At 69.1% G+C, this 57,671-nt stretch carries 46 protein-coding genes (1 of these 46 only partly in view); 31 read left to right on the forward strand and 15 right to left on the reverse strand.

What is annotated here, in order from left to right; all coding sequences use genetic code 11:
- Window positions 1-120 precede the first annotated feature (120 nt).
- The 18 genes from AB0M14_RS35335 to AB0M14_RS35420 all read left to right on the forward strand — a co-directional run bounded on the left by AB0M14_RS35335 (window position 121) and on the right by AB0M14_RS35420 (window position 22,820).
- Window positions 121-1,908: a penicillin-binding protein 2 gene (locus AB0M14_RS35335; RefSeq protein WP_365003883.1), complete on the forward strand. Its 1,788-nt coding sequence runs from the start codon at window positions 121-123 to the stop codon at window positions 1,906-1,908.
- 93 nt (window positions 1,909-2,001) lie between these two features.
- On the forward strand, window positions 2,002-3,699 hold the full coding sequence (locus AB0M14_RS35340) for a UDP-N-acetylmuramoyl-L-alanyl-D-glutamate--2,6-diaminopimelate ligase (protein WP_365003665.1): 1,698 nt from the start codon (window positions 2,002-2,004) through the stop codon (window positions 3,697-3,699).
- Between the two features lie 60 nt (window positions 3,700-3,759).
- Window positions 3,760-5,274 carry a UDP-N-acetylmuramoyl-tripeptide--D-alanyl-D-alanine ligase gene (gene murF, locus AB0M14_RS35345; RefSeq protein WP_365003668.1) on the forward strand — a complete coding sequence of 505 codons (1,515 nt, stop codon included), beginning with the start codon at window positions 3,760-3,762 and terminating at the stop codon, window positions 5,272-5,274.
- Window positions 5,275-5,320: 46 nt separating this feature from the next.
- Window positions 5,321-6,397: a phospho-N-acetylmuramoyl-pentapeptide-transferase gene (gene mraY / locus AB0M14_RS35350; RefSeq protein WP_365003671.1), complete on the forward strand. Its 1,077-nt coding sequence runs from the start codon at window positions 5,321-5,323 to the stop codon at window positions 6,395-6,397.
- A 49-nt stretch (window positions 6,398-6,446) separates the two neighbouring features.
- Entirely contained in the window at window positions 6,447-7,886 is a 1,440-nt protein-coding gene (gene murD, locus AB0M14_RS35355) for a UDP-N-acetylmuramoyl-L-alanine--D-glutamate ligase (protein ID WP_365003887.1), read from the forward strand.
- Window positions 7,883-9,406: a putative lipid II flippase FtsW gene (gene ftsW, locus AB0M14_RS35360; protein WP_365003674.1), complete on the forward strand. Its 1,524-nt coding sequence runs from the start codon at window positions 7,883-7,885 to the stop codon at window positions 9,404-9,406. The genes murD and ftsW overlap by 4 nt, the downstream gene beginning before the upstream one ends.
- Window positions 9,403-10,524: an undecaprenyldiphospho-muramoylpentapeptide beta-N-acetylglucosaminyltransferase gene (gene murG, locus AB0M14_RS35365; RefSeq protein WP_365003677.1), complete on the forward strand. Its 1,122-nt coding sequence runs from the start codon at window positions 9,403-9,405 to the stop codon at window positions 10,522-10,524. Before ftsW ends, murG begins: the two co-directional genes overlap by 4 nt.
- A 44-nt stretch (window positions 10,525-10,568) precedes the next feature.
- Entirely contained in the window at window positions 10,569-12,008 is a 1,440-nt protein-coding gene (murC, locus tag AB0M14_RS35370; protein WP_365003889.1) for a UDP-N-acetylmuramate--L-alanine ligase, read from the forward strand.
- Between the two features lie 4 nt (window positions 12,009-12,012).
- Window positions 12,013-12,699: an FtsQ-type POTRA domain-containing protein gene (locus AB0M14_RS35375; protein ID WP_365003680.1), complete on the forward strand. Its 687-nt coding sequence runs from the start codon at window positions 12,013-12,015 to the stop codon at window positions 12,697-12,699.
- Between the two features lie 262 nt (window positions 12,700-12,961).
- Window positions 12,962-14,197: a cell division protein FtsZ gene (gene ftsZ / locus AB0M14_RS35380; protein ID WP_365003683.1), complete on the forward strand. Its 1,236-nt coding sequence runs from the start codon at window positions 12,962-12,964 to the stop codon at window positions 14,195-14,197.
- Window positions 14,198-14,387: 190 nt separating this feature from the next.
- Complete coding sequence (pgeF, locus tag AB0M14_RS35385; RefSeq protein ID WP_365003686.1) at window positions 14,388-15,116, forward strand: peptidoglycan editing factor PgeF; 729 nt, start codon at window positions 14,388-14,390, stop codon at window positions 15,114-15,116.
- Window positions 15,113-15,868: a YggS family pyridoxal phosphate-dependent enzyme gene (locus tag AB0M14_RS35390; protein WP_365003689.1), complete on the forward strand. Its 756-nt coding sequence runs from the start codon at window positions 15,113-15,115 to the stop codon at window positions 15,866-15,868. Before pgeF ends, AB0M14_RS35390 begins: the two co-directional genes overlap by 4 nt.
- A 129-nt stretch (window positions 15,869-15,997) precedes the next feature.
- Window positions 15,998-16,822, forward strand: a complete 825-nt coding sequence (locus AB0M14_RS35395; protein WP_365003692.1) for a cell division protein SepF — start codon at window positions 15,998-16,000, stop codon at window positions 16,820-16,822.
- An 89-nt stretch (window positions 16,823-16,911) separates the two neighbouring features.
- A complete protein-coding gene (locus AB0M14_RS35400) occupies window positions 16,912-17,199 on the forward strand; it encodes a YggT family protein (protein WP_365003695.1) in 288 nt (95 codons plus the stop codon).
- Between the two features lie 111 nt (window positions 17,200-17,310).
- A complete protein-coding gene (locus AB0M14_RS35405; protein WP_365003698.1) occupies window positions 17,311-18,159 on the forward strand; it encodes a DivIVA domain-containing protein in 849 nt (282 codons plus the stop codon).
- Between the two features lie 86 nt (window positions 18,160-18,245).
- A complete protein-coding gene (locus tag AB0M14_RS35410) occupies window positions 18,246-18,446 on the forward strand; it encodes a hypothetical protein (RefSeq protein WP_365003701.1) in 201 nt (66 codons plus the stop codon).
- Between the two features lie 354 nt (window positions 18,447-18,800).
- Window positions 18,801-21,926 (forward strand): isoleucine--tRNA ligase, encoded by a 3,126-nt coding sequence (gene ileS / locus AB0M14_RS35415; RefSeq protein ID WP_365003893.1) that lies wholly within the window; start codon window positions 18,801-18,803, stop codon window positions 21,924-21,926.
- A 444-nt stretch (window positions 21,927-22,370) separates the two neighbouring features.
- Complete coding sequence (locus AB0M14_RS35420) at window positions 22,371-22,820, forward strand: NlpC/P60 family protein (RefSeq protein ID WP_365003896.1); 450 nt, start codon at window positions 22,371-22,373, stop codon at window positions 22,818-22,820.
- Window positions 22,821-22,824: 4 nt separating this feature from the next.
- Here AB0M14_RS35420 and AB0M14_RS35425 read toward each other — a convergent pair whose 3' ends face one another.
- Window positions 22,825-23,709, reverse strand: a complete 885-nt coding sequence (locus AB0M14_RS35425; RefSeq protein ID WP_365003704.1) for a UTP--glucose-1-phosphate uridylyltransferase — start codon at window positions 23,707-23,709, stop codon at window positions 22,825-22,827.
- 182 nt (window positions 23,710-23,891) lie between these two features.
- Here AB0M14_RS35425 and AB0M14_RS35430 point away from each other — a divergent pair, with 182 nt between their 5' ends.
- The 3 genes from AB0M14_RS35430 to AB0M14_RS35440 all read left to right on the forward strand — a co-directional run bounded on the left by AB0M14_RS35430 (window position 23,892) and on the right by AB0M14_RS35440 (window position 29,461).
- Entirely contained in the window at window positions 23,892-25,274 is a 1,383-nt protein-coding gene (locus AB0M14_RS35430) for a DNA polymerase IV (RefSeq protein WP_365003707.1), read from the forward strand.
- Window positions 25,275-25,359: 85 nt separating this feature from the next.
- Window positions 25,360-25,863 (forward strand): hypothetical protein, encoded by a 504-nt coding sequence (locus tag AB0M14_RS35435; protein WP_365003710.1) that lies wholly within the window; start codon window positions 25,360-25,362, stop codon window positions 25,861-25,863.
- A gap of 322 nt (window positions 25,864-26,185) precedes the next feature.
- On the forward strand, window positions 26,186-29,461 hold the full coding sequence (locus AB0M14_RS35440) for an arabinosyltransferase domain-containing protein (RefSeq protein WP_365003712.1): 3,276 nt from the start codon (window positions 26,186-26,188) through the stop codon (window positions 29,459-29,461).
- Here the strand turns inward: AB0M14_RS35440 and AB0M14_RS35445 are convergent.
- A complete protein-coding gene (locus tag AB0M14_RS35445) occupies window positions 29,451-30,263 on the reverse strand; it encodes a HEAT repeat domain-containing protein (RefSeq protein WP_365003715.1) in 813 nt (270 codons plus the stop codon). The genes AB0M14_RS35440 and AB0M14_RS35445 overlap by 11 nt on opposite strands.
- A gap of 216 nt (window positions 30,264-30,479) precedes the next feature.
- Window positions 30,480-32,027: a glycosyltransferase family 39 protein gene (locus AB0M14_RS35450; protein ID WP_365003719.1), complete on the reverse strand. Its 1,548-nt coding sequence runs from the start codon at window positions 32,025-32,027 to the stop codon at window positions 30,480-30,482.
- Window positions 32,028-32,302: 275 nt separating this feature from the next.
- Here AB0M14_RS35450 and AB0M14_RS35455 point away from each other — a divergent pair, with 275 nt between their 5' ends.
- Window positions 32,303-33,115 (forward strand): TIGR02452 family protein, encoded by an 813-nt coding sequence (locus AB0M14_RS35455; protein WP_365003722.1) that lies wholly within the window; start codon window positions 32,303-32,305, stop codon window positions 33,113-33,115.
- On the opposite strand, the gene rarD is transcribed toward AB0M14_RS35455, so the two are convergent.
- Window positions 33,112-34,020: an EamA family transporter RarD gene (gene rarD, locus AB0M14_RS35460; RefSeq protein ID WP_365003725.1), complete on the reverse strand. Its 909-nt coding sequence runs from the start codon at window positions 34,018-34,020 to the stop codon at window positions 33,112-33,114. The genes AB0M14_RS35455 and rarD overlap by 4 nt on opposite strands.
- A 107-nt stretch (window positions 34,021-34,127) precedes the next feature.
- Here rarD and AB0M14_RS35465 point away from each other — a divergent pair, with 107 nt between their 5' ends.
- The gene (locus AB0M14_RS35465; protein ID WP_365003728.1) at window positions 34,128-36,545 is read left to right on the forward strand and encodes a cation-translocating P-type ATPase; all 2,418 of its coding nucleotides are present in this window, start codon (window positions 34,128-34,130) and stop codon (window positions 36,543-36,545) included.
- 84 nt (window positions 36,546-36,629) lie between these two features.
- Entirely contained in the window at window positions 36,630-37,448 is an 819-nt protein-coding gene (locus AB0M14_RS35470; protein WP_365003731.1) for a PhzF family phenazine biosynthesis protein, read from the forward strand.
- A gap of 104 nt (window positions 37,449-37,552) precedes the next feature.
- Here AB0M14_RS35470 and AB0M14_RS35475 read toward each other — a convergent pair whose 3' ends face one another.
- Together AB0M14_RS35475 and AB0M14_RS35480 are read right to left on the reverse strand one after the other, a co-directional pair.
- On the reverse strand, window positions 37,553-38,212 hold the full coding sequence (locus tag AB0M14_RS35475; protein WP_365003734.1) for a response regulator transcription factor: 660 nt from the start codon (window positions 38,210-38,212) through the stop codon (window positions 37,553-37,555).
- On the reverse strand, window positions 38,209-39,489 hold the full coding sequence (locus tag AB0M14_RS35480) for a histidine kinase (protein WP_365003737.1): 1,281 nt from the start codon (window positions 39,487-39,489) through the stop codon (window positions 38,209-38,211). Before AB0M14_RS35480 ends, AB0M14_RS35475 begins: the two co-directional genes overlap by 4 nt.
- A gap of 139 nt (window positions 39,490-39,628) precedes the next feature.
- Between AB0M14_RS35480 and AB0M14_RS35485 the strand changes: the two genes are divergently transcribed.
- Window positions 39,629-41,683: an MMPL family transporter gene (locus AB0M14_RS35485; RefSeq protein ID WP_365003740.1), complete on the forward strand. Its 2,055-nt coding sequence runs from the start codon at window positions 39,629-39,631 to the stop codon at window positions 41,681-41,683.
- Window positions 41,684-41,761: 78 nt separating this feature from the next.
- Here AB0M14_RS35485 and AB0M14_RS35490 read toward each other — a convergent pair whose 3' ends face one another.
- The 3 genes from AB0M14_RS35490 to lspA are packed head-to-tail and all read right to left on the reverse strand — an operon-like array spanning window position 41,762 to window position 43,948.
- The gene (locus AB0M14_RS35490; RefSeq protein ID WP_365003743.1) at window positions 41,762-42,469 is read right to left on the reverse strand and encodes a hypothetical protein; all 708 of its coding nucleotides are present in this window, start codon (window positions 42,467-42,469) and stop codon (window positions 41,762-41,764) included.
- A complete protein-coding gene (locus tag AB0M14_RS35495; RefSeq protein WP_365003746.1) occupies window positions 42,462-43,388 on the reverse strand; it encodes an RluA family pseudouridine synthase in 927 nt (308 codons plus the stop codon). Before AB0M14_RS35495 ends, AB0M14_RS35490 begins: the two co-directional genes overlap by 8 nt.
- A complete protein-coding gene (gene lspA / locus AB0M14_RS35500; RefSeq protein ID WP_365003749.1) occupies window positions 43,385-43,948 on the reverse strand; it encodes a signal peptidase II in 564 nt (187 codons plus the stop codon). Before lspA ends, AB0M14_RS35495 begins: the two co-directional genes overlap by 4 nt.
- Before the next feature lie 126 nt (window positions 43,949-44,074).
- Here lspA and AB0M14_RS35505 point away from each other — a divergent pair, with 126 nt between their 5' ends.
- The 3 genes from AB0M14_RS35505 to AB0M14_RS35515 all read left to right on the forward strand — a co-directional run bounded on the left by AB0M14_RS35505 (window position 44,075) and on the right by AB0M14_RS35515 (window position 46,348).
- Window positions 44,075-45,028, forward strand: a complete 954-nt coding sequence (locus AB0M14_RS35505) for a hypothetical protein (protein WP_365003899.1) — start codon at window positions 44,075-44,077, stop codon at window positions 45,026-45,028.
- A gap of 20 nt (window positions 45,029-45,048) precedes the next feature.
- Window positions 45,049-45,774 carry a hypothetical protein gene (locus AB0M14_RS35510; protein WP_365003752.1) on the forward strand — a complete coding sequence of 242 codons (726 nt, stop codon included), beginning with the start codon at window positions 45,049-45,051 and terminating at the stop codon, window positions 45,772-45,774.
- Between the two features lie 106 nt (window positions 45,775-45,880).
- Window positions 45,881-46,348 carry a VOC family protein gene (locus AB0M14_RS35515; RefSeq protein WP_365003755.1) on the forward strand — a complete coding sequence of 156 codons (468 nt, stop codon included), beginning with the start codon at window positions 45,881-45,883 and terminating at the stop codon, window positions 46,346-46,348.
- On the opposite strand, the gene AB0M14_RS35520 is transcribed toward AB0M14_RS35515, so the two are convergent.
- The 4 genes from AB0M14_RS35520 to AB0M14_RS35535 form a co-directional block, all read right to left on the reverse strand.
- Window positions 46,345-46,776 (reverse strand): Rieske (2Fe-2S) protein, encoded by a 432-nt coding sequence (locus AB0M14_RS35520; RefSeq protein ID WP_365003758.1) that lies wholly within the window; start codon window positions 46,774-46,776, stop codon window positions 46,345-46,347. The two genes, AB0M14_RS35515 and AB0M14_RS35520, sit on opposite strands and share 4 nt — an antisense overlap.
- 14 nt (window positions 46,777-46,790) lie before the next feature.
- Window positions 46,791-47,366, reverse strand: a complete 576-nt coding sequence (locus AB0M14_RS35525) for a DUF6529 family protein (protein ID WP_365003902.1) — start codon at window positions 47,364-47,366, stop codon at window positions 46,791-46,793.
- A complete protein-coding gene (locus tag AB0M14_RS35530; RefSeq protein WP_365003761.1) occupies window positions 47,356-48,000 on the reverse strand; it encodes a hypothetical protein in 645 nt (214 codons plus the stop codon). The genes AB0M14_RS35525 and AB0M14_RS35530 overlap by 11 nt, the downstream gene beginning before the upstream one ends.
- A gap of 249 nt (window positions 48,001-48,249) precedes the next feature.
- Window positions 48,250-49,725, reverse strand: coding sequence for an MDR family MFS transporter (locus AB0M14_RS35535; RefSeq protein WP_365003764.1), 1,476 nt, complete (start codon window positions 49,723-49,725; stop codon window positions 48,250-48,252).
- A gap of 370 nt (window positions 49,726-50,095) precedes the next feature.
- On the opposite strand from AB0M14_RS35535, the gene AB0M14_RS35540 reads away from it, so the two are divergent.
- Window positions 50,096-51,571, forward strand: a complete 1,476-nt coding sequence (locus AB0M14_RS35540; protein ID WP_365003766.1) for an MFS transporter — start codon at window positions 50,096-50,098, stop codon at window positions 51,569-51,571.
- Window positions 51,572-51,604: 33 nt separating this feature from the next.
- On the opposite strand, the gene AB0M14_RS35545 is transcribed toward AB0M14_RS35540, so the two are convergent.
- On the reverse strand, window positions 51,605-54,865 hold the full coding sequence (locus AB0M14_RS35545) for a BTAD domain-containing putative transcriptional regulator (RefSeq protein ID WP_365003769.1): 3,261 nt from the start codon (window positions 54,863-54,865) through the stop codon (window positions 51,605-51,607).
- A gap of 131 nt (window positions 54,866-54,996) precedes the next feature.
- Here AB0M14_RS35545 and AB0M14_RS35550 point away from each other — a divergent pair, with 131 nt between their 5' ends.
- Complete coding sequence (locus tag AB0M14_RS35550; protein ID WP_365003772.1) at window positions 54,997-55,914, forward strand: alpha/beta hydrolase; 918 nt, start codon at window positions 54,997-54,999, stop codon at window positions 55,912-55,914.
- Window positions 55,911-56,498, forward strand: a complete 588-nt coding sequence (locus AB0M14_RS35555; RefSeq protein WP_365003775.1) for an NAD(P)H-dependent oxidoreductase — start codon at window positions 55,911-55,913, stop codon at window positions 56,496-56,498. Before AB0M14_RS35550 ends, AB0M14_RS35555 begins: the two co-directional genes overlap by 4 nt.
- 58 nt (window positions 56,499-56,556) lie before the next feature.
- Here the strand turns inward: AB0M14_RS35555 and acs are convergent, their stop codons facing one another.
- A protein-coding gene (gene acs, locus AB0M14_RS35560) for an acetate--CoA ligase (protein WP_365003778.1) crosses the window boundary here: on the reverse strand, window positions 56,557-57,671 show its 3' portion. 814 nt of this gene lie beyond the right edge of the window; only the last 1,115 of its 1,929 coding nucleotides appear in the window; its start codon lies off the right edge, out of view; the stop codon is at window positions 56,557-56,559.

Below are 57,671 nucleotides of genomic sequence, written 5' to 3' on the forward strand. Positions count from 1 at the left end.
ACCAGGCCCGCGCCGCGTCAGCGCCGCGGGCCGCGGCCTCCCGGCGGCACGCGACCACGCACAGCGCGCGCGGCAGGAGACAATCCGATCCGGCTGCGTATCGGGGTCGGCCGGATCGTCATGCTGGTCGCGCTGGGAGTCGTAGCGCTGCAGCTGCTGTGGGTCCAGAGCATCGCCGCGCCCGGGCTGTCCGCGCAGGCCGCGAGCCAGCGCACCGCCCGGGAGATCGACCACGCCACCCGGGGCGCCATCACCGACCGCTTCGGCAACAAACTGGCCTTCACCATCACCGCGAAGGCGCTGACCTTCCAGCCGGTGCAGGTGCGCAAGGAGCTGGAAGCGAAGAAGGCCAAGAGCGCCGAGTCGTCGAAGGACAAAGACAAGCCGTTCGATCCGGACAAGCGCCTGGAAGAGATCGCCAAGACCATCCACGACAAGCTCGGCAAACAGGCGCCCACCGTCGCCGCGCTGCTGGACAAGCTGCGCGGCGACGAGACCTTCGTGTATCTGGCGCGCAATGTCGACCCCCGCGTCGCGAGCGAGATCACCGCGCAGTACCCCGAGGTGGGCGCCGAACAGCAGTCGCTGCGGGAGTACCCCGGCGGTTCGCTGGCGGCCAATGTCATCGGCGCGACCGGCTGGGACGGGCACGGCCTGATCGGCCTGGAATCCTCGCTGGACGCGGTGCTCGCGGGCACCGACGGTTCGCAGACCTACGATCGCGGCTCCGACGGCGCGGTCATCCCCGGCAGCTGGCGCGACAAGCAGCCCGCGGTGAACGGCAACGGCGTCGAACTGACCCTGGACCAGGATCTTCAGTACTACGTGCAGCAGCAGGTGCAGCAGGCCCGCGAGATGTCGGGCGCGCAAGGCGCTTCCGCGGTGGTGCTGGACGCGAAGACCGGTCAGGTGCTGGCCATGGCCAACGACAGCACCTTCAATCCCGCACTGCGCCCGGAGCACTGGGATACCGCCAAGAAGAGCAACCCCTCGGTCAGCGATCCGTTCGAGCCCGGTTCGGTGAACAAGATCATCACCGCGGCCGCGGCCATCGAGTACGGCCTCACCGATCCCGATGAGGTGCTGCAGGTTCCGGGCTCGATCCGGATGTCCGGGGTCACCGTCGGTGACGCCTGGGAACACGGCACCGTGCCCTACACCACCACCGGCATCTTCGGTAAGTCCTCCAACGTGGGCACGCTGATGCTGGCCCAGCGAGTGGGCGAGGACCGGTTCGCGGACATGGTGCACCGGTTCGGGCTGGGGCAGCGCACCGGCGTCGGCCTGCCCGGCGAGACCGCGGGCCTGGTGCCCTCGCGCGACCAGTGGTCCGGTGGCACCTTCGCCAATCTGCCCATCGGGCAGGGTCTTTCGATGTCCACACTGCAGATGACCGGCATGTACCAGGCCATCGCCAACGACGGTCTGCGGATTCCGCCGCGCATCGTCAAGGCGACGGTGGCGCCGGACGGCGCCCGCGCCGAGGAACCCGCCCCCGAGGGCGTGCGCGTGGTGAGCCCGCAGACCGCGGCCACCCTGCGCACCATGTTCCAGGCGGTGGTGCAGAAGGATCCGATGAGCGCCGAGCAGAACGGCACCGGCGCTCCGGCCGCCATCGAGGGCTACCAGATCGCGGGCAAGACGGGCACCGCGCAGAAGATCGATCAGCGCTGCGGCTGCTATTCCAGCTCCAGCTACTGGATCACCTTCGCCGGTATCGCCCCGGCCGACAACCCGCGCTACGTGATCGGCATGATGCTCGACAACCCGGTGCGCAGCTCCGACGGCAGCGGCGGGCAGTCGGCCGCGCCGCTGTTCCACAGCATCGCCTCCTGGGCCCTGCAACGGGACCGCGTGCCGCCCTCGGCCACGCAGCCGAAGCGTTTCGTCCTGCGGGCTGATGCATAACCGACGCAGTAAGCGCCGCAACACCGAGGCGCGTTGTTCGGCGGTGTGCGCGCGTCGGTAACCTGACTCGTCGCAATCCGTGCAAGACGCAAGATGTCCGAATCCGAGAGGAGCAAGGTGCCCGCGCAGTCCAGCCCGCCTGTGTTGCGGCCGGCCGTCGCGCTGTCGACACCGCTGTCCACCGTGCTGGACCTGACCGGCGCCCAGCTCGTCGGTGTGGACCGGCCGGAACTAGTGGTCACCGGCATCGAGCAGCGCTCGAACGCGGTGTGCCCGGGGGATCTGTTCGCGGGATTGCCCGGCGCGCAGGCGCACGGCGCCCGATTCGCCCAGGACGCGGTGCGATGCGGTGCGGTCGCGGTGTTCACCGATGCCGCCGGCGCCGAATTGATCGGCGCGATCGACGTGCCGGTGCTGGTCCGCGAACAGCCGCGCGCGGTGCTGGGCGAGCTGTCGGCGGCGCTGTACGGCGATCCGTCGCAACGCCTGCGCGTCATCGGGATCACCGGCACCTCCGGTAAGACCACCACCTCCTATCTGGTGGAGGCGGGCCTGGCGGCCGCCGGGCTGTCCACCGCGCTGATCGGCACCATCGAGACCCGCATCGGCGGGCAGCGGGTGCCGAGCGCGCTGACCACTCCGGAAGCCCCACAGCTGCACGCGATGTTCGCGCTGATGGTGGAGCAGGGCGTGGACGCGGTAGTCATGGAGGTGTCCAGTCACGCGCTGGCGCTGGGCCGGGTGGACGGCGTCCGGTTCGCGGTCGGCGCGTTCACCAACCTGTCGCAGGATCACCTGGATTTCCACGCCGACTTCGAGGACTACTTCAACGCGAAACGCCGCTTGTTCGCGCCGGATTCGCCGGTAGCCGCCGAGACCTCGGTGATCTGTGTCGATGACGAATGGGGCCAGAAGCTGGCCGCCGAGCTCGAGGTGCCGATCACCGTGTCCACCTGGGGCATCCAAATGGCCTCGGCGGACTGGGGTTTGGCGGGCGCGGTCGAGACCGGCGGCGGCGAGCAGGAATTCGTTGCCGCCCACCGGGGCGGGCACATCCCCGTGCAGCTGCGGCTGCCCGGTCGCTACAACGTCGCCAACGGTCTGCTGGCGATCGCGGTGTGCGCGGCGGCCGGGGTCGATCCGGCCGCGGCCGCGGCGGCGCTGAGCAAGGTCGATGTGCCGGGCCGGATGCAGCGGGTGGAAGCGGGCCAGGAATTTCTCGCCGTCGTGGACTACGCGCACAAGCCCGCCGCTGTCGAATCGGTCATCGCGACACTGCGCGGGCATCTCGAAGCCGCTGCGGCACACGGCCCGAGGCCGGAAGCGGCCGCGGCGTTCGGTGACGACTCGCCGCGCACTTTCGCGGGTCCCGCGGGACGTCTGGCGGTCGTGCTCGGCGCGGGCGGCGATCGTGACGCCGGGAAGCGGCCGCTGATGGGCGAAGCCGCGGCCCGCGGGGCGGATCTGCTGATCGTCACCGACGACAACCCGCGCACCGAGGACCCGGCCGCGATCCGTGCGGCCGTGCTCGCGGGCACACAACGGATTCCGGCCGCCGAGCGCGGCGAGGTGCGGGAGATCGGTGACCGCGCCGCCGCCATCGCGGCCGCGGTCGACTGGGCGCGCGCCGGGGATGTGGTGCTGGTCGCGGGCAAGGGTCACGAGGTGGGCCAGGAGATCAATGGGCACAAGCAGCCGTTCGATGATCGGGAGGTGCTGGCGGAAGCGGTGCGCCACAAGCACTCCGGCGACCCGGGCGATGCCGGGCCCAGCGACGGTGGCGGAGCGTGACCATGCAGAGGCCCGTGCGTGCCGCACATCAGATACCGACGCGGAGGACTTGACGGTTCGATGATCGAGATGACACTGCGTGAGATCGCGGACGTCGTGGGCGGCACGCTGCACGACGTGCCGGATACCGAGGCGCGGGTGACCGGTTCGGTCGAATTCGATTCCCGTGCAATCGGTTCCGGTGATCTATTTCTGGCCTTGCCCGGAGAGCGTTCCGACGGACATGATTTCGCGGCCGCCGCCGTCGCGTCCGGGGCGGTCGCGGTACTCGCCGCGCGTCCGGTCGGCGTGCCCGCCATCGTGGTGACCCCGAATCCCGGCGAGGTGCGGTCGAGGTCGGTCGCGCTGACCGCGGATTCGGACGGCTCGGGCGCCGCGGTGCTAGAAGCGCTCGCCGCGCTGGCTCGGGTCAGTGTCGAAAAGCTCACGGCGACAAGTGGGCTCACCGTCGTCGGCGTCACCGGTTCCTCCGGCAAGACCTCGACCAAGGATCTGATCGCCGCCGTCCTGGCTCCGCTCGGCACGGTGGTCGCCCCGCCCGGCTCCTTCAACAACGAACTCGGCCACCCCTGGACCGCGTTGCGCGCCGATGCGAATACCCGCTTCCTGGTGCTGGAGATGTCCGCGCGCGGGCCCGGTCACATCGCCGCGCTGGCGCGCGTAGCACCGCCGACCGTCGGCGTCGTGCTCAACGTGGGCACCGCGCACCTCGGTGAGTTCGGCAGCCGCGAAGCCATCGCCCAGACCAAAGGCGAACTGGTGGAAGCACTTCCGGCCGCCGGGCTGGCGGTGCTCAACGCCGACGACCCGAACGTCGCCGCCATGGCCACGCGGACGGTCGCCCCCGTGGTGACCGTCGGCCAGTCCACCGGCGCGGATATCCGCGCCACCGACATCCGCATGGACGCCCAGGCGCGCGCGGGGTTCACGCTGCACGCACCCCAGGGCAGCATCGCGATCCAGCTCGGCGTGCACGGCGAACACCAGGTCGGCAACGCCCTGTCGGCCGCGGCCGTCGCGCTGCACTGCGGCGCCGACCTCGCGACCGTCGCCGCCGCCCTGTCCGGCGCGCGCGCCGCCTCGGCCCGCCGGATGGACGTCCAGACCACCGCGGACGGCATCACCGTCGTCAACGATTCCTACAACGCCAACCCGGATTCGGTGAAGGCGGCACTCAAAGCCTTGGTGACCATGTCCAAGGCCGAAGCCACCCCCAGGCGCAGCTGGGCGGTACTCGGCGAAATGGGCGAGCTGGGCGAGGAATCCGTGCTCGAGCACGACCTGATCGGACGGCTCGCGGTACGCCTGGATGTCGACCGCCTGATCGTCGTCGGCACCGGACGACCGTCCCGCGCGATGCACCAGGGAGCGGTGATGGAAGGCTCATGGGGCGAGGAGTCGATTCTCGTGCCCGATATCGGCGCGGCTATCGCGCTACTCGACGAAGAAGTCGAGCCGGGTGATGTGGTGCTGGTCAAAGCTTCGAAGTCCGTCGGCCTCTGGGCCGTCGCCGAGCACCTGACCAGCGCGGAACGTGCCGAACAACGCAGGGGCAGCACGGAGGCAGCGCAGTGAGGGTAGTAGTGGTGGGCGAGACGCCGAGCGCCAGCGAGGCTGGTTCATGAGGCAGATATTGTTCGCGGCGGCGATCGCGCTCGCGGTGTCGATCATGTTGACGCCGTTGCTGATCAAGATGTTCGCCAAGCAAGGTTTCGGCCAGGAGATCCGGGTCGACGGCCCGGCCAGTCACCAGGCCAAGCGCGGCACGCCCACCATGGGCGGCGTCGCCATCCTGATCGGCATGTGGGCGGGTTACCTCGGCTCGCACCTGATCGGCATCATGTACAACGCCGACGGCCCGTCCGCCTCGGCGCTGCTGGTGCTGGGCCTGGCCACCGCGCTGGGCGCGGTCGGCTTCGTCGACGACTTCATCAAGATCCGCAAGCAGCGCAACCTAGGGCTGACCGCGGCGGGCAAGTACATCGGCCAGCTCGCCGCCGCCGTCGTATTCGGTGTGCTGGCACTGCAATTCCGCAACGACCACGGCATCACCCCGGCCAGCCGGCACCTGTCGTATGTCCGCGACATCGCCACGGTGTCGATGGGCGTGATCATCTTCCTGCTCTGGGTCAGCATCCTGACGATCGCCTGGTCCAACGCGGTCAACCTGACCGACGGCCTGGACGGCCTGGCCGCGGGCTCGATGAGCCTGGTGCTGGGCGGCTACGTGATCATCACGTTCTGGCAGTACTACCACTCCTGCTCGTTCGAGGTGGAGCGCGGCTGCTACGACGTGCGCGACCCCTTGGACCTGGCGCTGGTCTGTGCTTCCGGCGCGGCCGCCTGTATCGGCTTCCTGTGGTGGAATGCCGCGCCCGCCAAGATCTTCATGGGCGACACCGGTTCGCTCGCCCTCGGCGGCATGCTGGCCGGCCTGTCCATCACCACCCGCACCGAGCTGCTGATGGTCGTCATCGGCGCGCTGTTCGTGGCCGAGGCGCTCTCGGTGGTGCTGCAAGTGGCGGTGTATCGCACAACGCGCAACCGATTGTTCAAGATGGCGCCCTTCCATCACCATTTCGAACTCAGTAAATGGGCCGAGACAACAGTGATCATCCGATTCTGGTTGCTGGCCGCCATGGCCTCCGCGGTCGGACTCGGCTTGTTCTACAGCGAATATCTCTCCAAGGTCGGGTGAAACAAGCGTGGTCGACCATTCTCCACGGGCCCTGCGTTCACCGGGGCCCATGCTGGAATTCCTGCGGGGCCGTGACGTTCTGGTCGCGGGCTGGGGTGTTTCCGGACGTTCGCTGATCGAACCGCTGCGCGATATCGGCGCACACCCGGTGGTGACCGACGGCGGCGCGAAAGCGCTCGCCGAGGCCGCCGAACTCGGGCTGGAGGTAGCGCCGTGCGCCGATCTGGAAAACACCGATTTGAGCCGGTTCGCGCTCGTCATCACCAGCCCCGGCTGGCGCCCCGACTCGCCGGTGCTGGTTTCCGCGGTCACCGAGGGCATCCCGGTCTGGGGTGACGTGGAATTCGCCTGGTGGGTGGACCAGGCCCGGATCTACGGCCCGGCCCGCAAGTGGCTGGTGATCACCGGCACCAACGGCAAGACCACCACCACCCAGATGACGCACTCGATCCTGCGCGCCGCCGGCATCGCCAGCGTGGCCTGCGGCAATATCGGCCTGCCCATCCTGGACGCGCTGCGCCGCAACCCCGGCCCGCAGGTGCTCGCGGTGGAACTGTCCTCGTTCCAGCTGCATTGGGCGCCGTCGGTGCGGCCCGAGGCGGGCGTGGTGCTGAATGTGGCCGAGGATCACCTGGATTGGCACGGTGGCCTGGACGCCTACGCCGCCGCGAAGGCGCGCGCACTGTACGGCCGGGTCGGCGTGGTCGGCCTGGACGACGCGGTCGCGGCCGCGCTGGCCCGCAAGTCCAAGGCGCGCCGCACGGTCGGATTCCGGATCGGCGTGCCCGCCGACGGCGAACTCGGCGTGGTCGACGGCAAACTGCTGGACCGCGCCTTCACCAAGGCCGCGATCCTGGCCGAGGTCGGCGACATCAGCCCGCCCGGACCGGCCGGTGTGGCCGACGCGCTGGCCGCGGCCGCGCTGACCCGCGCCATCGACGTGGCCCCGCAGTTCGTGCGTGAGGGCCTGGTCGAGCACAAGGTCGGACCGCACCGCGCCGCGTTCGTGCGCGAGCTCGCGGGCGTCAACTTCATCGACGACTCCAAGGCCACCAACCCGCATGCCGCGCGCTCCTCGATTCTGGCTCACCCCCAAGTGGTTTGGGTCGCGGGCGGGCAGCTGAAGGGCGCGCACGTCGAGGATCTGATCGAGGAGGTCGCCGATCGGCTGGTCGGCGCGGTGCTGATCGGGTCCGACGCGCCGGTGATCGCGTCCGCGTTGGCGCGACACGCACCCGATGTCCCGGTCATCGAGGTGTGGGCGGGAGACGATGCACTGATGGACGAGTCGGTGCGGATGGACAAGGCCGACGCGGTTATGGCGCAAGCGGTTCGGGCGGCGGCCGGTATGGCCAATCGCGGCGACACCGTGCTTCTCGCCCCCGCGGCCGCGTCGCTGGACATGTTCGCCGACTACACCCATCGCGGCCGCAGCTTCGCCGACGCCGTGCACACCTTGGAGGACGGGGACATCGGGCGGCAGCTATGACGACGACGGCGACGAAGAGCGGGGCGGTCCGAGGTTCTCTGAAGAATTTCGGCAACGCCCGCTGGGCCGGTGCCTGGCTGGCGCGTCCGCTCGCGTCGTTCCACCTGGTCGTCACCATCGCCACCCTGCTGACCGTGCTCGGCCTGGTCATGGTGCTCTCGGCGTCCTCGGTCGAGGCCTATGCCGGCGGCCGGTCCGCCTACGCGCTGTTCATCCAGCAGGCCATGTTCGCCGCCATCGGCTGCGGGCTGTTCTATCTGGCGCTGCGGCTGCCGCTGAAACGCCTGCGGCAGTGGTCGTTTCCGATGTTCGCGCTGTCGGTGCTCGCGCTGGCGCTGGTGCTGGTCCCGGGCATCGGCTCGGAAGTGCAGGGCGCGCGGCGCTGGTTCGTGCTCGGCCCGATCTCGGTGCAGCCCTCGGAGATCGTCAAGGTGACGCTGGTCGTGTGGGGCGCGCATCTGCTCGCCTCGCGCCGTTCGGAGCGGGCGGGCCTGAAAGACATTCTGGTGCCGCTGGTTCCGGCGGGTCTGCTGGTGTGCCTGCTGGTCGTGCTGCAGCCCAACCTGTCGACCACCATCGCGCTCGGCGTCGTCCTGGCCGCGCTGCTGTGGTTCGGCGGGCTGCCGGTGCGCCTGTTCATCACCATCGCCATCTCCGGTGTGATCGCGGCGGGCGTGCTGGCCGTGTCGGCCGGCTATCGGTCCGATCGCGTGCGGTCCTTCTTCAATCCGGGCGCCGATCCGCTGGGTGCGAACTATCAGGCGCGCCAAGCGCAGTACTCCCTGGCCGACGGTGGGATCTGGGGCCGCGGCCTGGGGCAGAGCCGCGCCAAGTGGAGTTATCTGCCCAACTCGCACAACGACTTCATCTTCGCCATCATCGGCGAGGAACTCGGCTTCCTCGGCTGCGCCCTGGTGCTCGGGCTGTTCGCGCTGTTCGTCTACACCGGCCTGCGCATCGCCGCCCGCTCGGCCGATCCGTTCCTGCGGCTGCTCACCGCCACCGCCACCACCTGGATCACCGCGCAGGCGCTGATCAATATCGGGTACGTGGTCGGATTGCTGCCGGTGACCGGCCTGCAGCTGCCGCTGGTCTCGGCGGGCGGTTCGTCGCTGGCGATCACCCTGTTCATGTTCGGCATCATCGCCAGCGCGGCCCGGCACGAACCCGAGGCGGTCGCCGCGCTGCACGGCGGCGCGGACGGACGATTCAGCCGGCTGCTGCGCCTGCCCAAGCCGGAGGTGTACTCGCCCGCCAAGGCCGCCTCCTCGGCCCGGGCCCGCAACGCCGCCAGAAACCAGGCGCAGCAACGCAAACGCCCCCAGGCGCAGCAGCCCCCGCGCGCCCGCCAGTCCCAACCTCCGCGCGCCCGCCAGCCTCAGCCGCCGGCCCGCCGCCCGCAACCCGGCGCCGACGGGGCGGGTAAGAACAGACGCGGCACCAGCTCCCTGCGCTCGACCCGGGCCTGGGAACCGAACTATCCGATGCCCCACGCGAGAGAACGAGGTAGAGACAGGTGAGCGCCATTTCGGTGATCGTGGCCGGCGGTGGCACCGCGGGACATATCGAACCGGCGCTCGCCGTCGCCGACGCGCTGCGGCGGCTCGACGAGTCGATCCGCGTGACCGCCCTCGGTACCGAGCGCGGCCTGGAGAAGGACCTGGTGCCCGCGCGCGGGTATCCGCTCGAACTCATCCCGCCGGTGCCGTTGCCGCGCAAGCTCTCCGCCGACCTGCTGCGCCTGCCCGGGCGGGTGCGCGCGTCGGTCGCCGCGACCCGGGCCGTGATCGACAAGGTCGACGCCGATGTCATCGTCGGTTTCGGCGGCTATGTCGCTCTGCCCGGCTATCTGGCCGCCCGCGGCGGCTTGCTCGGCCGCCGGCGCGCCGTGCCGATCGTGGTGCACGAGGCCAACGCCAAGGCGGGCATCGCGAACAAGGTCGGCGCCCGGTTCGCGACCAGAGTGCTTGCCGCCGTCCCGGACTCGGGTCTGGCCGGGGCCGAGGTCGTCGGCATCCCGGTGCGGGCCGCCATCACGACCCTGGACCGGGCCGCGTTGCGGGCCGAGGCGCGCGCGCACTTCGGCCTGCCCGCCGAGGGACCGGTGCTGCTCGTGTTCGGCGGTTCGCAGGGCGCGCGCACCTTGAACGAAGGCGTCTCCGGCGCGGCGCGCGAACTGACCGCGGCCGGTATCTCGGTTCTGCACGCGCACGGCCCGAAGAACACTCTGAGCCTCGCGGACACCAATGGCGCTGCCGCGCGGTATGTCGCGGTGCCGTACCTGTCCCGGATGGATCTGGCCTACGCCGCCGCCGACGCGGTGGTGTGCCGCTCCGGCGCGATGACAGTGGCCGAGGTGTCCGCGGTCGGGCTGCCCGCCGTCTATGTGCCGCTGCCGCACGGCAACGGTGAACAGGAACTCAACGCCCGCCCGGTGGTGGCGCAGGGTGGTGGCAGAATTGTCGCCGATCAGGACCTGACCCCGGGCTATGTGATCAACGAGGTGATACCGCTGCTGCGCGATCCCGCGCGGCTGACCGAGATGGGCCGCGCCGCGGCGGGCGCGGGACACCGCGACGCCGCCGACGAGGTTGCCCGCATCGTGGCGGCGATCGGACGAGAGAGGAGGGGACAGTGAGTAAAGAGCGAACGGCTCTCCCACCCGACCTGCAGCGGGTGCACATGGTCGGCATCGGCGGCGCGGGCATGTCCGGCATCGCCCGGATCCTGCTGTCCCGCGGCGGCGAGGTCTCCGGTTCCGACGCCAAGGAGAGCCGGGGCGTGCTCGCGCTGCGGGCCCGCGGCGCGCAGGTGCGCATCGGCCACGACGCCAGCGCCCTGGACCTGCTGCCCGGCGGCCCCACCGTGGTCGTCACCACCTACGCGGCCATCCCCAAGACCAATCCCGAACTGGTGGAGGCCAACCGGCGCGAGATTCCGGTGCTGCTGCGCCCGGCCGTGCTGGCCTCGCTCATGCATGGCCACCACACGCTGCTGGTCTCGGGCACGCACGGCAAGACCTCGACCACGTCGATGCTCATTGTCGCGCTACAGCACTGCGGGTTCGATCCGTCCTTCGCGGTCGGCGGCGAACTCAACGAGGCCGGCACCAACGCCCACCACGGCACCGGCGACAGCTTCGTGGCCGAGGCCGACGAGAGCGACGGCTCGCTGCTGCAGTACTCCCCGGATGTGGCGGTGGTGACCAATATCGAGGCCGATCACCTGGATTTCTTCGGCACCCCCGAGGCTTACGCCCAGGTGTTCGACGACTTCGCCGACCGGATCGTCGAGGGCGGCCTGCTGGTGGTGTGCCTGGACGATCCCGGTTCGCGCGCGCTGGCCGAACGAGTCGGGGACAAGCTGGCCGCCAAGGGCGTGCGCGTCCTGGGTTACGGCTCCGGCGAAGTGGCGGACGCGCCCGTTCCGGTCGGGGTGCGCCTGCACCACTGGGAGCCGCGTGATGTCGGCGGCGTCGCCCAGTTCCAGCTGGCCGACGAGTCCGCCCCGCGCACCCTGCGCCTGTCGGTGCCCGGCCGGCACATGGCGATGAACGCGCTGGCCGCGCTGCTGGCCGCGCGGGCCTCGGGCGCCGATATCGACGAGATCGTGCAGGGGCTGGAAGGTTTCGGCGGCGTGCATCGCCGGTTCCAGTTCGTGGGCCGGGAGAACGGCGTGCGCGTCTTCGACGACTACGCCCACCATCCGACCGAGGTCCGCGCGGTGCTCGGCGCCGCCGCCGAACTGGTGCAGCAGGAGGCCCGGGACGGCGCCCGATCCCGGCAGGGGCGGGTCATCGTGGTCTTCCAGCCGCATCTCTACAGCCGCACCGCGACCTTCGCGACCGAGTTCGGCGCCGCGCTGAGCCTGGCCGACGAGGTGGTCGTGCTCGATGTGTTCGGGGCGCGCGAGGAGCCGCTGCCCGGGGTGAACGGCGCGCTGGTCGCCCAGGCGGTCACCAAACCGGTGCACTATCAACCCGATATCTCCCGGGTGGGCCGGCAAGCCGCGGCGCTCGCCCTGCCCGGCGACGTGGTGATCACCATGGGGGCCGGCGACGTGACGATGCTCGGCAGCCAGATCCTCGACGGCCTGCGGGCGCGTCCGCCGTACGGGCGGTGAACCGGTGGGTTCCGGGCTCGCGCGGTGGCGGCTGGATCGCCGGCTCTGGCTGTTCAGTTTGCTGGGAGTGTGCGTTCTTACCGCTGTAATGGTGCTGGCCTGGTTCACGCCGACGTTATCGGTGCGCACCGTGCGGATCGACGGGCTGACGGCGGTGTCCGAGGAGGCGGTGCGCGAGCAGCTCCAGATCCCGGCGGGCACCTCCATGCTGCGGATGGATACCACCGCGATGGCGCGCCGGGTCGCGGGCATTCCGAAGGTGCACACCGCCCGCGTGCAGCGGATGTTCCCGTCCACCATCAAGGTGACGGTGTCCGAACGCGTCCCGGTGCTGTACTTCGACGGCCCCGACGGCGCCCACCTGGTGGACGGCGAGGGCATCGAATTCGCCGTCGAGCCGACGCCGATCGGGGTGCCCAAGCTGCTCACCGAGCGGCCCAGCGGCAGCGATCCGGTGACCGACGCCGCGGTCGGCGTACTGCGGGTGCTGCCTCCGGCGCTGGTGGCGCAGGTGGGTGAGGTTGTCGCACGGTCGATTTCGGATATCTCGCTGAACCTGACCGACGGGCGCACGGTAGTGTGGGGCGGGACGAACGACGGCGAGCGTAAGGCGCAGGTCGTGTTGCCGCTGTTGACCCGTGAGGGCACGGTGTTCGACGTTTCGAGTCCTAATCTGGTCACGGTAAAGTGAGCGACACCCATTGCGCCCAGCGATCTTTCAGCAAGATCGGGTTCAGGGGGCAACCGTCCACGATATGACGTGTGGCGCGGCGAGGCGAGCGGGATCACGCAAGATTCTGGTACTCACCTCGGCGCGCCTGCGAGCGTATCGCGGCGGCTGCGAATAGCGTTCCGCAGCAGTCGGATACTTGACATAACGCCAACCCTATGGTTGAGGTTCAGGGTTTGCCCGTCCGAAACGACGGCTTTAGATCGAAGGAAGGCGAGAGCCCATGACGCCCCCGCACAACTACCTTGCTGTGATCAAGGTCGTCGGAATCGGCGGCGGCGGCGTGAATGCCGTCAACCGGATGATCGAACAGGGACTCAAGGGAGTCGAGTTCATCGCGGTCAACACCGACGCGCAGGCGCTGCTGATGAGCGACGCCGACGTCAAGCTCGACGTCGGCCGTGAGCTCACCCGTGGTCTCGGCGCCGGCGCCGACCCCGAGGTCGGCCGCAAGGCCGCCGAAGACCACAAGGACGAGATCGAAGAGGTGCTCAAGGGCGCCGACATGGTCTTCGTCACCGCCGGCGAGGGCGGTGGCACCGGTACCGGTGGCGCGCCCGTGGTCGCCAGCATCGCCCGCAAGCTGGGCGCGCTCACCATCGGCGTGGTCACCCGGCCGTTCTCGTTCGAGGGCAAGCGCCGCGGCAACCAGGCCGAAGTCGGCATCAATCTGCTGCGCGAGTCCTGCGACACGCTCATCGTCATCCCGAACGACCGGCTGTTACAGCTCGGCGACGCGGCGGTGAGCCTGATGGACGCGTTCCGCTCCGCGGATGAGGTGCTGCTCAACGGTGTTCAGGGCATCACCGACCTGATCACCACCCCCGGCCTGATCAACGTCGACTTCGCGGACGTGAAGTCGGTGATGTCCGGCGCCGGCAGCGCGCTCATGGGCATCGGCTCCGCCCGTGGTGAGGGCCGGTCGGTGAAGGCCGCCGAGTCGGCGATCAACTCGCCGCTGCTGGAGGCGTCGATGGACGGCGCGCACGGCGTGCTGCTCTCGATCGCCGGCGGTTCCGATCTCGGCCTGTTCGAGATCAACGAGGCCGCCTCGCTGGTGCAGGAGGCCGCGCACATCGAGGCCAACATCATCTTCGGCACGGTGATCGACGACTCGCTCGGCGACGAGGTCCGCGTCACGGTCATCGCGGCCGGTTTCGACGGCGGCGGCCCGGCCCGGCGCAGCTTCGAATCCACCCGCACCGCCATCGGTTCCGGCCGCGCCGGGGAGATCGGCTCGTCCCGCGCCAGCACCGAGCCCGCCGTCACTGCCCGGACGGACCCCCCTGCCGCCACGCCGAGCAACCCGACTCGCGGCACCGTCCCGAGCTACATGGAAAGCGAACGCGCCCGCCTCGCCGAGCCCACGGTGACGCACAACTCGCGCTCGCACATCCAGCCCCCGGACGCCGACGACGACGATGACGACGTCGACGTGCCCTCGTTCATGAGGCGGTAGACCGGACGAACGCCGCGCTGCTTCGGGCTTGCCTCGCTGCGCTCGGCGTTCGCCCTGAGGTGCTGGAAATATTGATGGTGGCGGGTCATTCGAGGTGTGGATGGCCCGCTGTTTTGCGTGTTGGTGACGGTGGTCTCCGGGGGTGCGCGGCATTCGTTGTGGTCGGTGTTCGGCTACTACGCTCGGCGGTATGACTGCTGCGCCGACTGTGACTGTTCGACGGGTGACCACTACCAGGTCTGGTGGGTTCTCGGCGCCGCCGTATGACACGTTCAACCTCGGTGATCATGTCGGTGATGAGCCGAGTGCGGTGCGGCGGAATCGGGAGCGGCTGGCGGAGGGGATCGGGCTGACGCCGGATCGGCTGGTGTGGATGGAGCAGATCCATGGGCGCAATGTCGAGATCGTCGACGGGCCGCGGTCGGAGGCGGTGCCCGCCACCGATGCGCTGGTGACCACCGTGCCGAATCTCGCGTTGGTCACGCTCAGTGCGGATTGTGTGCCGATCTTGCTTTCCGATGACGAAGCCGGGGTGATCGCCGCTGTGCATGCGGGGCGGATCGGCGCTCGGATCGGGATCGTGCCAAAGGTTCTGGAAGCGATGGTGTCGGTGGGGGCGCGGGTGGACCGGATCGGCGCGTTCCTCGGTCCGGCCGCGTCAGGTCGGCAGTATGAGGTGCCTGCCGCCATGCGCGACGACGTCGAGAAGCATTTGCCGGGCAGCGCCGCCACGACCGTGCGCGGTACGCCGTCGCTGGATCTGCGCGCCGGGATCCGCAGGCAGCTCACCGAAGCCGGGATCGGGGCGGTCGCGGTCGATCCGCGCTGCACCATCGAGGACAAGACCTTGTTCAGTCACCGCCGCGGCGCGCCGACCGGACGGATCGCCGGGGTGATCTGGATGGAGACGCCGGCATGAACACCGGAACCCAGCTCGACGCCCGCACCGTGGAGCTGTCGGCGAATCTGTCGGCACTGACGGGCCGGATCGACGCGGCGTGCCGAGCGGCGGGGCGCGCGCCGGAATCGGTGCGGCTGCTGCCCGTGACGAAATTCTTTCCGGCCTCGGATGTGGCGATCCTCTACCAGCTCGGCCGCCGCGAGTTCGGCGAATCCCGGGAGCAGGAGGCGACGGCGAAAGTCGCGGCGCTGCCGGAGCTGGTGGGTGAGGGAGACCTCAGCGACGTGCAGTGGCACATGATCGGGCGGCTGCAGCGCAATAAAGCGCGGGTTGTCGCGCGCTGGGCGCACACCGTGCACTCGGTCGACAGCGAACGGCTGGCAATGGCACTTGACAGAGCGGCACGCGACGCGCTGGAGGCCGGGGAGCGAGACACGCCGGTGCGGGTCCTGCTGCAGGTCAGCCTGGATGAAGACCCGTCCCGGGGCGGCGTCGCGCCGGCCGCGCTCGACGGCCTCGCCGACCTGATAGCCGAATCGGAAGGACTGCAGATGGGAGGCCTGATGGCCATTCCACCGCTGCAAGCTGACACCGATAGCGCGTTTGCACGACTTGCGACCTTGCACACCCTGTTGCTGGAACGACACCCCGATGCGACCGAACTTTCTGCCGGAATGTCCTCGGATTTGGAAGTCGCGGTCGAACACGGTTCGACTTGCGTGCGTGTCGGTACCGCCTTGATGGGCGCTCGACCGATAACCTCGGCGTAGCAAAGAAACCTCATCAGTCACATTCGACACATATGCTTGGGACGGAAGAGGGCTGAGCAAAACTTCAATACCCGGCCGCCACCGGGGCCGAAGGAAGGTCGACCACATGAGCGAACACGAGGTGCGGTAATGAGCACACTGCACAAGTTCAAGGCTTACTTCGGCATGGTTCCGCTCGAGGATTACGAAGACGACTACGTCGCCGACGATCCGCGCGCAACCGCTGCCGCCCCTCGTGGGGGAAGCGAGCCTCGTGGTGCGCGTGGTCGGAGCCCCTACGCGGGCGGCTACCCCGCCGACCGCTACGCCGAAGACCCTTACGGCGCCGAGCGTTACGCCCCGGCGGACCGGTTCGACGACGAGCCGGACTACGCCGAGCCCGCGCCGGTCTACAAGCCGTACAAGGCCGGTTACCCGGTCGCGCGTCGCGACGACTACGCCGACGAGCCCTACGGTGACGATCGTTACGAGGCGCCCCGGCGCCCCACCCGGATCGAGTCGGCCCCGTCGTCGAGCCGCCGCTTCACCGCTGGTGGCGGCGCGCCGATGATGCGCGGAGCGACCCGCGGTGCGCTCGCTGTCGATCCCGACGCCGAGGAGCGCCGGCTGGAGGAGCGCGTGCGCCCCGAACCGGCCCCCGCGCGCCGGCCCGGGATCTTCGAGGACGGAGGTCCCTTGTCCAAGATCACGACACTGCGCCCGCGCGATTACAGCGAGGCCCGGATCATCGGCGAGCGGTTCCGTGAAGGTAACCCGGTGATCATGGACCTGGTCGACCTGAGCAACGCCGACGCCAAGCGGCTGGTGGATTTCGCCGCCGGACTGGCCTTCGCGCTGCGGGGTTCGTTCGACAAGGTGGCCACGAAGGTGTTCCTGCTCTCGCCGGCCGATGTCGACGTCTCCGCCGAGGAACGGCGCCGGATCGCCGAAACCGGCTTCTACAACCAGAAATAGGGTTGTGATCAGGGGGTTTCATCAGATCCGTTGCGCCGGGGGCGGTGTGGTCATTTTGCGCGGCGCGGATTTTGCGGCAGAGTGAGGTCGTGGCCTTGTTCGCGGTGCTGTACCTCGTACTGTTCATCTTCTGGCTGTTGTTGATCAGCCGGGTGATTGTCGAGTTCATCCGTAGCTTCGCCCGTGACTGGCGACCGACCGGTGTCGTTGTCGTCCTCCTGGAGGTGATCTTCACGATCACCGACCCGCCGGTGAAACTGCTGAGGCGATTGATACCCACGGTGTCATTGGGAGGAATTCGACTCGATCTGTCGATTATGGTCCTGCTGTTCGCGGTGTTCATCGCGATGACATTCGCGGAAGGCCGCGTGTCGTGATGACCAATCGTTCGCAGGCACAGCCAACCGGTAGCTCCGGTGTGACAGAATGGGCCGAGATACCTTGCTAGATCTGCTACATCTCCAAAAGACGCGTGAAGGGATCCTTCCATGCCGCTGACTCCAGCCGATGTGCACAACGTCGCGTTCAGCAAACCGCCGATCGGGAAGCGCGGCTACAACGAAGATGAAGTCGATGCCTTCCTTGATCTTGTGGAGCAGGAACTTTCCCGTTTGATCGAGGAGAACGCCGACCTGCGCCAGCGGGTTGCCGAGCTCGATGCCGAACTGGCCGATGCCAAGAAGAACCGCCCGGCCGCGCCCGCACCGGTGAAAGCCCCAGTGCAGCAGGCGCCCCCGCCGCCGGAGCCGATCAAGCCCCCGGTGCAGGCCCCGCCCGCCCCGATGCCGGTCGCCGCACCGCCGAAGGAAGCCCCCGGCGCCGACGCCAATCTGCAGGCCGCCAAGGTCCTCAGCCTCGCCCAGGAGATGGCGGACAGGCTGACCAGCGACGCGAAGGTCGAAGCGGAGAATTTGCTCTCCAACGCGCGCGCCAACTCCGAGCGCCTAGTGGGCGACGCCAGAACCCGCTCCGAGGCGATGATCGGCGATGCCCGCCAGAAGTCCGAAGCCATGCTGTCCGACGCGCAGAACCGCTCGGACAACCAGCTGCGCCAGGCCAAGGAGAAGGCCGACGCCCTGCAGGCCGACGCCGAGCGCAAGCACACCGAGATCATGGCGACCATCACCCAGCAGCGCAGCGTGCTGGAGAGCCGGATCGAGCAGCTGAAGACCTTCGAGCGCGAATACCGTGTGCGGCTCAAGTCGTACCTGGAATCGCAGCTGGAAGAGTTGGAGAACCGTGGGTCCGCGGTTCCGGTGGACGGTGGCGAAGCGTTCGTCGATGCCGGCTCCGGAAACAACCTGGCGCCCGCACAGTTCGCCAAGGGCTCCAAGTAGAAAACTCCCCCCGTCGAACCGCCTGGCATGGCTGAGCTAACTCACCCCGTCGGCTGCGCCTCCTGCCCTCCCTCCAGGGGGTCACCATGCTCGTGTTGACGCTCGTTCTCGCTGCGATCGGGTTCGCCCTGCTCGTGACGGCACTGACCACCGGGTCGGTGCTGTGGGCCTGGGGCTGCATCCTGGTCTGCGTGATCGGTGCTGTGCTGCTGCTGGTCAGCGCGCTGTCCATGCGTAAGCCGGACGGCGAGGCGGTGCCACCGCCGGGGCGGCACGCGAAGCGGTGAGAACCTGGGAGCACCTTGCACCTTCGTAGATCTTGAGCTACTTGCTTGTACCCGGGCTCAGGGCTGCGGAAACCTGCTGGACAGTACTGGTTAGAATCGTAAGAAACACGGCGTCGATCCGGCCATCACCGGGGAGCCTTCGGAAGAACGGCGCGTCCAGCGCTTACTAGAACCGAACGGGTTGAGCCCGTCACAGCTCACAACGAGAGGTCCGGCGGCTCCGTGCGCCGGACAAACGGGGTGGTACCGCGGTTTCGGCGCACCGGCGCCGGCATCGTCCCCGTGCCTGACAGATACGCGCCCCCGGGGCGCGGTGGCACGAGGAGACGCATCTTTATGGTGGACCCAGCCGCGATGGCGGACGACACTGTAGGCAAGGCCGCATACCCTCGCGTCGATCTCGGCGCCGGATCCTTCCCCGACCTGGAGCGCAAGGTCCTCGACGCGTGGGCCGCCGATGACACCTTCCGGGCCAGCATCGAGAACCGCGCGGGTGCGGGCGAGTTCGTCTTCTATGACGGACCGCCGTTCGCCAACGGTTTGCCGCACTACGGACATCTCCTCACCGGATATGTGAAGGACCTCATCCCGAGGTTTCAGACGATGCGGGGTAACAAGGTCGACCGGCGATTCGGCTGGGACTGCCACGGCTTGCCCGCGGAAATCGAAGCGGAAAAGCAGCTCGGTATCACGGACAAATCACAGATCGATGAGATGGGCCTGGCGCAATTCAATGCCGCCTGCAAATCCTCGGTGCTGCGGTATACCGGTGAATGGCGTGATTATGTGACGCGTCAGGCACGCTGGGTGGACTTCGACAACGACTACAAGACGCTGGATCTCGACTTCATGGAGTCGGTGATGTGGGCGTTCAAGTCGTTGTACGACAAGGGCCTGATCTATCAGGGCTTCCGGGTGCTGCCTTACAGCTGGTACGAGCAGACGCCGCTGTCGAATCAGGAGACCCGGCTCGACGACGCCTACAAGATGCGCCAGGACCCGGCGGTCACCGTCGATATGGTGCTGAGCGTGCCGGGCGAGCATCCGCTGCACGCGCTGGACGGCGCGAACGCGCTCATCTGGACCACCACCCCGTGGACCCTGCCCTCGAACCTCGCGGTCGCGGTGCACCCCGATGTGACCTACGTCCATCTGCGCGCCGCTGACGGCAAGCGCTATGTGCTGGCCGCGGAGCGGGTTTCGCACTACGTGCGGGAGTTCGGCGAGGAGCCCGAGGTGCTGTCCGAGCATCTGGGTGCCGCGCTGGTGGGTCTGAGCTACGCGCCGCCCTTCGATTTCTTTGCCGGCCACCCGAACTCGCACCGGGTGCTCTCGGCCGACTACGTCACCACCGACTCCGGCACCGGGATCGTGCACCTCGCACCGGCTTTCGGTGAGGAGGACATGGATGTCGCCGCGGCCAACGGGATCGAGATCGTGCAGCCGCTGGATCCGGGCGGCAAGTTCACCTCGATGGTGCCGCCGTACGAGGGCCTGATGGTCTTCGACGCCAACCCGGTGATCATCAAGGACCTCAAGGCCGCGGGAAAGCTGTTGCGGCACGAGACCATCGAGCACTCCTACCCGCACAGCTGGCGTTCCGGTCAGCCGCTGATCTACATGGCGGTGCCGTCCTGGTTCGTCGCGGTCACCAAGTTCCGTGATCGCATGGTGGAGCTGAACCAGCAGATCACCTGGGTGCCCGAGCACATCCGCGACGGCCAGTTCGGCAAGTGGCTGGAGGGCGCGCGGGACTGGAACATCAGCCGTAACCGCTACTGGGGCAGCCCGATCCCGGTGTGGGTCTCCGATGACCCGGCCTACCCGCGCCTGGACGTCTACGGCTCGCTGGACGAGCTGGAGCGCGACTTCGGCGTGCGCCCGGACGATCTGCACCGCCCGATGATCGACGACCTGGTCCGGCCGAATCCCGATGATCCGACCGGCAAGTCGATGATGCGGCGGGTGCCCGAGGTGCTGGACTGCTGGTTCGAGTCGGGTTCCATGCCCTACGCGCAGGTGCACTACCCGTTCGAGAACAAGGACTGGTTCGACAGCCACTTCCCTGGCGATTTCATCGTCGAGTACAACGGGCAGACCCGCGGCTGGTTCTACACCCTGCACGTGCTGTCCACCGCGCTGTTCGACAGCCCGGCGTTCAAAACGGTTGCGGCGCACGGCATCGTGCTCGGCGACGACGGCCTGAAGATGTCCAAGTCCAAGGGCAACTACCCGGATGTGAACGAGGTGTTCAACCGGGACGGTTCCGACGCCATGCGCTGGTTCCTGATGAGCTCGCCGATCCTGCGGGGCGGCAACCTCATCGTCACCGAGCGCGGCATCCGCGAAGGGGTCAGCCACGCGCTGCGCCCGCTCTGGAACGCGTGGACCTTCCTGCAGCTCTACGCCTCGGAAGCCGGTGTGTGGCGCACGGATTCGCCGCACGTGCTGGACCGCTACATCCTGGCCAAGCTGGCGGCGACGCGGGACGTGATGACCGCGGCGCTGGAGACCTACGACATCGCCGGGGCCTGCGACGAGCTGCGCCAGTTCGCCGACGCGCTCACCAATTGGTATGTGCGCCGGTCGCGTTCGCGCTTCTGGTCCGAGGACCGCGACGCCGTGGACACCCTGCACACGGTGCTCGAGGTGGTCACCCGGCTGGCCGCGCCGCTGCTGCCGCTGCTGGCCGAGGTGATCTGGCGCGGCCTCACCGGTGACCGGTCGGTGCACCTGGCCGACTGGCCCAAGGAGGGTGAGCTGCCGGAGGATCCGGACCTGGTCGCCGCCATGGACGAGGTGCGCACGGTCTGCTCGACGGTGCTGAGCCTGCGCAAGGCGCAGAACCTGCGGGTGCGCCTGCCGCTGGCCGAGGTCACCATCGCGGCCGCCGACGCCGACCGGATGCGGCCCTTCGCCGACATCATCGCCGACGAGGTGAACGTCAAGAAGGTGGACCTGACCACCGACGTCGCCGTGCACGGGCGTTTCGAGCTGGTCGTGAACGCCCGCGCCGCGGGCCCGCGCCTGGGCAAGGACGTGCAGACGGTGATCAAGGCGGTCAAGGCCGGCGACTGGTCGGAGAGCGCCGACGGCGTCGTGACCGCCGCCGGTATCGCCCTGCTGCCAGAGGAATACACGCAGCGCCTGGTCGCGGCCGAGCCCGAGTCCACCGCCGCGCTGCCCGGCAATGCCGGGCTGGTGGTGCTCGATTCGGTGGTGACCGAGGAGCTGGAGGCCGAGGGCTGGGCCCGCGACCTCATCCGTGACCTGCAGGAAAGCCGCAAGTCGGCGGGCCTGGACGTCTCGGATCGGATCACCGTGGTGCTGGAGGTTCCGGCCGAGCAGCTGGGCTGGGCCGAGACGCATCGTGAGCTGATCGCGGGCGAAATCCTCGCCACCGCACTGACATTCGGTGACGCGGGGGCGGACGCGGCCGAGATCGTGGGCGGCGTCAAGGTGTCGCTCGGCAAGGCCTGAACCCGGTCGTCTTGAGTAAGGCTCTCGAACGGGGCCGACTCCAGCTGGAGTCGGCCCCGTTCGCTTTACCCGCCCGCATCTCGACCGTGATCGAGATGCAACGCTGAAAATTAGCTAGAAGCTTGGTGGGCGGGGGAGGCGGGCGCAGAATTCGATGGTGCTAGTGGGGTGCAGAGGTATCTCTGCGCTGTGGTTCCACGTCTACCGGTCTTCTGATGTGTCGTCCTCGAGTCCGGTGGCTGTGGCTTAGCCGAGGAGACGCCCGCCGTGCCGAAGACATCGAAGAGACCCGGTAAGAGAACGACTCTGGGCCTGCTGCTGGCCACACCCGCGGTGTGCGCGGCCCTGCTGACCCCCTGCACCGCCGTGGCCGACACCGGCGCTGCCGCGCTCGGCAACGCCGCCGAGGCCCGGGAGACCACCTACCTGGAACAGACCCTGCGCATGGCCGAGTTCCTGGCCACCACCGGTATCAACATGGCCGAGACGCTCAACGAGGTCGGAAGCAGCAGCGGCTCGGCCGAATTGCCGCTCCCGATCGCCAGCCCCCGCGGGCTGGCCGCGCTCGCGATCGCCACCTCGCAAGTCGGCAAGCCCTATCAGTGGGGCGGCAACGGGCCGCATGCGTGGGACTGTTCGGGCTTGGTCCAGTGGGCCTATCGCCAGGTGGGGATCAAGCTGCCGCGCACCACCTGGGAACAGGCGAAGGTGGGTATCCCGGTGGCGTTCGTCGGGCTGGCGCCGGGCGATGTGGTGGTACTCAACCGCGACGGTTCGCACGTGGGCATCTATGCCGGAATGGGCCAGATTCTCAACGCCTACGACTGGGGCGTCCCGGTCGGGCTTACACCCCTGCGCGAATTCAACATCTACGCCATCCGCCGGTTCTTCTGAGCTCCTAGCCCTCTCCGGTCACCAGCCCGCGCAGCAGCGGCCCGTACTCGGGATGGGCCAGCGCGGAAGCGAATTGGGCGACGAGGTAATCCGCCGGATTGCCGGTGTCGTACCAGCGGCCCCGGATCACCTGGCCGTACACGGGGTGGTCGGCCGCGAACACATTGATCGCGTCGGTGAGATACACCTCGCCGCTGCGATGTTCGTACCAGGCGTCGGTCTGCCGGCGCAGCTCCTCGATGATGCCGGGCGTCACCACATAACCCCCGATCGCGGCGTACGCCGACGGCGCGTCCACCGGCTTGGGCTTCTCTCGGAGCCCGGTGATGCGCAGCAGGCCGTTGCCCTGATCGTCGGCGACGACCGGCACGCCGTACCGGCTCGATTCGGCCGGATCCATCGGCATCAGCGCGAGCACGGGCGCTCCGGTCGCCTCGTAGGCGTCGACCAGTTGCTGGGCGCGCGGCACCTCGGCGACGAAGACGTCGTCGGGCCACAGCACCAGCATCGGTTCCTCGCCGGCGTTGCGGGCGGCGTTCAGGACGGGCGTCCCGTTGCCGTAGGGGCCGTGCTGATCGAGGTAGGTGATGTGGCCGAGCCGGGACAGATCGCCGACTTCCTCGACCGCGTCCGCGTAGGCGTCCTTGCCGTCCGAGCGCAGCTGGGCGACCAGCGCCGGATTGGGGCGGAAGTGGTCCTGGATCAACGACTTTCCGCCACTGACGACAATCGTGATGTCGGTGATGCCGGACGCGACGAGTTCACGCACGGTGTGCTCGATGACCGGCTTGTCACCGACCGGCAGCATCTCCTTCGGGATGGCCTTGGTGAGGGGGAGGAGCCGGGAGCCGATTCCAGCGGCCGGGATGACGGCCTTGCGGATCTTCATACCCCCGATCATCACACACCGGCTGAGACGCCAAGTCCGATCGGGGCAGGTCAAGACGGGTGGACCCGGGGCTGAGGGCGGTAGCTATCGCACAGTCACCGGCCGACTCGCCGGTGCGCGAACCTGTCGGTGGGGCCGCGTAGATTCCTGGCCGTGAGGACCCTGAACCTGCGGCGAGCGCGGTGAGTGCGCAGCCGCCGTATCCGCCGGAGGAGGCGGAGCGCGCCGCCCGGCGCTGGGTGCTGCACATCGACATGGATGCCTTCTTCGCATCCGTCGAGCAACTGACCCGGCCCACGCTGCGCGGGCGGCCGGTGCTCGTCGGCGGCACCGGCGGGCGCGGCGTGGTCGCCGGCGCGAGTTATGAGGCCCGGGTGTTCGGCGCGCGCTCGGCCATGCCGATGCATCAGGCGCGGCGGCTGGTCGGGGTGAGCGCGGTGGTGGTGCCGCCGCGCGGTGCGGTCTACGGCGAGCTGAGCGGGCGCGTGTTCGAGACGCTGCGCAGCCGGATCCCGGTGCTGGAGACGCTCTCCTTCGACGAAGCCTTCGGCGAGCCCGCGGAATTGGCCGGCGCCACGGTGGCGCAGGTGCACGAGTTCAGTACCGAGCTGCGGGCCGCGGTGCGGGCGAAGACCGGCCTGGTCGCCTCGGTCGGCGCGGGGACAGGCAAACAGCTGGCGAAGATCGCGTCCGGATTGGCCAAACCCGATGGCATCCGGGTGGTTTCGCCGGGCGAGCAACAGCGGTTGCTGGCCGCGTTGCCGGTCCGCAAACTCTGGGGGATCGGCCCGGTCGCCGAAAGCCGGTTGCGCTCACTGGGTATCGAGACCGTCGGCGCGTTCGCCGCGCTCCCCGAATCCGAGGCCGCCTCGATTCTGGGTGGCAGCGTAGGGCTCGCGCTGCACCGGCTGGCCCGCGGTATCGACGACCGCCCGGTCGCCGAACGCGCCGAAGCCAAACAGATCAGCGCCGAGAACACCTATGAGACCGACATCGTCACCCTCGCTCAGCTGCGGCCCGCGATCGAGGTGATGGCCGCGTCCGCGCACCGGCGGCTGGCGAAGGACGGCCGCGCCGCGCGCACCGTGGTGCTGAAATTGAAGAAGTCCGATATGAGCGTGGTGACCCGCTCGTTCACCCTGCCCTACGCGACAACGGATCTGGCAACCCTGTCCACCGCGGCGCAGCGGTCCGCGATCGACCCCGCCGAGCTGGGTCCGATCCGGTTGGTGGGCGTGGGTTTCGGCGGGTTGTCGACGGTGCGCCAGGAGTCACTGTTCCCGGAGCTGGACCAGGACCCGGTCGAGGATGCCGCGGCCGGCTGGGTGCCCGAAACGCCCGCCCCGGCCGCCGCGGACGACACGCCGGAGCCCCGAGCAACCTTCTGGTATCCCGGAATGGATGTCACGCACCCGGAATTCGGGCACGGATGGGTGCAGGGAGCCGGATTGGGAGTGGTCACAGTGCGTTTCGAGACCAGTTCGACAGGGCCGGGTCCAGCGCGTACCTTCAGCGCCGACGACATCAGTCTGTCCCGTGCCGATCCGCTCGACAGCCTCCACTAGCCTGAAGCACCGTGCAGTGACGCCCGCTCCGGTGGAAGCTGCTGCGAGAAACCACGGAACCTACTCGAACGCAAAGGACGAGCAGTTGAAGCTTCGTAAGACTGGACGCATCGCGATCGCCGGCTTGGCCCTCGCCGCCGCACTGAGCATGACCGCTTGCAGCAGCGACGACAAGAAGGACACTTCGACGGCGAAGAGCTCGACGACCAGTGCCCCGGCGGCCACCAGCGCGGCGAACGTGCCGCCGGTCCCGACCGTGGCGGAGCTGAACGCCCAGCTGCAGAAGGCGCTCGACCCGGCGGTGCCGAACTCCGAGAAGCTGGAAATGGTGCAGGGCGCCGAGGCCGATCCGGAACTGCCGGGCCGCCTGGCCCAGGCCGTCCAGCAGTCCGGCGCGAAGGCCGAGGTCACCGAGGTGACAGCCTTCGGCGACACCATCAACGCCAAGGCCAAGATCACCATCAACGGCCAGGAGAACATCGCCGACGTGCCGTTCGTCGCCGAGGACGGCAAGTGGAAGGTCCAGAAGACCTGGGCCTGCCAGATGCTGCAGCTGGCCAACGTCCAGTCGGTGGCCTGCGCAGCGTGATAGTCGGGACGAAGCCTCGCTGACGCTCGGCTTTCGTCCCGACTATCTTCCGGCCGGATGGGCACCGGGGGCGCTTCGCTTCCCCGGTGCCGCACTGCTTCGGGCTTGCCTCGCTGCGCTCGGCGTTCGCCCTGGCGCACTGGAAAACCGATCGGGTTGTGCCGGTTGGGCGATTGGGCGGAGCGCTGGTGGGAAGCTAGGCGGGAGTACCATTTTCGGCGGTGTGAAAGTTGCTGTTAGCTGCGTGTTCATCGCTTCTGGGTGAGGGCGACGTGGTGGCAACGGGTTTCGGTTTTCGAATCCGCCGCTACTATCAGGCTCCGTGGCTGACACAATGGTGTGGGCGGGGGCGTCCGTTGACGAATCCGCGACCGAGACTGCGAGATCGCCGAAGGATCGGGGGTGGGCTCGGCCGGTTGCGTTGATCGCGGGGCTCATCGGGGTGTTGTGCGCGGTCGCGATTCCGTTGTTGCCGGTGCGGATGGATGCCGCCACCATCGCGTGGCCGCAGAACGGTTCGGTCACCAGCATTCAGGCTCCGTTGACCGCGTATGCGCCGACCGAGTTGTCGGCGACCATCCCGTGCGCTGCGATGACCGCGCTGACCGACACCGGCGGGGTTGTGATGTCGACCATCCCGCGGCAGTCCGCGGACATGGAGCGGTACGGGTTCGTCGTCAAGGTGGTGCCGGATGCCGCCGACCGGCCCGGGCGGGTCGATGTGGTCTCGCGGAACACGCTGCTGTGGTCGGCTCCGCTGGCGGCCGTGCGCGACCAGAACTGTTCCGTGGCAGTCGATTTGGGGGTCGGGAAGAATTCGGTGGCGGTCGGCGGGGCCGGGCCGATCAGTTCCGGTGATCTCGCCGGTAAAGACCTGCGCCCGCAGGTGGTCGGCGTCTTCAGCGACGTAAAGGGCGCGCCGCCACAGGGTTTGGGCGTGGACATCACGGTCGACTCGCGGTTCTCCACTTCGCCGACGGGTTGGAAGCTCGCGGCGATCGTCCTGTGTGTGCTGGCGACGCTGGTCGCGCTGGTGGCGCTGCATCGGCTCGACTGCCTCGACGGCCGGGCCACGCGCCGGTTCCTGCCGACCCGGTGGTGGCGGCTGCGGCCGGTCGACTGGGTGGTGTTCGCGACGCTGGGCGTCTGGCATTTCGTGGGCGCCAACACTTCTGACGACGGATACATCCTCGGCATGGCGCGCGGTGCGCAGAGCTCCGGATACATGTCGAACTATTACCGCTGGTTCAGCGTCGACGAAGGGCCGTTCTACACGCCCTACACCGATGTGATCGGCTGGCTCGCACAGATTTCCACGGTCAGCCCGTGGGTCCGGCTGCCCACCTTGGCAGCCGCGGTGATCTGCTGGTGGGTGATCAGCCGCGAGGTGCTGCCCCGGCTCGGCGCCGCGCTGCGCAGCGGGGTCGCGGTGTGGACTTCGGCGCTGATGTTCCTGGCGTTCTGGCTGCCCTACAACAACGGTCTGCGCGCCGAATTCGTAGTGGCGACCGGGGTGCTGCTGACCTGGGTGTCGGTGGAGCGGGCGCTGGCCACCCGGCGGTTGCTGCCCTATGCGTGCGCGATCATCGTGGCGGCGTTCACCTTGACGGCCGCGCCGTCGGGGCTGATCTGCCTGGGCGCGCTGGCCGCGGGGGCGCGCGGCATGACCGAAGTCCTGGTGCGGCGGGCGAAGACGACCGGGTACCTGTCGCTGCTCGCACCACTGGCGGCAGCCGGGCTGGTCGTGCTGACCGTGGTGTTCGCCGACCGGACCTTGGCGGCCGTGCAGGAGATGCTGCGCGTGCACGACCTGGTTCCGCCCGGGCAATCCTGGTTCGAGGAATACCTGCGCTGGCAGTACCTGATCACGCCGAGCGGGGATGGCTGGCTCACCAGACGTTTCGGCATGTTCCTCCTGGTGCTCGGCTTGATCGTGTGTGTGGTGAGCATGCTGCGCCGCGGCGGCCACCTACCCGGGACGGCGGCGGGGCCGACGCGGCGGCTGGTGGGCATCACCTTCGCCGCGATGGTGCTGATGATGTTCTCGCCGACCAAGTGGAATCACCAGTTCGGTGTGTTCGCCGGGCTGGCGGCGTGCGTCGCCGCGCTCACCGCGGTGGCGGCCGGGCCCCGGGTCCTGCGGTCGGTGCGCAACCGCGCGCTGTTCGCGGCGGCGGTGTTCTTCACCCTCGGCATCACCTTCGTGGCGGCCAACGGCTACTGGTATGTGTCGTCGTGGGGTATCCCGTGGTGGGACAAGGCGCCGGAGATCGCGGGTAAGGGGCTCTCGTCCTTCGCGGTCGGGCTGTCGGTGCTGGCGCTGCTGGTGGCGGCGTGGTGGCATATCCGTCCGGACACCCGGCTCAGACCGTGGGCCGAGCGGATCACCCGGGTGCCGGTGCTGGCGCTGGTCGCCGCGTTCATGGTGATCTTCGAGGTGGGCTCGTTCGTCAAAGCCACGGTGTCGCAGTACCCCGCGTACTCGCTCGGGAAGTCCAATGTGTCCGCCGCGTTCGCGGGCGGTTGCGGTCTCGCCGACGACGTGCTGGTGGAAACGAATCCGAACGCGTCGATGCTCGCGCCGTTGACCGGGGACATGGTGACCGCGCTGGCCGGGACCGAATCCGCCGGCTTCGGCGCGAACGGTGTTGCCCCGGTGCTGGTCTCCGACGAGGTGGACTCCGAAACCGGTCGCGCCAACACGGTCTCCAGCGATCCCGAGGACCTCCAGGACGCCGCGAAATCGGCGGACTCGGAATCGGATACCACGAGCGGCGGCTCCGTTGCGCTGCCATTCGGGCTGGACCCGGCCGGCACCCCGGTGCTCGGCAGTTACCGCGAGGGCGCGCAGACTCCGGCCGCGCTGACCACGGGCTGGTTCCGGCTACCCGACGCGGTCGATGGAAAGCGCGGGGACATCATCGCCATCGCGGTGGCGGGGCGGATCCGTTCCGTCGACGCCGACGGCGTCGTGCAGCCCGGCCAGCATCTCGAACTCGAATACGGCACAGCGGGTTCCGGCGGCAGCGTCGCTGCGGTCGGGCGGATCCTGCCGATCGATATCGGTCCGGCGCCGCTGTGGCGCAACGTGCGCGTCCCGCTCGACCAGCTGCCCGGTGACGCCGATGTGGTCCGGCTGGTCGCCGAGGACAAGGATCTCGGCAAGGACCAGTGGCTGGCGGTCACCCCGCCCCGCGTCCCACAGACGAAAACCCTGAACGCGCTGCTCGGTTCGCAGACCCCGGTGCTGCTGGACTGGGCCGTCGGGCTGAACTTCCCGTGCCAGAAGCACCTGCCCACCCGGGTCGGCGTCTCCGAGCTGCCCGAGTACCGGATTCTGCCGGACCGGACCGGCGCCTCCATCACCAATATGTGGCAGGACCATGTCGGCGGCGGACCGCTCGGCTGGACCCAGCTCCTGTACACCACCCGCACGGTCCCGGCCTACCTGAACCACGACTGGGATCGACCTGGCGACTGGGGTTCGCTCGAGCAGTACATCCCGCTGGATCCCAACGCGGTGCGCGCACGGATTCAGGTCGACCCGAAGGACCGCTGGGGCACCTGGACTCCGGGGCACATCAACGTCAGCTGGTAGCTCGGTTCGTCGGGGTGCAGGCGGCGATGGCGTCGTCGAGCGTGGCGAGGTACCACGATTCGGCCGCGCCCGCGTCGTCCCGCAAGGCCCGCAGCGCGGGCAGGAACTCCGGTGCGCCGAGCACGGTCGCGGCCTCGAGCGCGAGCGTGCTCGGCTCGCCCGCCAGCATGCCGTGCAGCGCGGCCACCGCGCGACGGTCGCCGCGCCGGGCCAACCCCATGGCGGCCTCGGCCGCGGTCTCGGGGTCGTGGTCGTCCAGCCGGGCGGCGAGCGCGTCGCGGACCTCGAGGGTATCGATCTCGAGCTGGGTGCCGAGGCCGAACACCGCCCAATCCCGCACCATGTCTTCAGGATCGGTGCTCAACCGCGCCAGCGCGGCCACCGCCTCGGCGGCGGGCGGTTCCCCGGCGATCGTGGCCAGCGCCACCGCGGCGGCGAACCGGATACCCCGATCCTCGGAAGTGATGTGCGGCAGCACATAGGGCAGCCCCCGCGGATCGTAGTGGTGCCCGAATCCGCCGATCGCCGACGCGACCACCCGCGGATCCGCATCCCCGCACGCCGCCGCGAACAACGGCAGCGCGTCCTCCAGAAACGGTTTCTCGTGCGCGTATCCGTACTGACTCAATACGTCGACGGCAAGCAACCGCGTCGTCGCGTCCGCTGAATCCGTCAGTGCCGCAACAGCATCGAAGGTCCCCCGATCGGTCCGGTGCTGCAACTCCGTCACCGTCCGCCACCACCGATCATCCTCCGGATCCCCCACCACCAGCGCCCGTTCCAGCAACTCCGCAGAACCCACCCCCGCAAGGTCGCTACCGGCCCTGTCGCTCATAGCAATCGCATCCAAGTCATGCCCAGCATTCTCCCCGCGCCACCCCCGCCACCACCCCCACCCCACACCGCAACGGCGTGTTGCGCCGCAACACGATCGGCCACGGGCGGTTGTCGGTCCCTCGGAATAGAGTCGCGGCACCGAGGAATCACGGCACCCATCGTGATGCCACGAAATGGCTGATCAGTCTCCGTGTTCGATGCGCAGGGTCATCAGCTCGGGCCAGGTTCGGGACCAGGGGCGGAGGGGGCCGGTGCAGTGCCAGAGGCGGATTCCGTGGTTCACGCCCTGGTAGCCGGTGGGGTCGTCGAGGCGGGCGAGTGGGGTGGCCGTGGTGAAGAGGGCGGGGAGGGTGGGGGTGAGGCTGTCGCCGCCGATGTAGAGGACGTGGGTGGCGGTGTCGGGTGGGGGGCCGAAGTAGCCGTAGCCGCGGCTCGGGCTGTAGATCGGGGGGAGGGGGTTGCGGGAGAGGACGTCGAGTGCGCTGGCCTGCCAGTAGTTCTGGGTCATGAGGATCGTTCGGGATCGTTCGGCGGCAGGTAGGGACTCGAGGGCGCGTTCGACGGTGTCGACCAGTTGGGGCCAGCCGCGCAGGCCGTAGAACTGGGCGCGGATCGCCATGTCGCCGTTACGGATCGCGGGGGTGTGCAGCCAGGATTGGGGCAGGGGGAGCAGGCATACCGCGGCGAGGACGACTGCTGTTCCGGTGGCGAAATAGGCGGTCAGGATCTTCTTGGTGCGGTCGCGGAGTTCGTCGCCGACGAGGTGGATCGCGGCGGCCGCGTAGAAGACCGCGAAACCGTCACCCAGGTAGTAGGGGCGCAGGCCGGCGAGGAACACCGCGAGCAGGGGGAGGACACCGAGGGGGAACAGGAAGCGGTAGGGGCGCAGGCGGGGGGATCGGCCCGCCGCCCAGATACCGATCAGGAGCAGGATTCCGCTCGGGCCGGTGGTCAGCAGGAGTTCGCGGATCGCCGAGGCGAGCTGGCCGTCGGACATGGAGGTCTGCTCGGCCCTGATCACCGCGCCCATCGCGATCTGGGGCCAGTCGTGGCGGGACTGCCACAGCAGCGCGGGGATCGTCGAGAGCGCCAGGATCGCGGTGGCGGCCCACAGCGCCGGGCGGCGGAGCACCTCGCGAGGCCCGCACAGCAGCACGCTGAGCCCCAGTACGGCCCAGACGCCCAGCACCATCCATTTCACCTGAAAGTCCACTGCCGCAACCACGCCCGCGGCGATCAGCAGCCGGTCCCGGCGGGTGCGGACCCAGCGGATCAGCAGCCAGCAGAGCAGCGAGACCAGAGCGGCGTCGTAGGCGAAGGTGCTGATCGCGGCGGACTGCTGCACTGCGAACGGCGTGCAGAGGTAGCTCATCGCGGCGATCAGCTGCGCGGCCCGGCCGCCGCCGAGTTCGCGGGCGATGAGGGCGGCGAGCACGACGGTGGCCAGCGTCAGCAGGACGACCGGAAGCCGGAGCAGCACAGCGGAACCCGGGGCGATCAGGTCCGAGAGATGGGCCTGCAACGGGACCAGCGGCCCCTGATCGGCGAAGCCCCAGGGCGATCGTCGTCCGACCGGAACCAGGTACAACTCGTCGCCCCACAGCGGATACCGCCCCAGCCGTGCGATCAGGAGAACGGCGAAAAGCCCACTGATGATCGACAATTCGCGCCAGGCGAACGGCGGGAGCGCCGGGGGCGCGGTGGTCTGAATGTCCTCGGCGGCGCGCATAGCGGCCCTCCGTACCAACGGTTCGAACGATGCGACCGGGCCCCCGCCCCACCGCACACAAGCTGACGAAACGCGATGCTAACCAACCGAATTGGGTTGGCCCGCCCGGTCTGGTCTTCTCACAGCGAGCCGCCCTGTGCGTGGTGACCGGGCCCAGTGCGACTCGGCGAGGCACCGCGGCGGCGAGGGTGCGGAAGGCGCCCGCCGCCCCAGATTTGGTTGTGATAACCAAAAATGAGATGACTGGTGAAAGCGGAATCCGTAGCGTCTGCGGAATGAGTAGTAGCCCAAGGCAAATGGCCAGGGAGAACGAGCAGATCGCGGACCGGGGCGGGTATCGGACGCGGGACGGTGTCGAGGTACGGATCGGGGCGCTGCTCGAGGCGGCCCGGCAGGGAACCGTGTCCTATGCGCCCGAGGATGACCTCGGTGGGGCCGGGCAGGGGGCGTTTCGGGGGAAGGTCGAGGTGACGGGGGAGGGCAGTGTCGAGGCGGCGCGGCGGTTATACGAGGAGGGTGGGCGGTCGGTGGGGGTGTTGAATTTCGCGTCCGCGCGGAATCCGGGAGGTGGGTATCTGGGCGGGGCCCGGGCGCAGGAGGAGGATCTGTGCCGGAGTGCGTTGTTGTATCGGTGTCTGCTGGAGGCGCCGGATTACTATGCGGCGCATCGGAAGTCGACGGATCTGCGGTACAGCCATCGGGTGATCTTCGCGCCGGGAGTGCCGGTGATCCGGGATCGGCATGGTGATCTGATTGCCGACCCCTACCCGGTGTCGTTCCTGACTTCGCCCGCACCCAACGCCGGGCAGCTCCGATTGCGTTCGGAGCAGCCGGTTTCCGTGCGCGCGGAATTGTGTGAGCGGGCCGATCGGGTGCTGGCGGTGGCGGCGCGGCACGGGGTGCGGGAGCTGGTGCTCGGCGCGTGGGGGTGCGGGGTGTTCCGGAACGATCCGGCCGAGGTCGCGGAGGCGTTCGACCTGGCGTTGGGGGAGCGCGGTGCGGCGTTCGGGCGGGTGGTGTTCGCGGTGTGGGGGCGGCAGCCGGTCACCCCGAATCGGACGGCGTTCGAGGAGCGGTTCAAGGGCTAGGTGGGTTCCGTGACGACGGGCTCGGTGGTGCGGCGGGTGCGGGCGCGGCGCAGTGCGTCGGTGGTGAAGAGGGCCAGAGCGGCCCAGATGAGGGCGAATCCGGCCCAGCGGGAGGGCGGCATGGGTTCGTGCATGACGGCCACGCCCCAGGCCATTTGCAGTGCGGGGGTGAGGTATTGGAGCAGGCCCATGGTGGAGAGCGGGACGCGCTGGGCGGCGACGGCGAACAGCAGCAGCGGGACCAGGGTGACGGGGCCGGTGGCCAGCAGCAGGCCGGTGTGGGCCGGGCTGGAGGCGAACTCGGTGCGCCCGGAGAACACCAGGTAGGCGATGAAGGCCAGGGCGAAGGGCGCGGCGACGATGCCCTCGGCCGCGATGCCGCGCAGCGCGTCCAGGCGGATGACCTTCTTGACCAGGCCGTAGGTGGCGAACGAGCAGGCGAGGACGAGCGCGATGTAGGGCGGCCGGCCGTAGTCGACGGTGAGCACCGCCACGGCGAGCGCGCCGAGCCCCAGCGCCACCCACTGCGCCCGGCCCAGCTTCTCCCGGAAGATCACGACACCGAACGCGACGGTGACCAGCGGATTGATGAAGTACCCGAGCGCGCACTCGACCACGTGCCCGGTGAGCACGCCGTAGACGTACACGCCCCAGTTCAGCGACAGCGCGAACGACGCGACCGCCGCCAGCCGCCAGGTCTTGGCATCGATCCCGAGCAGCTCGCGCAGCCGCCCGCTGCACGCCAGCACGATCAGGACCACCACCAGCGTCCAGACGATCCGCTGCGCCACCACCTCGACCGGGTCCGCGAAGGCCAGCAGCCCGAAGAACGCCGGGAACAGGCCCCAGATCAGGTACGCGCCGGTGCCGAACACCACGCCTGGAGCCGATCCGATTCGCCGCACGCGATGCACGCTACTAGTGCGGGCGGCGCGCGGTCATCCCATAATCCGTCGACTGCTCCGCGCGGCACGGAGCAGCTCGAAGTCCGACACGCCTTAGGCTGGCTGGCATGTCGATCACCGTGCAGGCCTCCGACGCCACCGGACTCACCGCGGCGGAGGTAGAGGAACGTCGTCGTGACGGGCGCACCAACGATGTGCCGGATCGGGCCAGTCGCTCGGTGCGCGAGATCGTGCGCGCGAACGTCTTCACCCGCATCAACGCGATTCTCGGCGTGCTGTTCCTGCTGGTGCTGGCCACCGGTTCGCTGATCGACGGCATGTTCGGCCTGCTCATCGTGGCCAACAGCGCGGTCGGCATCATTCAGGAGGTGCGGGCCAAGCGCACCCTGGATCAGTTGGCGATCGTCAGCCAGGCCAAGCCGACGGTGCGCCGCGACGGCGTCGCCACCGAGATCCCGCCGCGCGAGGTGGTGCTCGACGACCTGATCGAGCTCGGCCCCGGTGATCAGATCGTGGTCGACGGCGAGGTCGAGGAGTCCGCGGCGCTGGAGATCGACGAGTCGCTGCTCACCGGTGAAGCCGATCCGGTGGACAAGCCGCTGGGCACGTCGGTGATGTCGGGCAGCTATGTCGTCTCCGGCAGCGGCGCCTACCGCGCCACCAAGGTCGGCAAAGACGCGTACGCGGCCAAACTCGCCGAGGAGGCCAGCAAGTTCACGCTGGTGCACTCCGAGCTGCGCAGCGGTATCGACAAGATCCTGAAGTTCATCACCTACCTGCTGATCCCGGCCGGACTGCTGATCATCTACAACCAGCTGTTCTCCAGCGGCGAGTCCTGGCGGCCCGCGGTCACCGGCATGGTGGCGGCGCTGGTGCCGATGGTGCCCGAGGGCCTGGTGCTGATGACCTCGATCGCCTTCGCGGTCGGCGTGGTGCGGCTGGGCCGGCGGCAGTGCCTGGTGCAGGAATTGCCCGCGATCGAGGGCCTGGCCCGCGTCGATGTGGTGTGCGCGGACAAGACCGGCACGCTCACCGAGAACGGCATGCGCCTGTCCGACATCAAGGTGCTCGGCGACGGGCAGATCGACGAGGCCGAGGTGCGAAATGCCCTGGCCGCCATCGCCGCCGGCGATCCGCGCCCGAACGCCAGCGTGCAGGCGATCGCCGAGGCGCTGCCCGAGGGGCCGGGCTGGACCCAGACCGCCGTCGCCCCGTTCTCTTCGGCGAAGAAGTGGAGCGGTCAGTCCTACGGTGAACACGGCGACTGGCTGCTCGGCGCGCCCGACGTCCTGCTGGACTCGCACTCCGAGGATGCCCGGCTCGCCGAGGAACTCGGCTCCTCCGGTCTGCGCATCCTGCTGCTGGGCCGCAGCGACCGCCCGGTCGACGCCCCGGACGCGCCGGGCACCGTGCGGCCGGCCGCGCTGGTGGTGCTGGAGCAGAAGGTCCGGCCGGATGCCCGCGAGACCCTCGAATACTTTGCCTCGCAGAACGTTACGGTGAAGGTGATCTCCGGCGACAACGCCGTCTCGGTGGGCGCGGTCGCGGCCTCGCTGGACCTGCCCGGCGGCGACAACGCCGTCGACGCCCGCGAATTGCCGGACGAGCAGCAGCCGTTGGCCGACGCACTGGAGCAGCACACCACCTTCGGCCGGGTCCGGCCGGACCAGAAGCGTGCCATGGTGGGCGCCTTGCAGTCGCGCGGCCACACGGTCGCGATGACCGGCGACGGCGTGAACGACGTGCTGGCGCTCAAGGACGCCGATATCGGCGTGGCGATGGGCGCGGGCAGCCCGGCGACCCGCGCGGTGGCGCAGATCGTGTTGCTGGACAACAAGTTCGCCACCCTGCCCTACGTGGTCGGGGAAGGCCGGCGGGTGATCGGCAATATCGAGCGGGTCTCGAATCTGTTCCTCACCAAGACCGTCTACTCGGTACTGCTGGCGTTCCTGGTCGGTGTGGCCGGAGTCGGTTCGCAGATCTTCGGCTACGAACCGCTCGGGTATCCGTTCCTGCCCCGGCATGTCACGATCGCGGCCTGGTTCACCATCGGTATCCCCGCGTTCATCCTGTCGCTGGCGCCGAACAACGAACGCGCCCGCACCGGGTTCGTGTCCCGGGTGATGCGGCTGGCGATCCCGTCCGGCGTGGTGATCGGCGTCAGTACCTTCATCGCCTACCTGATCGCCTACGAGGGTCCCGACGCCTCCGAAACCGAACGCGTGCAGGCGAGTACGACGGCGCTCATCACCCTGATCATGATCGCGGTGTGGGTGCTGGCGCTGGTGGCGCGGCCCTATGTGTGGTGGAAGATCGTGCTGATCGGCGCCTCGATCGCCGCGTACATTTTCCTGTTCACGATGCCGTTCACCCGTGAATTCTTCAAACTCGATCCGTCCAACGTGCGGCTCACCACTGCGGCGCTGGTGCTGGGTGCGGTCGGTATCGTGCTGGTCGAGGCGGCCTGGTGGATCACCGCGAAACTGCGCGGCGGGCAAACCCATCCGATCCCGTCGACCGCCTGACGGCCTACTGGACATTCGACCCGGCGCGCCAACGAGAAGCCTTGTGCGCAAGGGTGATTGGGTGTTGGAGTACCTTCAGCGACTATGGAGGTATTGCTGCACCAGATCGACGCGTTCACGGACGCACCGTTCTCGGGCAACCCGGCCGCGGTCATGCCGCTGCCGGGTTGGTTGCCTGACCAGTTGCTGCTCGACTTGGCGCGGGAGAACAACCTCGCCGAAACCGCCTTCTACACTTCGCAATTACCCCCGGAAGCCGGTCCGCCGCCAGGCGCCGGACCGACCTTCCATCTGCGCTGGTTCACCCCTACCGTCGAGGTCGAGCTGTGCGGCCACGCCACCCTGGCCAGCGCCGCCCAGATCCTGGAGGACGTCTACCCCGGCGTCGATCAGGTCAACTTCTACACGCGCAGCGGCTGGCTGCGCGTGGACCGCACCGACGACGACGAATACGTGCTGGACCTGCCGGCCCTCGCCTCCACCGAGGTCGAGCCGGACCCCGCCCTGGTGGCCGCGCTCGGCGTCCGCCCGGTCCGCGCCTACACCGGTTTCGACGAAATCCTCGTGCTCGGCTCCGAACAGGAAGTCCGCGACGCCACCCCCGACTTCGCCGCCTTCCCGCCGCTGCGCTTCGACGCCGTGATCACCGCCCTCGGCGACACTTCCGACATCGTCTCCCGCGTCTTCGGCCCGGAACTCGGCATCGCCGAGGACCCGGTGACCGGATCGGCTCACGCTCAACTGATTCCGCTGTGGTGCCGCGAACTGGGGCGCAACCGCATCACCGCCCGCCAGCTCTCCCGCCGCGGCGGCAGCCTGCGCGGCGAACTCGACGGTGACCGCGTGTTCCTGTACGGGCGCTGCCGCCGCTACCTCGACGGCGTGGTGACTCTGCCGGACTGAACACCGAATACGCTCTCGCACAGGCCGCAACCTGTGCGAGGGCATGCTGCCGGGAGAACGGGGGTACTGCTAGGGCGGGCCGTAAGCGGGCAGGCAGCGGGCTGTCAGAGCCGGTCGGGGGTGACCAGCCCGGCTTCGTAGGCGGCAATCACCAACTGGACTCGGTCGCGCGCGAGCACCTTCGCCAAGATGCGGCTGACGTGTGTCTTCACGGTAAGCGGGCTCACGACAAGGGATTCCGCGATCTCGGCATTGGTATGTCCCTTCGCGATCAGCACCAGCACGTCGAGCTCGCGATCGGTGAGCGCGCCGAGACTCGGCCGCGGCGTGGGATCGGGAACCGAGCGCACCCGAGCGATCACCGTCGCGGTCGCACTCGGGGAAAGCAACGCTTCCCCGGCGGCCACCGTGCGGATAGCGTCCAGCAGCGCCGCCGGTTTGGTGTCCTTGATGAGAAACCCACTGGCACCGGCACGCAACGCGGCCAGCACATTGTCATCGGTGTCATACGTGGTCAGCACCAGTACCCGGACTCCGGCCAGATCCTCATCCGCAGCAATAAGCGTCGTAGCCGCGATGCCATCGAGATCCGGCATCCGAATATCCATCACGACAACATCGGCCCGCTCACTACGCGCCAATTCGACTGCCTGCCGACCGTTCCCGGCCTCGCCCACCACCGTCATATCCGGCGCGGACGCGACCAGCATGGCGAAAGCCCCGCGCACCAGAGCCTGGTCATCCGCCAGCACCACCCGAATCATGCGATACCTCCAGCGATTTCCCCACGGGCCGGCGTGGCTGTCGCGAAAGCGTCGCGCGGTGGCCGGTCCTGCGGCACTGCGAGATTCGGGGTGGTCCCGATTTGATTGTGGCCGTTGGCGGGGAGGTCGGCGGTGACGATGAAGCCGGTCGCGGAACCCTGTGCCTTGACGTGACCGCCGATCGCCTCGGCTCGCTCGGCCATGCCGCGGATACCGAACCCCGGAGTGCCGGAGCCGAATCCGCGGCCGTTGTCGGCGACGGTGAGGAGCAGGCGGTCGGGGCGGTAGTCGAGTAGCAGGGTCACCTGGGTGGCCTGGGCGTGTTTGGCGACATTGGTGAGGGCCTCCTGAATGATGCGGTAGCCGACCATTTCGACGGCGGGGGTGAGGGTTCGGGTGTCGCCGGTGGTCTCGAATCGCACTGTCAGACCGGCGGATTCGGCGCGGTCGAGGAGGGTGCGCACCTGGGCCAGGCTCGGCAGCGCCGCGCGTGATTCGCCCGGTGGTGCGCGCAGGACCCCGACGGTGGCGGCGAGTTCGGCGCGGGCCTCGGCGCAGGCGTCGGAGATGGTGTCCAGGGCGCCGAGCACCGTCGCCGGTTCCGCCTGGCGTTCGGTGAGCAGGTGGGCGGCTACGCCGGCCTGCACCTGTATGACGGTGATCGTGTGGGCGAGCAGGTCGTGCAGGTCGCGGGCGATGCGGAGGCGTTCCTCGGCGACCTGGCGGCGCGCTTCCTCGTCGCGGGAGCGTTCCGCGCGGTCGGCGCGATCCAGCACCTCGGCGATGTAGGCGCGATGCAGGCGCACGGCTTCACCCGCCACGCAGGCGAGCACGATCCAGCCGACCGCACCGAAGGCTTGCAGCGCGATGTTCTCGCCCTTCTCGCCGGACATCATGATGCCGGCGAGGCCGAAGGTCAGCACCGCGACGATCATGACCGCGGTCTGGCGACGACTGCCGAATCGGGCGGCGGTGTACAGCGCGACGATGGTCGCCGGGATGATCGCTTCGTGCGGGAACTCGCTGGCGTGGTAGGGAATCGCCATCGCCAGGTGCACCGCCAGCACCGGGATCGGTGCGAAGGTGCGGGCGGCAAGCGGCACCGTCGCCAGCACCAGCAGCGCGGTGCCGAAACCGTCGATCGGGCGCACGTTGGGGATCAGCGTCGCGGCGATCAGTTCGCTGACCACCAGCAGGACCGCGAGGATGCCGTCGCCCCACCACCGGGCCGGCCGTTTCTTTCCCACCACCGCCGGTGGCCGCTGCTCGGTATCCATTCCAGCCATTGTCCGCCGGGACGGCATTCGCCGCGTACTCCGCGCGGAGTATCCGTAACAGCCCTCCCTGGGCTGACGTTTTCCCCTCGCATTCCCGCGAGGCTGCTCCTATGTCCGTAGCAAGGAGACAGTGATGGGGATGAAGTCCAGAGCGTGGCTGCTCATCGGTTTGTGGATCGCGGTGCTGGCCGCGCTGACGCCGTTCGCCGGCAGCCTCGATGATGTCAAGTCCGACAAGGAAACCGACTATCTGCCCGCCGCCGCGCAGTCCACCCTGGCGGCCGAGCTGGAGGCGACGCTGCCCGGCGGGACCTCGAATGTCTTTCTGGTCGTGTATCAGCGGGACACCGGCGTCACCGACGCCGACCGCGCCACGGCCACCGCCCAGTACGCGGCGCTGCGGGCGAAATTCGGCGCGGAGGGCGGGCCGTCGCAGCCGCTCACCGCCGCCGACGGCCAGGCCCTGATGTACCCGGTGATCGTGGACCAGTCACACGGCGAATCCGCCGAGTACATCGAGGAATTCCGGGCGATGGTGGCCGAGCACCCGCAGGGGCTCACCGTCCAGGTCACCGGCCCGGGCGCGCTGGGCGCGGATTTCGAGGGTGCGTTCGAAGGCATCGATGAACGTCTCCTGCTGGTCACCGCGCTGGTGGTGACGGCGATCCTGTTGCTCACCTACCGCAGTCCGCTGCTGTGGCTGGTGCCGCTGATCTCGGTGGCCGGCGCGAACATCGCGTCGATGGCGGCGGTGTACGGGCTGGGCAAGACTTTCGACGTCACGGTCAACGACCAGAGCGCCGCCGTGCTGACGATTCTGGTGTTCGGCGTCGGCACCGACTACGCGCTGCTCATCGTCGCCCGGTATCGCGAAGAGCTGCACCATCGTTCGGATGTGGCAGGCGCCATGCTGTCCGCACTGCGCACCTCGGTGCCCGCGATCGCCGCGTCGGCGGCGACGGTCAGCCTGGGTCTGCTGTGCCTGCTGGCCGCCGATATGAACAGCGCGGCGGGCATGGGCCCGGTCGGCGCGGCCGGAATCGTGTGCACCCTGGTGGTGATGGTGACGCTGTTCCCAGCCCTGCTGGTGGTGTGCGGACGGTGGATCTTCTGGCCGCGCATCCCGCATGTGCAGTCCGCTGTCCAGGCGAAGACCACGCTGTGGGACCGGATCGGCACGAATATCGCCCGCCGCCCGGTGGTTTCGGCGCTCGCCTCGGTCGCCGTGCTCGGGCTGCTGAGCCTCGGCCTGCTCGGCAACACCGACGCCCTCTCGCGAGCGGACCAGTTCGTGCAGACCCCGGAATCGGTGGCAGGCACGAAGACTCTCGCCGCCCACTTCCCGGACCGGGCCGGCACACCGCTACTGATCATGACCCCCAACGGTTCTCGTGACGCGGTGCTGCGCGCCACCGAAGCCGACCCCGGCATCGGCGCGGCCGAAGCCGGGCGCACGGGACCGGAGTTCTCCGAAATCACCGCGATCCCACGGGATCCGGCGGATTCCACGGCCGAATACGCGACCATCGACCGACTCCGTTCCGCACTGCCGGACCTGGCGCCGGGCACCGTGGTCGGCGGCCCCAGCGCCTCGAACCTCGACATCGCGAACTCCTCCGAGCGGGACCGCTGGGTCGTCATCCCCTTGGTGCTGCTGGTGGTGACGATCGTGCTCGGCCTGCTGCTCCGCTCCATCGCCGCACCGATCGGCCTGGTGCTCACCGTGGTGCTGTCCTTCGGCTCCGCTCTGGGTGCGAGCGTTTTCCTCTTCGAGCACCTGTTCGGCTTCGAGGGCCTGGACTCCGGCCTGATCCTGCTGGCGTTCCTGTTCCTGGTCGCCCTCGGCGTCGACTACAACATCTTCCTGGTCAGCCGCGCCCGGGAAGAAGCCCGGCAGCACGGCACCCGAGCCGGCATCCTGCGGAGCCTGTCGGTCACCGGCGGCGTCATCACCTCCGCCGGCATAGTCCTGGCCGCCACCTTCGCGGTCCTGGTCACACTGCCGCTGGTCGCCTTGGCCCAGGTAGGTTTCGCGGTCGCCTTCGGCGTCCTCCTCGACACCCTGCTGGTCCGCTCCGTCCTCGTCCCCGCTCTCACCCTGATCGCGGGCGGCCGAGTCTGGTGGCCCTCCCGCCTGCCCGAACCCGCTCATCCTCGACCGGCCACCCGGGAACCGGAACTGCTTCCCCTGTAACCACTCCCAGCCAAGAGCACCCGGAACTCCCGGCGGCATCGTGCGAGCAGCGACCGCCACCAGTTCCGGGTGATCTTGCTATTGCTCGGGGACGGGCCCGTCGTCAGGGGTGGGTGTGATGGTGGTGGTGTGCTCGGGGAGGAGCGGGGTGACGGCGAAGCGGCCGTCGACGGCGTCGGCGGGGAGCGCTTCGACGGCGCGAATGCCGGTGCCGGCGGCGAGGTTTCGGAGCTGGGCGAGGTTGCCGCGGACGACAAGACCGACGGTGCAGGCGCAACCGGCACGAAGGCGGGCGATGGAGACCGAGGTGGCCCGGAGGGTGCGGTCGCTCAAGACGCCCAGCGCCTCGTCCCGCTCGAGCTGTGCTTGGAGCTGCCAGGCGGCGTTGTCCGCCGAAGCGATGGCGACGGCGTCGCCCGCCGGAACCCCGACGGTGACGATCGGCGTCTGGACCCGGGGGAGCGGAACCCGGTGCAGCACTTGCCCGATCCGCAGGGCGGCACTGTGCGCGGGTATGGCCGTCGGTGCGAGTTCGGTGGTGAACGACACCAGCGCCCAGTGCTCGGCGGTGTCCCCGCCGGTGAGCGAATTCTGGGCCCGCGCAAGATAATCCGCGACGGTCTCGCCCTGTTCGGGACCGAGCCGATCGGTCCCCACCCCGAGTGGGCGCGGCGGATTCAACGTGCCGAGCGTGAACATCAACGCCGACACGCCGACGGCGACCGCCCCATACAGCGCCCCCCGCTTCAGCGCGGAAGAGCCTGCCGCACCGGGGCTTTCAGGCATTGCGCAGAACACCCAGCGCGTTCTTCAGATCGTCCGGGTACTCGGATTCGATCTCCAGCCACCGCCCATCGGCCGGATGGTTGAAACCCAGCGTCTTCGCGTGCAGCCACTGCCGTTCCAGCCCGAGCCGTTCGGCCAGCCGCGGATCCGCGCCGTAGGTCAGATCGCCGCAGCAAGGATGCCGGATCGCGGAGAAGTGCACCCGAATCTGGTGCGTCCGGCCGGTTTCCAGATGGATATCGAGCAGGCTGGCCGCCTGGAACGCCTCGATCGTGTCGTAATGGGTGACGCTCGGCCGTCCGTCCGAGGTGACCGCGAACTTCCAGTCGTTGCCCCGCGCCCGCCCGATCGGCGCGTCGATGGTGCCGCTGGAGGGATCCGGATGCCCCTGCACCAGAGCGTGATACCGCTTCTCGACGGTGCGCTGCTTGAACGCGCGCTTGAGCACCGTGTAAGCATGCTCGGACTGCGCGACCACCATCACGCCGGAGGTGCCGACGTCGAGCCGGTGCACGATCCCCTGGCGCTCATGGGCGCCCGAGGTGGAAATCCGGTACCCCGCCGCGGCCAGCCCGCCCACCACCGTCGGTCCGGTCCAGCCGACACCGGTGTGCGCGGCCACGCCGACCGGCTTGTCCACCGCGACGATGTCGTCGTCGGCGTAGAGGATCTTCATGCCCTCCACCGGCGCGACCTCGACCGTCAACTCCCGCTTGGGCTCCGGGAACTCGACCTCCAGCCAGGCGCCCCCGACCAGGCGATCCGACTTACCCGCGGCCACACCGTCGAGCTGCACCGAGCCATCCGAGGCGAGCGCCGCCACCGCGGTGCGGGACAACCCCAGCAACCGCGATAGTCCCGCGTCCACCCGCATCCCGTCGAGCCCGTCCGGCACGGGCATAGACCTGGTCTCCCTCATGCCGCCTTCTCCTCCTCGATGGTGCCTTTCTCGTGTCCGTGCCGCGTCCCATCCGGTTCGAAACCGAACACTGTCAAGGCCACCAGCAGAATCGCGCCGCAGACGATGGCGGAGTCGGCCACGTTGAACACCGGCCACCAGCCGATCGCGACGAAATCGACCACATGGCCCTGCAACGGTCCCGGCGCGCGGAACAGCCGGTCGATCAGATTGCCGAGCGCGCCGCCGAGCACCATGCCCAGCCCGATCGCCCACCACAGCGACTGCAGCGTGCGCCCGATCCGGATGACCCCGATCACCACACCGGCCGCGACCAGGGTCAGCAGCCAGGTCATGCCGGTGGCCATGGAGAACGCCGCGCCCGGGTTGCGCACCAGCGAGAATCGGGCCCAATCGCCGATCAGGTAGACCGGATCACCCGGGGTGAGCTGGGCGACCGCGATGGTTTTGGTGAGCAGATCCAGCGCCAGCAGCACCACTGCGATGAGCAGCAGCGTGCGCAAGCGCCGCGGGGCGGGGTCGGGTTCGGGCACGGCGGGGGCCGCCTCATCGCTACTCACGACGATCATCATCTCTCAGTCCCGCAAACCGGCTGCACCGCGCCTCCGCGCGGGCGTGTTCGGCTCCGGAATTGCGTTGCTCAAAGCCGCCACTCAGGAAGCGGTCGTACGCTGTCGGTTGTGACGGTGTTGTCTTCCCCCCACGCCCCCCGGATCGCGCGTTCCGGCGTGCGTTCCGGCGTGCTGCTGGTCGTGCTCGCGCTCGGGCTTTCGGCGTTCACCGTCGGTTGCGCCGACGACTCCGACACCGCGGCGGTGTCCGACGGCACCGAACCGCTCGGCATCGGTAAGGAAGTCACCGTGCCGATCTCGGAATCGGCGGCCCGCCTGGTCTCCGCCGGCGCGGAGCCGCGCGCCGTGCTGCGCCCCAGCTACGCGGCGGGGACCACCCAGCAGGTGACGCTGCGCACCGAGCACCGCATCCAGCAGCAGATCAATGATCAACCGGTGCGCGACTTCTCGACCGCGCCGCTGACCATCCCGATGACGGCGCAGACCAATGCCGACGGGTGTGACCTCACGCTCGGCGCGGTCACCAGCACCGATCCGGCGCTGGCCAAGGCGCTCACCGCCGCGGGCGGTTCACACGCCGGTTTCGAGTTCAACGACGACGGCGCGATCACCGCGCTGCGCCTGCAACCGTCACCCGACACCTCCAACGCCGCGCGCGCCGCGCTGGAACAGGCCTTCTACCAAGCGGTCTACCGCTCGGTCATGTTCCCCGACGAGGCGGTCGGGGAAGGCGCGGTGTGGACGGTGCACCAGGAGGTCGACGGTGGCGTCACCCTCGATCAGGTGACCACCGCGACGCTCACCCACCGCGACGGCAACCGGCTGGTCGTCGATCTGAATGTCACGCAGATCCCCAAGACGAAGGTGTGGTCGCTGCCCAACAACGCGGGCACCCTCGATATCGAGGACTATGTGATGCAGGGCCAGGGCACCATCACCGTGGATCTCGGCTTGCCGCTGCCGGTGTCGGGGACCATCACGGTCGGCGGCCATCAGGCCTACCGTGACCCGAACAGCCAGAGCAATCTGCAGCAGACGATCACCACGCAGGTCTCGTGGACCGAGTGATCCGGGGCCGTAGCGATTGCTTGCGGGTCGCTCGAAAGGGTCTGCTCGGCCTGGTCTTGGCCGGTCTGGGCACGGCGCTGGCCGCCTGCTCTACCGAGGGCCCTGACGACGACAAGTCCGCGCTGCCCGCGTTCGGCCCGGTCACCGCCGCGGCGCCCGCCGGCGGTGCGCCGATCACCGATTCGGAGGTGTTGCTGGCCCGCTTGCTCGACCCCGCCGACCTGCCCGCCGGATTCACGCCCTCGGGGATGTCCCGCTCCGCCGACCTCCCGCTCGGCGACCCGCCGCCGACCCGCCCGGCGGGCTGCGAGAAGGTCATGACCCCGATCGGCGAGCAGCGCCCGGAAGCGCCCGCCTGGAACTTCATCGGCTACAACGGCCCCAATTTCTCCAGCATCGACATCGACGCCGCCAGCTATCCGGCCGACCAGCTCGGCCCGGCCTTCGCCGCGGTCCAGCAGACGCTGCGCGGCTGCACCAGCTACAGCGGGACCGACGCGGACAAGACCACCATCGATTTCCGGCTCGGCAGTCTCGAACAACCGGCCGCGGGCGACGCCGCCACCTCGTTCCAACTGCGCACCACCAGCGCCGGCGTCACCCTGCTGACGCTGGTCTCGCTCGTCCAGGTCGGCAACACGCTCACCCAGGTGGCGGTGACCGCGCCGGACGCGGTCGATCCCGGCGTGCTCACCGCGGTGACCGCGGCCCAGGTGCGCCGCCTGCGCGGCGTCGCCGGTCCCTAGTCGGGAACCGCCAAAATCTAGATCATCCGGTCGAACAGGCCATTTCCCCAGGACCCGGGAATAGGCTCGGAACCGTTACCACGATTGACACGACCGGAGGTCTCTCATGTCTGATGTCAAGCCCATCCCCGACGGATATCCGCAGGTCTCCCCGGGTTTGGCGGTCGACGGCGCCGCCGCCGCGATCGACTTCTACAAGCACGTGTTCGGCGCATCCGAGCGGATGCGCATGCCCCGCCCCGACGGCAAGATCGCGCACTGCGAGCTGGTGCTGGGCAATTCGCTGATCATGCTCGGTGACCCGGCGCCGGAGATGGAATTCCTCGACCCGAAGACCGTCGGCGGCACGCCCGTCAACCTCTACGTCTACGTCGAGGATGCCGACGCCGCGTTCGCCGCCGCCCTGCAATCCGGATCCCGGGAACTCACCCCCATGACGACCCAGTTCTACGGCGACCGCAGCGGCGCCTTCGAGGACCCGTGGGGCCACCGCTGGACCGTGGCCACCCACGTCGAAGACGTACCGCCGGAGGAGATGGACAAGCGGATGGCCGCGATGTTCGACGACGCCTAGCCTTCTACGATCGAATCACCCTCCACCCGAACGCTTTTCGACTTCAGCGGGCGGGTGGCCGGGCCGGTCGCGACCGAACCGTCCAGGTTGAACTTGCTGCCGTGGCACGGGCAGTTGATGGTGCCGCCGGCGATCTCGTTGACCTTGCAGCCGGCGTGCGTGCAGGTGACGTCCAGCCCGACGAACTGGCCCGCGGTCGGTTGCGTCACCACGGTGCTGCCGAGAATCTTGCCGCCGCCGACCGGGATATCGGCGGTCTTGGCGATACCGCCGGTGCCGGTGGCGCCGGCGGTACCGGGCTGCGCCGGTTCGGTCGTCGCGGGTTCGGCGTCGTCCTTGCCGTAGGTGGAGCAGGCGGCCAGCGTGGCGGCGGCCAGGGCGCCCGCGCCCGCCACGACCGTGCGGCGGTTCACATCAGGAATGGTCATAGCTCGAGCTTTCGTTAGAAGGTCAGGCCGTTGTTGAGAAAGAACCAGAGCGCTGAGGTCAGCCAAACGAAGGTTAGTCCGCTGAACACCACACCGCCCGCGATCGGGATGACCCATCCGGGCAGGCCCTTACGGGTGAGCAGCAGCATCTTCGCGACGAACGCGCCGTAGAAGAAGCACCCGAACAGCGAATGCAGCAGCACCCGGGTCGTCGAGTCCTGATAGCCCAGCGCGTAGAGGCAGTGCACCGCGACCGGGACGGTGGCCAGCACCGCCAGCCGCCCGGACCAGACGTGCGCGGGCCCGGTCCACGACGCCCGCGCGAGCGGCCGGATCTTGCCGTACAGCGCCGCCGCCGAGAACAGCTGGAACAGCGCCAGCCCGAACGCCAGCGTGGCCAGCCAGGTCTTGACCGACGTCGGGCTGGAGAACCCGGCCACGTTCACCGAGAAGAACCGCGGATCATGGGCTTTCGCGTACACCCCGAGGACCACCGCGACCGCCGCGCCCGCGAGGAGCGGGATCACGATGGCCGCCGGGCGGGCCGGTTGCACCTGCCGGACGGTGGGCGCGTTGGGATCAGCCGACACTGTCACCACCACTTACCTTGGTCGCTGTGATCTTTCTGCCGTTCACGATTGCCGTCGCGTCGGAGTTCAAAGGCGCGGCCGGGGAGGTAGCGCCGTTCGCGGCGCGCTGCACGCCCGTGACGCCGCCGTTGTCGTCCACGATCCAGCTCTGCCGGACCCCGCCCTCGGTGTAGACGTAGAGCCCGGCCGGCGGCGTGACCGGCGAAGCGGTGAATTCCCACTGCTTTCCGCCGATCGAGAGGTTCCCGTTGACGGCTTTGCCGTCGTGTGTGCCGGTCAGGGTGGCGTCGTTCTTGCCGGTCAGCTTGAGCGCACCGTTGATGGCGGTGCCCTGCAGCCACGACTCGATGGTCTTCCCGTCGCAGGCGTAGGCGATGGCCTTGTCACCCTCGACCGTGATCTCCAGCGTCATGGTCCCGCCCGCGTCCAGCGCGATGGTGGCGACATAGTCGGCGTTCGCGGGAAACGGCGTCGCCTTCGGCGCGGTGGCCGGGGCGGCGGACGCACTGGCCGGGCCCGAATTCGGTTGCGCGGTAGTGGGTTCGGTGTCCTTGGACATATTGACGACCAGCAGGGCCAGACCGAGCACGGCCACCGCCGCCAAGGTCAGCCATGGTCCGAGACGTTTCCGCATGGGCGCTCCACTGTCGTTGCCGGACAGCTGCATTCGGCCCGCTCGCCCGCGGCGTGCTGCCAGCGCGCTGAATCCACCTGTTTCGCATTGTGTACGTGGCAGTGCGCGCCGGTGGTTCAAACCGGCATTCGGGACCGGGCGGCTCCGGCGTGTTGCCGTGCGGGCCGGGCGCGCCGCACAGGTGCTCGAAAACGGGAAAGCCCCGCACCGGAGTCGGTGCGGGGCTTCCCGTTCGGATCAGCGCCAGGTCTAGTCCTTGACCAGCTGCGGGGCGGGCGCTTCGTCCTCGACCTCGACCGGCGCGCCGTGCCCGTGATCGGCGGCGCGGGCCGGAAGCACCAGCGCCATGATGATCACGATCACCGACAGTGCGGCCGAGATGCCGAACGCCAGGCGCATACCGTCGAGTTCCGCGGCGATCGGTTCGGCGCCGCCCTCGACCAGCGACTTGGCGCGGGCCGTCATGACGGTGATGACCAGCGCGGTGCCGAACGCCGCGGACACCTGCTGCAACGTGCCCAGCATCGAGCTGCCGTGCGAGTACAGGTGCGGCGGCAGCGCGCCCAGACTCAGGGTGAACACCGGGGTGAACGCCGCGGCCAGCGAGATCATCAGCAGGATGTGCAGGCCCAGCAGCTGCCAGTACGGCATGTCCATGGAGATCTGGGTGAAACCGGCCAGCGACACGGTGATGCCGATCGAGCCGGGGATCACCAGGACCCGGCCGCCGAAGCGGTCGAAGATCTTGCCGACGGTCGGGCCGAGCAGACCCATGGCCAGGCCGCCGGGCATGACCAGGAAGCCGGTCTCCAGCGCCGAGAGGTGCCGCACGCCCTGCAGATACAGCGGCAGCAGCATCATCGAGCCGAGCATCGCCAGGAAGGCGATCGACATCAGGACCAGGCCCTTGGTGAAGGTGCCGGCCAGCAGCACCCGCAGATCCAGCAGCGGAGTACCGGTGCGCTGCAGCTTGAGCTGCCGGACCGCGAACACCGCGACCAGCGCGATACCGGCGACGACCAGCAGCGCCGGGCTGGCGACATTGTCCGGCGAGAACTTGCTCAGGCCGTAGACCAGCGCGCCGAAGCCGAGCGCCGCGAAAGCCACGCTGGACCAATCGATCTCACCGGCCTGCGGCTCGCCGACATCTTCGAGCTTGCGGTAGCCCAGGTAGGTGACCGCGCCCGCGATCGGCAGCACCAGCACGAACAGCCAGCGCCATTCGGCGAAGCGGAGCACCAGGCCGGAGACGACCGGGCCCATCGCCGGGGCCACCGAGATGGCCAGGGTGACGTTGCCCATCACCTTGCCGCGGGCTTCCTCGGGCACCACCGTCATCAGCGTGGTCATCAGCAGCGGCATCATCACCGCGGTGCCGCCGGCCTGGATGACCCGGCCGAGCAGCAGCACCGCGAAGGTCGGCGCGACCGCGGACAGCGCGGTGCCGGCCAGGAAGACGCCCATCGCGATGGCGTAGGCCTTGCGGGTGCTGACGCGCTGCAGGAACCAGCCGGTGACGGGGATGACCGCGGCCATGGTGAGCATGAAGACGGTGGACACCCACTGCGCCGCCTGCGGGTCGATCTTCAAGTCCGTCATCAGACTCGGGATCGCGTTGATCATGATGGTCTCGTTGAGGATCACCACGAAGGTCGCGAGCACCAACAGCCGGATGACTGTCGGCGTTTTCCCCCCGGTCGTCGGGGCGGATATGTCGGCGCGCATGCGGCTACCTCCGGGGTGTACGTGAGCGGAAAACGAGGGGGTGGGCCGATGTCGAGTCACAACCACGTTCCGGACGCCACACGAGATCAGACGGGAACAGATCGGACAACTCATCGGTCGCGCACAAGTATTCCGATGGGCACCGACAGGTTCACCCGAATTTTCCGGGCTCAGCCCGGTCATAGCTCGTCGGCGAGCCTGCTCACCTGTGCTTTTCACCAACCTGTCGGCCGGATGGTGAGCCCCGTCACGCCCCCCTGACAGCCGGTGCGGTCTACCGGCCCGGCAATCGGGCAGCTAACATACCGAACGGTACTGTTCCAGGCTTTCGCATTCCGCGCATCATCCGGCTCCGACCCGTGAGGTGGCCATGGCGAGCATTGTCGAGGAAACAACAGCCGCGCAGCGCGCGCACAACAAGCGGTGGTGGGTGCTGGCGGTGCTGGCTATCGCGCAGCTCATGGTGGTGCTCGACGCGACGGTGGTGAACATCGCCCTGCCGGACGCGCAAAAGGATCTCGGCTTCTCCGACTCCAGCCGGCAGTGGGTGATCACCGGCTACACCCTCGCCTTCGGCAGTCTGCTGTTGCTCGGCGGCCGCCTCAGCGACCTGGTCGGGCGCCGGCTGATGTTCATCACCGGACTGGTCGGCTTCGCCGTCGCCTCCGCGGTCGGCGGCGCGGCCTCGAACTTCCACATGCTCGTCGGGGCGCGCGTCGCCCAGGGCGTCTTCGGCGCCATGCTGGCCCCCGCCGCGCTGGCGCTGCTCACCGTGACCTTCACCGAACCCAAGGAGAAGGCCAAGGCGTTCGGCATCTTCAGCGCGGTCGCCGGCGCGGGCGCCGCGATCGGCCTGTTGCTCGGCGGCGCGCTGACCGAATGGGCCTCCTGGCGCTGGGCGCTGTTCGTGAACCTGGCCTTCGCCGGTGTGGCTCTGGTCGGCGCGGTGTTGCTGCTGGCCCGGCACGTCGCCCACGGCAAGGCCGCGCTGGATCTCCCCGGCACCGTCACCGCGACCGCCGGCCTGTTCGCCATCGTCTACGGCTTCTCGCACGCGGCCGACCACGGCTGGCGCAGCGCGACCACCGTGTGGTGCCTGATCGCCGGCCTGGTCCTGCTGGTGCTGTTCGTGATCATCGAGACCCGCGTCGCGCAGCCGCTGCTGCCGATGCGCATCGTGCTGGACCGCCACCGCGGCGGCGCCTACCTGTCGGTCTTCGTCGCCGGCATCGGCATGTTCGCGGTGTTCCTGTTCCTCACCTACTACATGCAGCTGATCCTGGAGTACACGCCGATCGTCACGGGCGTCGCCTACATGCCGATGGTCGTGGGCATGATCCTGTCCTCCACCACCGGCCCGACCCTGCTGCTTCCCCGTTTCGGGCCGAAGCTGGTCTCGGTGGTCGGCTTCGTCGTCGGCGCGCTGGCGATGGTCCTGCTGACCCAGATCGACCTGCACAGCAACTACGCCACCCACGTGCTGCCCGGTCTGCTCCTGATGGGCCTGGGCCTCGGCGCTGCGATGTCGGCGGCCTTCGCCTGCGCCACCTCCAACGTGCACCACACCGACGCGGGCGTCGCGTCCGCCATGGTGAACACCTCGCAGCAGGTCGGCGGTTCCATCGGCACGGCGCTGCTGTCCACGTTCGCCGCGACCGCGGCCACCGACTACATGGTCGGCAAGACGCCGGGTCCGGTGAATCTCGCCGAAGCTCAAGTGCACAGCTACATCACGAGCTTTTGGTGGGCCGCCGGGTTCCTCCTGGCCGGCGCCATCCTGATGGCGATCATCATGCCCAATTCGGTTCCCGTCCCGGCCGAAGGTGAGCCGGTTCTCGCGGGCTGACCGCACCCGGCGTAGCCGTTCGCCCGGCTGTGTTCACACCCGGTCAGAAGCGCGGCACGTGGTCGCCAGCGCACGGGCATCGGCTACGTCCAGGCCGGTGCCCGTGTCGTATGCGGCGGTGAATTCCGGATCGCCGAGCGCCGTGCGCAGCGCCGCGGTGGGGCGCTCGATGTCGGGTAGTTCGGCGGGCAGCAGCGGCATCCGGGTGGCGGCGCGCACCGCCGCCGCGGCGCCGAGTAGCTGTGCGGCCGTGGTGAATTCACCCAGCGCGGTGGCGGCTGACGCCAGCCCGGCCAGTGCGAAGGCGGTGTCGCGGGGAGCGGCGATGCGCTGTGCGCCGTCGAGGGCGGTCAGGTGCAGATCCAGCGCGGCGCGGAAGTCGCCCCGCTGTTCGTGCAGATAGCCGAGTTCGACCTGCAGCATCGGCAGGAACAGTGGGGTGTCCGGGCCGTCCGCCAGTGCGATCAGTTCGCGCAGCAGCTTTTCGGCGTCCTCGGGCCGGTCGTCGCGGCGTGCGGTGAAAGCAAGGACGATGGACGCGAAGATCCGGCTCGGCGCGGATCCTTGTTCGGTGGCCAGCCGCAGACCTTGTTCGGCGAGCACGGTGGCGCGGTCGAAGGCACTGTGCTGCATGCTGATCCAGCCCAGCCAGCACAGGTGCGTGCACGCCTGGCTCCACCAGCCCAGCTCTTGCGCCAAACCCAGGGCCTCGCGGTGGATGTCGGCGGCGGCGGTCAGGTCGCCGGTGAGTTCGGCGAGCCCGCCCAGCCATTCGGCGGCTTGCAGGCGGCCCCAGCGGTCGCCGAGTTCGGCGAAAAGCCGTGCGGCGGTGCGGGCGTGCTGTTCCAGGGCTTCGACCTCGGCCCGGCTGTGCGCGGCTTTGGCCAGCGCGACGTGGGCCGCCGCCAGGCCCCAGTGGTCACCGATCTGCTCGCAGACCGGTAGCGCCCGGCCGACCAGTTCCTCCAGATCGCGCAGGTCGCCGGTGTCCATCGTGAACAGGGCGAGGAACAGCTGTGCTCGAGCTCGTCCCGCCGGGTCGCCGAGGGTGTCGTACCCGGCCAGCACCGCGGCCCGCTGCGCGGCGGCGTCGGCGGATTCGCCCTGCCGGCACGCGAATCCGAGATTCCACGCCAGGACCGGTGCGCGCAGCCGCTCCGGACCGCCCAGCGCGAGGGCCGCGCCGAACGCGCGCCGCGCCTCCCCGAACCGGCCGCGCAGTTGCCAGTACCAAGCCAGCGCGTTCGTCAACCGCAGCGCATTGTCCGCGTCGCCTTCGCGTAGGAAACCGTCGAGCGCGGCCCGCAGATTCGCGGCTTCGGCGTCGAGTCGTTCCAGCCACCGTCGCTGATCGGCGCCGTACAATTCCGGCGCGGCCTGTTCGGCCAGATCGAGGTAGTACCGCCGGTGCGCCAGCTGGACGATTTCGGACTCACCAGCCTCCCGCAACCGATCCGCACTGAACGCCGCCACCGATTCCAGCAGCCGGTATCGCCGCCCGCTCAACTGCACCAGCGACCGGTCCACCAACCGGGCTATCACATCCGCGACCTCCGCCGGCGGCACATCCGCGACTTCCGCGGTCGGCGCGCTGGTGGCTTCTGTTGCGCCGAGAATGCTGGTACCGCAGATGGTTTCGGCGGCCTCGAGGGTGCAGCCACCGGACTGCACGGCCAGGCGGCGGAGCACGGCGCGCTCTGGGTCGTCGAGCAGGCCCCAGCTCCAGTCGATCATCGCGGTCAGGGTCTGCTGGCGGGGCGGTGCGCCGCGATGGCCGGTGGCCAGCAGCCGGAAGCGGTCGTCCAGGCGGGCCACCATCTCGTGTACGCCGAGGGCGCGGACGCGGGTGGCCGCGAGTTCCAAGGCCAGCGGGATGCCGTCCAGGCGGCGGCACAGCGTTGCGATGGGTTCTGCGGTGTCGGCGTCCAGGACGAAGTCGCGTGCGCCTGCGCGGGCGCGCGCTACGAACAACTGTGCGGCACTGGAGTTTTCGAGCTCCTCGAGGGTTGCGTCGCGGTGCGGAACGGCGAGCGGTTCCACTGGGACGATGTCCTCGCCGGGCAGGCGCAGCTGTTCTTGACTGGTGGCCAGGATGTGCAGCCGCGGCGCCGCGCCGAGCAATGCCTCGGCCAGATCGGCCGCGGCGTCGATGACGTGCTCGCAATTGTCGAGCACCAGCAGCATTTCCTGGTCGGCCAAGGTCTGGCAGAGCAGATCCAGCGGGTCGGTGGGCGCGCCCTCCTCATTGCGCAGACCCAGTGCATGAGCGACCGTTTCGGCCAGCTGTGCCGCCCCGCCGGCCGGTGGCAGCGGCGCGAGTTCGATCATCCAGGCGCCGTGCGGAAATCGATCGGCCAGTTCGGCGGCCGCGGCGGTGGCCAGCCGGGTCTTACCCACTCCGCCGGGCCCGGTGAGGGTGACCAGCCGGGTATCAGCCACGGCGCGGCGCAGCTCGCCGAGTTCGTTCGCACGACCGATCAGTGTGGTCCGCTGGGCTGGAATGTTGGTAACGCGCCGCCGGATCGCGGCGACGTCGTCCCGCTGCGGTGCGACCAGTTCCAGCTCCTGCGCGAGGATGGCGCGCTGCAGGGCAACGAGTTCCGGACTCGGATCCAAGCCGAGTTCGTCGTCGAGCTGCCCGCGTAGATCCTCGTAGCTGTCCAGGGCTTCGGCCTGGCGACCCGAGCCGTACAGCGCGCGCAGCTGCGCGGCCCGGAGTCGCTCGCGCAGCGGATGTTCGCGGACGGCACTCGCGAGATCGCCTGCCACCTCCCGGTATTCGCCCAGGACGAGCCGCGCCTCGGCCAGCTCCTCGATCGCGACGAGCCGCTGTTCCTCGAGCTGCGCGATAGCGGGCTGTGCGAAGGCGGCGTCCCGGAAATCGGCGAACGCGGGCCCGCGCCACAGGCCGAGCGCGTCGGTGAGCGCGCGGACCCGGCCGCCCGCGTCGGGGGCTTCGCGGGCGGCGGCCAGCAGACCGCGGAACCGCAGCGCGTCCACCTGGTCGGTGCCCAGGCGGTAGCCCGGCGGCGGCGACACCACCAGCTCCCGGCCGCCCGGTTCGGCGTCCTCCAGCGCTCGGCGCAGCTGGGAGGCCTTCGCGGCAAGAGTGCCCGCCGGGTTCCCGGGCAGATCTTCGGCCCAGATGTCGTCCACCAGCCGGTCGCCCGATACCGGCTGGCCGGCGTGCACCAGCAGATCCGCCAGCAGGGCGCGCACTTTCGCGCCGGGAATCGGCACCACGGCTCCGCCGTCGGTCCACACCGTCAACGGGCCGAGCACACCGAAACGCATGGTCGCAGCCTAATGAACGCCCCGGTGCGGGGGTGTTTCCGGTGCGGCGGAATCAGACCGTAAACAAACCGGAAGGTGCCCCGGCCAATGTTGGAGACAACAAGGAACCAACCACCGAAAGAAGCAGAACCATGAAGCTCCAGACCACCATCGCCACCGCCGTCCTCGCCGCCGGATTCGCCGCGACCGCCCTGACCGGATGCGGAGCGCAGGACAACGCTCCCGCCCCGGCCCCCGCGTCGCCCGGCGCCTACGCTGACGTCAACGGCCTGCACATGTACTACGAGGTGCACGGCACACCCACCGCGCAGCCGCCGCTGGTGCTGCTGCACGGCGCGCTGTCGGGCATCGGCACCGACTTCGGCCAGCTGATTCCGGAACTGTCCAAGACCCGCCAGGTCATCGCGGTCGAACAGCAGGCGCACGGCCGCACCGCCGACATCGACCGCCCGCTGCGCACCGCGCAGATGGCCGAGGACACGGTCGCGCTGCTGCGCAAGATCGGCGTCCAGCAGGTCGATCTCTTCGGTTACAGCATGGGCGCCGGTGTGGCGCTGGAGATCACACTGAAGCACCCGGAACTCGTGCGCAAGCAGGTGCTGGCCGCGGGCGGGCTGAACGCGGGCGCCATGCACCCGGGCCTGCTGGAAGGCCTGGCGCAGCTGAAGCCGGAGAACCTGCACGGTTCGCCCTTCCACAACGACTACCTGAAGAACGCGCCCCGGCCGGAGGACTTCCCGCGGCTGGTGCAGCGGGTCGTGGAATACGACCAGAACGACCTGCCCAATGTCGCGCCCGAGGCGGTCCGTCAGGCCAAGGAGCCGACGCTGACGGTGATCGGTGACTCCGACATCATCCGGCCCGAGCACGCCGTCGAGATGTTCCGCCTGTTCGGCGGCGGCATCATGGGCGACACCCCCGCCGGTCTGCCCAATTCGCAGCTGGCGATCCTGCCCGGCACCACGCACGTCACCCTGGTGCACCGCCCGGAACTGCTGCTGCCGATGATCCCGGCCTTCCTCGAGGCTCCGGTCAAGGATGCGCAGTGAGCACCTCGAACCGACTGCGGGTGGCGCTGATCATCGGCTCCACCCGCTCCGGGCGTTTCGGCCCGACCGTCGCCGACTGGTTCACCGCGCGAGCGGGCCGGCGGCGCGACATCGCCTTGGACCGAATCGATCTCGCCACCATCGGGTTGCCGGATCAGCTCACCGACCACGACGAACCGGTGCCGGCCGCGGTGCGCGAGCTGGGCGAAAGGCTCGCTGCCGCGGACGCGTTCGTCGTGGTCACCCCGGAATACAACCGCAGCTTCCCGGCCGCGGTGAAGAACGCCATCGACTGGTTCGGCACCGAATGGGCCGCCAAACCGGTGACCGTCATCAGCTACGGTCGCGACTCCGACGGCAGCCACGCCACCGCCCAACTCCGCCAGGTCTTCGCCGAACTCGACGCCGTCCCGATCCGCCGCACCGTCGGAATCACCAGGGCCTGGCAGCGTTTCGCCCCTGACGGCAGCTGGCCCGGCCGCGACCCCGAACTCGAGGACGCCGCCCGCGGCATGCTCGACCAGCTCACCTGGTGGGCCACCGCGCTCCGCGAGGCCCGCGGCAACACACCGTTCGTACTATGAATCCCGAAGACAGGCGCGGACCCGGCCCCCTCATACGGCCGGGTCCGCGCCTGTCCGGTCAGCTCTTGGCGATGGCCTCGAAGACCTTGGGGTCCACCAGGGTCGAGGTGTCGCCCAGTTCGCGGCCCTCGGCCACGTCGCGCAGCAGGCGGCGCATGATCTTGCCGCTGCGGGTCTTCGGCAGTTCCGGCACCACGTGGATCTCGCGCGGGCGGGCGATGGGGCTGATCTCCCGGGAGACTTCGGCTTTCAGTTCCGCGACCAGTTCCGCGCCGGTGTCTCGCGCCTCGGCGGTGAGGATCACGAAGGCGACGATGGCCTGGCCGGTGGTCGCGTCGGTCGCGCCGACGACCGCGGCCTCGGCGACGCCGGAGTGGCCGACCAGGGCCGATTCGACTTCGGCGGTGGAGATGCGGTGGCCGGAGACGTTCATGACATCGTCCACGCGGCCGAGTACCCAGAGGTCGCCGTCGGCGTCGAGTTTGGCGCCGTCGCCGGCGAAATACCAGCCTTCGGAAGCGAAACGGTCCCAATAGGTTTCGCGGAAGCGGTCCATGTCGCCCCAGATACCGCGCAACATGGACGGCCACGGCTCGTCGAGGATCAGCAAGCCGGAACCGTTGTCGAGTACCGCGCCGTCGTCATCGACGACCTTGGCGCTGATGCCGGGCAGGGCGGCCATCGCGGCGCCGGGCTTGGTGGCGGTGACGCCGGGCAGCGGGGAGATCATGATGGCGCCGGTTTCGGTCTGCCACCAGGTGTCCACGATGGGGGTCTTGTCGCCGCCGATGACTTCGCGGTACCAGCGCCAGGCTTCGGGGTTGATCGGTTCGCCGACGCTGCCGAGCAGACGCAGCGAGGAGAGGTCGTGGGCGGCGGGAATCTCCTTGCCCCACTTCATGAACGTCCGCACCAGGGTCGGCGCGGTGTAATAGATGCTGACGCCGTACTTTTCGATGATCTGGAAATGCCGGTGCTCGTCGGGGGAGTTCGGGGTCCCTTCGTAGACCACCTGGGTGGTCCGGTTGGACAGTGGCCCGTAGACGATGTAGGTGTGTCCGGTGACCCAGCCGATGTCGGCGGTGCACCAGTAGACGTCTTGTCCGGCTTTGTGGTCGAAGACGTTGTGGTGGGTGTAGGAGGCTTGGGTGAGGTAGCCGCCGGTGGTGTGCA

The sequence above is a fragment of the Nocardia sp. NPDC051832 genome (assembly GCF_040681285.1).
Lineage (GTDB): Bacteria > Actinomycetota > Actinomycetes > Mycobacteriales > Mycobacteriaceae > Nocardia.

Coding starts and splice junctions, on each gene's coding strand:
- AB0M14_RS35335 (WP_365003883.1), top strand. CDS start 121: ATGCTGGTCGCGCTGGGAGTCGTAGCGCTGCAGCTGCTGTGGGTCCAG.
- AB0M14_RS35340 (WP_365003665.1), top strand. CDS start 2,002: ATGTCCGAATCCGAGAGGAGCAAGGTGCCCGCGCAGTCCAGCCCGCCT.
- murF (WP_365003668.1), top strand. CDS start 3,760: ATGATCGAGATGACACTGCGTGAGATCGCGGACGTCGTGGGCGGCACG.
- mraY (WP_365003671.1), top strand. CDS start 5,321: ATGAGGCAGATATTGTTCGCGGCGGCGATCGCGCTCGCGGTGTCGATC.
- murD (WP_365003887.1), top strand. CDS start 6,447: ATGCTGGAATTCCTGCGGGGCCGTGACGTTCTGGTCGCGGGCTGGGGT.
- ftsW (WP_365003674.1), top strand. CDS start 7,883: ATGACGACGACGGCGACGAAGAGCGGGGCGGTCCGAGGTTCTCTGAAG.
- murC (WP_365003889.1), top strand. CDS start 10,569: ATGGTCGGCATCGGCGGCGCGGGCATGTCCGGCATCGCCCGGATCCTG.
- ftsZ (WP_365003683.1), top strand. CDS start 12,962: ATGACGCCCCCGCACAACTACCTTGCTGTGATCAAGGTCGTCGGAATC.
- pgeF (WP_365003686.1), top strand. CDS start 14,388: ATGACTGCTGCGCCGACTGTGACTGTTCGACGGGTGACCACTACCAGG.
- AB0M14_RS35390 (WP_365003689.1), top strand. CDS start 15,113: ATGAACACCGGAACCCAGCTCGACGCCCGCACCGTGGAGCTGTCGGCG.
- AB0M14_RS35395 (WP_365003692.1), top strand. CDS start 15,998: ATGAGCACACTGCACAAGTTCAAGGCTTACTTCGGCATGGTTCCGCTC.
- AB0M14_RS35405 (WP_365003698.1), top strand. CDS start 17,311: ATGCCGCTGACTCCAGCCGATGTGCACAACGTCGCGTTCAGCAAACCG.
- AB0M14_RS35410 (WP_365003701.1), top strand. CDS start 18,246: ATGCTCGTGTTGACGCTCGTTCTCGCTGCGATCGGGTTCGCCCTGCTC.
- ileS (WP_365003893.1), top strand. CDS start 18,801: ATGGCGGACGACACTGTAGGCAAGGCCGCATACCCTCGCGTCGATCTC.
- AB0M14_RS35420 (WP_365003896.1), top strand. CDS start 22,371: ATGGCCGAGTTCCTGGCCACCACCGGTATCAACATGGCCGAGACGCTC.
- AB0M14_RS35425 (WP_365003704.1), bottom strand. CDS start 23,709: ATGAAGATCCGCAAGGCCGTCATCCCGGCCGCTGGAATCGGCTCCCGG.
- AB0M14_RS35450 (WP_365003719.1), bottom strand. CDS start 32,027: ATGCGCGCCGCCGAGGACATTCAGACCACCGCGCCCCCGGCGCTCCCG.
- AB0M14_RS35455 (WP_365003722.1), top strand. CDS start 32,303: ATGAGTAGTAGCCCAAGGCAAATGGCCAGGGAGAACGAGCAGATCGCG.
- AB0M14_RS35465 (WP_365003728.1), top strand. CDS start 34,128: ATGTCGATCACCGTGCAGGCCTCCGACGCCACCGGACTCACCGCGGCG.
- AB0M14_RS35470 (WP_365003731.1), top strand. CDS start 36,630: ATGGAGGTATTGCTGCACCAGATCGACGCGTTCACGGACGCACCGTTC.
- AB0M14_RS35475 (WP_365003734.1), bottom strand. CDS start 38,212: ATGATTCGGGTGGTGCTGGCGGATGACCAGGCTCTGGTGCGCGGGGCT.
- AB0M14_RS35480 (WP_365003737.1), bottom strand. CDS start 39,489: ATGGATACCGAGCAGCGGCCACCGGCGGTGGTGGGAAAGAAACGGCCG.
- AB0M14_RS35485 (WP_365003740.1), top strand. CDS start 39,629: ATGAAGTCCAGAGCGTGGCTGCTCATCGGTTTGTGGATCGCGGTGCTG.
- AB0M14_RS35490 (WP_365003743.1), bottom strand. CDS start 42,469: ATGCCTGAAAGCCCCGGTGCGGCAGGCTCTTCCGCGCTGAAGCGGGGG.
- AB0M14_RS35495 (WP_365003746.1), bottom strand. CDS start 43,388: ATGAGGGAGACCAGGTCTATGCCCGTGCCGGACGGGCTCGACGGGATG.
- AB0M14_RS35515 (WP_365003755.1), top strand. CDS start 45,881: ATGTCTGATGTCAAGCCCATCCCCGACGGATATCCGCAGGTCTCCCCG.
- AB0M14_RS35520 (WP_365003758.1), bottom strand. CDS start 46,776: ATGACCATTCCTGATGTGAACCGCCGCACGGTCGTGGCGGGCGCGGGC.
- AB0M14_RS35530 (WP_365003761.1), bottom strand. CDS start 48,000: ATGCGGAAACGTCTCGGACCATGGCTGACCTTGGCGGCGGTGGCCGTG.
- AB0M14_RS35535 (WP_365003764.1), bottom strand. CDS start 49,725: ATGCGCGCCGACATATCCGCCCCGACGACCGGGGGGAAAACGCCGACA.
- AB0M14_RS35540 (WP_365003766.1), top strand. CDS start 50,096: ATGGCGAGCATTGTCGAGGAAACAACAGCCGCGCAGCGCGCGCACAAC.
- AB0M14_RS35545 (WP_365003769.1), bottom strand. CDS start 54,865: ATGCGTTTCGGTGTGCTCGGCCCGTTGACGGTGTGGACCGACGGCGGA.
- AB0M14_RS35550 (WP_365003772.1), top strand. CDS start 54,997: ATGAAGCTCCAGACCACCATCGCCACCGCCGTCCTCGCCGCCGGATTC.